This window comes from Hoskinsella mucinilytica (assembly GCF_045223415.1).
Lineage (GTDB): Bacteria > Bacillota_I > Bacilli_A > Erysipelotrichales > Erysipelotrichaceae > Hoskinsella > Hoskinsella mucinilytica.
In genome coordinates this window covers 1-57671 of sequence record NZ_JBEQZJ010000016.1, presented here as the reverse complement: position 1 = coordinate 57671, position 57671 = coordinate 1, and the positions used below count along the sequence as shown (strand labels likewise).

Sequence of the window (57671 nt, the reverse complement as noted above, 5' to 3'; positions counted from 1 at the left end):
GTGAACTTCATTACGTATCAAGACATGCAAAGAGCTTCCTTCTTCACAAACATAAGTTGTTTTGACATGTGCATCCATTCCACTGTATGTGACAGCAAGCGAAGCGTTTCTATGTTTACCTATGCGAAACAGAAAACATTCCTCTTCTTGTACATCAAAATGAAATGTCTGAAAGCCATCCTTATCAATTAGAATTTCTTTCACAGCCTTCATGATCAAACACCCTTTGTTGCAGCACAGGAGCCAAGTAGCTCAACCTGTTTTGCTTGCTCTTTTACAACATGTACATCATATTCTTTTTCAATCCAATCATAGCCTTGCTGATCAATTTTTTCAACTAGCTCTGCTCCTCCACTTACTACAATTTTACCATCTACCAAGACATGAGCATGCGTTGGCTTTAACAAATCCAAGAACCTTGCATAATGCGAAACTACCACCAAGCCAAGTCCTGTTTCTTCTTTCATTTCATTGACTGCATCCGCAACAATTTTTAATGCATCAACATCCAATCCGCTATCGATTTCATCCAACATCGCAATCGTTGGTTTCAACATTTTCATTTGCACAATTTCATTACGCTTTTTCTCTCCACCAGAAAATCCTTCATTCAAGAAGCGGTGTGCCAGGTCCTCTTTCATTTCCATTTCTTTGATGGTTTTTTCCATTTCTTTGATGAAACTGAACAATGGTATGGGACGTTCTCTTCTTGCGTTGATTGCCGCACGAAGAAAATCAGAGTTGGTTACGCCACTGATTTCGCTTGGATATTGCATGCCTAGAAACAATCCTGCACGACTTCTTTCATCAACCTCCATAGCCAATACGTCTTTTCCATCCAAAAGGATACTTCCTTGACTGACATGGAATTTAGGATTTCCCATAATTGCCGCCAATAAGGTACTCTTACCATTTCCATTTGGCCCCATCAAAGCATGGGTTTCATTTCCTTGTATGGTTAGGGTCAAGCCCTTTAATATTTCTTTTCCTTCTACATCAACATGTAAATTTTTTATCTCAAGACAACTCATTGTCATCATCCTTTCATTTCCTTGTATTATTCTACCAAAAAATCAGTCGTTTAACAATTAAAACGATTATCGTTTTTCCTATCATGTTGATATGAATTCGAAAACTGTCGAAACTTTTGTATTTTACGTGATAATCTCATGAAAACTTCATGGGAAATTACGTGAAAAGTTCGTAAAAAATTGCAATTCTAACCCATATAATCTATAATATTACGGTACTACTTAGGAGGATATTATGATAGAAACATTAAAGAAGCAATGGTTCGTTGTCCTCGTCGCAGTCATCTGTATATCATTTGTGGTATTCTGCGTCTATGACACGAACAAAGGAAAACTTCCTGGAAAGAAATCTGATGGCAAAGACGTGGTTGCTACCATGAAGGATTACACGTTAACAGCAGACGATATGTATGCTACGCTTTATAAAGATTACAGTGGTGTAGAAGCGCTCTACCTTCGTTTTCAAAATGAAGTTATCACACAGTCTGTAAAAGTTACAGATGATATCAAAACACGTGCGAAAGAAATTGCCGAATTGATGCAACAGCAAGCAGAAGCCTATGCAAGTAGCTATGGCACTACAGCTGATGCTATGATCAAACAACAGTTGAATTATTATGGTTTTGCTGATGATGATATGGATGGCTATAGCACAATGGCAGCGAAAAATGAAAAATTGCGTAATGATTATATCGAAGCAAATTTTGATGATGTATTCGAACCAGTTTATAAAAACAAAAAGCCACATGTCGTATCTCATATTCTGATCAAAGTAGCAGATATCAATAATCCTACAGAAGAAGAACAGAAAAAGATCGATGCTGTAGAAAAAGCTTTAAAAGATGGAAAAGATTTTGCGGAAGTCGCAAAAGAATATAGTGATGATACCGGCTCAAAAGAAAAAGGTGGATACATCGGCTATATCGATAGTGATAACACTACTTATGTCAGCAGCTTTAAAGAGGCTTCTTTAAAATTAAAAGAAGGAGAAGTCAGTGATTGGGTAAAAGAAAGCAATGATAGCTATAGTGGATGGCATATGATCAAGGCAGATATTGCTGATAAGGACTCCTTTAAAAAGGATGAAAAAGCAAAAGATGATGTGTATGATGCCATTGCAAAAGCGAATTCCGATTTGTCTTTCAAATATGTATGGCAGGCAGCACAGAAGTTAGATATCAAATATGCCAATGATGATATCAAGAAACAACTTCTTGAATACATGGGCGTAGAAGAATAGGGAGGCATATGACAATGAAAAAACAAATGATTTTAGTAAGTAGCATTGCTCTTGCCTTTACACTAAGTGCTTGCAGCGATGCAACAGCCAATATTTCCGATGGAAGTGAAGCTCTTGTCACTGTTGGAAGTGAAAAAGTAACCAAAGGTGACATCTATGATGCTTTAAAAAGCAATATCGGTAATGCAACGTTAACTCTAGTAAAAAATGAAGTATACAAAAAAGAAGGTATTGAGGTTACGGATGAAATGCAAAAGCTTGCAGATAGTAAACTTAAAACCATCAAAGAACAATTTGGCGAAAACTATGAAGCTCAGATCAAACAATATGGATATGAAAATGATCAGGCGGTAATGGATGCCTTGATCATGCCTAGCATTTATCAAACGGAATTACAGAAGAAATATGTAACAGAAAACAAAGATAAATTGTTTGATAGCTATCATCCTTTAAAAGCTCAGATATTCCAAGCAAGTGATGAAACAAAAGCGAAGAATGCATTGAGTGCATTGAAAGATGGTAAAGATTTCAAGGAAGTCGTGAAAGAATTCGGCACAACGACTAGTTATGATGGAAGCGAAAAGGTTTATACTAGCCAAAGTGGCTTACCTACAGAAGTATTCTCATCCATGACAGCTGCTGAAAAAGATGGCTTGATCGATAAAGTGATCAGCGTGACAACGACCAGTTCCACAGATGGTTCATCTTCAGTTTCTTACTATATTGTAAAACTTACAAGTATTGATACTTCTAAATATGAGGATGAGGCGATTAAAGCGATTGCGGAAACCAATGCAATCGCTACAGAAGCTACAAAATATTATTTTAAGAAATATGATATGACCATTTATGATATTGATGCATACAACAGCATGAAAGATTATATCGTACAATAAAAGAGCAAATCTTGCTCTTTTTCTTTTGTAGCTCATTTGGTATAATGAAAAAAGAAAAGAAAGAAGGTCTTAGGATGTGTATATTTTGTTCTATTGTAAACAATGAAATTCCAAGCAGTAAAGTATATGAGGATGATCTGGTATTGGCATTTCTTGATATTTCTCAAGTCACCAAAGGTCATACACTTGTCATTCCAAAACAGCATTATGCGAATTTTATGGAATGTGATGGTGAGGTGTTACAACATCTCATGATGGTAGCGCAAAAGCTATCTAAACAAATTATGAAAGCTACAGGCGCAGCAGGAATGAATATTTTAAGCAATGTCAACGAGGTTGCGGGACAAAGCGTACCTCACTTCCACATTCACCTTATCCCTCGCTATAGCGAACAGGATGCCTGTGTGATCGAATTTAAAGAGAGTCAACCACAAGATCTAGATGAGGTCTTATCTTTGATCAAACAATCATGATCGATTTTCTAGCGTCTATCCTATGGTAGACGTTTTCTTATTTGACCTAAAAAAGAAGACCGTACACAGTCTTCTCTATTTCTGTAATGTTTCAATCTTATAATGAGCACCGTATTTGGATTTCATATAATCACGGAATTCGCTTTCTTTTGATAGATCCTGCTTTCGATTGGTAATGATTTTCTCTCCATACACATCTTCATCCGGAATCTGCTCACTTGTATTGATTTCATTATATGTGATCATATAATAAATCGTTTCTTCCTTTGTTTCTAACCTTTCTTCTTTCTTACTGACATTGACTTCCCCTTTTGCGCTTATCGCATAGATATCAAGTATCTTATCTCGAACATCTTTTTCCTCAGAGTTCAGAAATATACGATATATCCTTTGATAAGAAACCAGTTCAGGATGACTACTGATATAAAAGCTTGTGAAATCATCTTCTAAGATCGCTGTCATATTTTTCTTTAGATATTTTTCAGAGCTTTCATTGATGGTATCTAACATCGTTTGTGGGATATCTTTTGCATTTTCATAACGAATCGGCAAATTGGATACGACCACCTCTTTTGATACATGAGTCGCATCAATATGATATCGTGATGCCAGCTTTTCATCATAATCGGCTTGAATCGTAATCGTATCACCGTTCTTTAAATTACGATTGGGTGTTACCTTATAGGTAACTGTATCCATGAATTCTTGAATTCTTTGATTATAATTTAAATTTTTATTTCTCACCATAACACTACCAGAGCCATTTTCTCCACGATAGATGATATCTACATCCTTCGTCACATCAATTCCTGTCGTACGAAAAAACAGCAAATAACAGGTACCATATAAGCTCATGATAATCAATCCCAAACAAAGGGCTGAAATCATTTTATTCTTCATTGCATCTTGGGTCGGTGGTTTAAAATGCAGTCTAGACATCTTGCATCTTCCTCCTCATTTTATCCGTTTTATTATATCATGGCAAAAAAAGCATTACCATAGTACATTCCTTACGATTTTCTGTATTTTTCTTCCAATGCAAGACAAACATCTTCACTTACCAATTCCTTGATATCTGCACCATATTTCATCATTTCACGAATGATACTACTGGATACATAGGAGTATTTAGGCGAAGAAAATAAAAGAACCGTTTCTATTTGCGGATTTAGATATTGATTGGCACTGGCAATATCTAACTCATACTCATAATCCTTAACACTTCTTACTCCTCGTATAATGGCATTGGCATGATGTTGTTGAGCATAGGCAACCGTTAATACATGATCCGCATCAACCGATACATGTTCAAATTTTGCGGTATTCGTTCTTAACATTGTCAATCGTTCTTCTAACGTAAAGATCGTTTTTTTCTCACTGTTTTCCAAAATGACAACGATCAATTCATCAAACAGCTTTGCGGCTCTCTCTATGATATCCAAATGCCCCAACGTCAAAGGGTCAAAACTTCCGGGAAAGATTGCTCTTCTCATAGTGTACCTCTTTTCTTATAATATGTGATGCGAGTAATGCCATAAGTGACATCCTTTCGTTTCTCAAAACAACCGATCTGATCTTCAAACACATCCTCTTTCTGACTTTCACATACGACATCCCCCTGCTCATTCACAAGATCATACTCATCAAGCAAGGTTAAAATTTCATGGATCTGCTGTTTCTTATACGGAGGATCTAAAAACACAAGATCAAAACTTTGCTTTTGTGATTTCATTTCTTCAAGAACACGATGGTAGTCCATTTTCATGATCACACATCGTTTTTCTACACCTAGGCTTTTTACATTTTCTTTGATGGTACGTATTGCCTTTCCGTCTTTATCATTGATGATACTTTTTTCCATCCCTCGACTAATGGCTTCTAAGCTCATATTTCCACTTCCACCAAACAAGTCCAGCATGACACCGCCATCGAAATAAGGTCCGATTCTTGAAAAGATCGCCTCTTTCACTTTATCTGTGGTTGGTCTTGTGCCAGTACCATCTACTGCACGAATGACACGAGAACGAAATTCTCCAGCAACAATTCTCATTTTTTTCAACTCCTTGTGTATAAACCTTGCCAAGCTGGGAAGATTAATAGTGCAACCGATAAAACGGTTGCTACCCCCCAATCTTTGTTTCTCCTCTTCCCTTTCTTAAAGAACCCCTAACCCCTTGGGGTTCTTTTTTTACGTTTCTAATCGTTCCTTGTCTTCTGATTCTGGAAATGATTGCTTGAGATACACCGATTGCAGACATCACAGAAATCAAGGAAGAACCACCACTGGATATAAACAACAAAGGAACTCCGGTTAAAGGTATCAATCCACTGACTCCACCGACATTCAAAACAAAATGTATAAATATATAAAAGGCAGAACCTATTAAAATGATCTTATAGCCTTCACTCTTTGTATGCAATGCATAATAAAACAGTCTTTGAATGATCAAACAATAACACAGCAAAATGATCCCAAATCCGATCAATCCAAGCTCCTCGATCACGATTGCCAAAATATAGTCACTATCCGATTGGGTCAAATAGCCATATTTTTGAGTGGATTGTCCCAATCCTTTACCAAGAATACCACCACTGGCAATCCCATAAAGGCCATTGATAGGCTGATAACCTGTCCCATAAGGATCAAGAAAAGGATCGGATGCATTTTCTATACGTGTCGCTATATGCGATAACGGTTCGATTTCTTTAAAGATCTTTACTCCAAAATCACTCATCAGCGCAAAAGCCGCAATAACGCCAACCACGATCAATACTTTCATATACTTTTGTGCCTTTCTTAGATTTTTATGACTGGGCACAAGGAAACAAATACATGGTAGTACAAGGAACACCAACAACGTTCCCATATCTCTTTGTAGCATGATAGGAACAAAACATATGAAAAAATAAAATAACGGTCCTTTCATTATCGTAAAGAAATCCCAGTTATTTCTTCCTGCAATTTCTATATAGACTCCCATGACAATGATCATAAAAAGCTTCGCAAACTCCGCAGGTTGTATACTGATTGCTTGTCCTGCGATATGGAATTGAAGCCATGCTTTACTTCCATAGGCACCGGTAAAAAACTGAGTAGAAAGCAACATCCCCATCATCACCATTCCAAGCACCGGAAGGAGCTTTTTGGCTCTGACCATGGTAAAGTTATTCGCAAAAAAGAGTAACATCACATAGGATATGACACAGAATATCCCCTGTTTCACTCCTGCTTTCACAGGTGCCAAAGAATCATCTCCCGCATTTCCTACACTGGTGGATATGATCATCAAAAAGCCAAAGGTCACTAATATCAAAACCGCCAGATGTAAAACAAAATCAAATTTCTTCGGCATCTTATAAGAAACGACGACATTTTTTATCCTCATGTAGCATGACTCCTTTCTTTTGCATATACCTTATAATGATATCATATTCTACATGAATTTTCACAATAATTTAGCAAAAGACTTCCATTATGAAGGAAAAGCGTTTAAAATAATAACGTTGAAAGAAAAGGAGTCAGTCTAATGTATATACACTATGATAATATTGTAAAGGACACAGAAGAAAGTGTTCGTCAAAAAAGTGAAAAAGTGGCACTTCCTTTAACTAAGGAAGATCGCCAACTTTTAACGGATCTTTATACGTATGTCAAAGATAGTCAGGATGCAGAAATCGCTGAACGTGAGGACTTACGTCCTGCTGTCGGTATCGCAGCCATTCAAGTAGGCGTAGCTAAAAGAATGTTAGCTGTTGTTGTGCCCGGAGAAGAAGATGAGGTTTTTGAATATGCACTTGCCAATCCTCGTATCGTTTCCGAATCTGTGCAAAAAGCTTATTTAAAAAACGGCGAAGGCTGTTTATCCGTAGAGGATGAACATGAAGGAATCGTACCAAGAAGTGCAAGGATCACAGTTAAGGGCTATGACCTACTTCAAGATAAAGAAATTACCATCAAGGCAAAAAACTATTTAGCAATTGTACTTCAACATGAAATCGATCATTTTTCAGGAACTTTATTTTACGATCGTATCAACAAAAATGATCCTTGGCAAGCAATTCAAGATGCCATCATCATTGAATAATGCTCTGACTAGAGCATTTTTTCTGGTTTTTAAAAAGTTTCACGTTTATTTTTGTATAATTTATGCTATAATAATGAAAGATATGGTGCCATTTAGCTTATCTTAATAAGAAAGGAGTTACTATGAATAACTATCATAACAATAAAAACGGCGCACCTAGAACCCATCAGGATTTAACGAAAAACAGTTATAATAAAATCAGTACGGAGCGTAATGATACCCTGATTTATGCATTGGGAGGATTAGGCGAAGTCGGAAAGAATATGTACTGCTTTGAACACGAAAACGAGATTTTGATCGTTGATGCGGGTGTTCGTTTTCCTGAGGACAATCTTCTGGGAGTTGACTATGTAATACCGGATTATGGATATCTGGTAAAAAACAATCGAAAAAGAAAGGTACTTGTCATTACCCATGGTCATGAAGACCATATTGGCGGTATTCCCTTCCTTTTGAAAAGTGTGGATATTGAAGCAATCTATGCACCTGCCTTTGCAGTTGCGTTAATTAATAAAAAGCTAGAGGAGCGTAAAATGCTTCGTAGCGTCAAAATTATAGAAATCAACGATCGCAGTAGCTTAAAGATGAATCACTTTACATGTGGATTCTTTAATACCACGCATTCCATTCCCGATTCTTTAGGTATTTTGATCAATACACCAAATGGAAGGATCGTTACTACCGGAGACTTTAAATTCGATTTGACACCGATCGGTAACAATGCGGATTATCAGGTCATGGCTTATATGGGTCAAATCGGTGTAGATCTGTTATTGAGTGATTCTACCAATTCAGGTGTGGAAGATTTCTCTATTTCCGAAAAAAAGGTTGCCACAGAAATCTTAGATATCATGAAGAAAACAAATGGTCGTTTGATCGTCGCAACCTTCGCTTCCAATGTTTATCGTGTATCGCAAATACTGGAGGCAGCTGTTGCTTGTGGTCGTAAGGTCATCATCTTTGGTAGAAGTATGGAAAATGTCGTAACCATCGGTAGAAAGATGGGAAAGATCAAGATCGGTGAACAACATTTCTTAACCGTTGACCAACTTTCTCATACCCCTGCGAATAAAACTTGTATCGTTTGTACAGGAAGCCAGGGAGAGCCTTTGGCTGCGTTAAGTCGTATTGCGAATGGAACGCATCGTTATATCAAATTGATTCCCGGAGATACGGTCGTGTTCTCAAGTTCTCCAATTCCTGGTAATGGCGCAAGTGTAAACCAGGTCGTTAATCGTTTGTTCCGTGCAGGAGCCAATGTATTAACGAAATCTGTATTGACCAATCTTCATACAACAGGTCATGCCTCTCAAGAGGAACAAAAGCTGATGTTACAGCTGATCAAGCCTACTTATTTCATGCCTGTGCATGGAGAATATAAAATGTTGAAACAACATATGGAAACCGGAATGGAAACAGGGATACCAAAAGAGAATATCTTTACCTGTGCCAATGGAGATGTTTTGATCCTAAGAAATCATCACGTATATGAAAGTAGTTTCCGTATTCCTGCAGATGATATCTATGTAGATGGTAATGATATCAGTGGAGTATCTACTGCTGTATTAAAAGATCGTAAGATTCTTGCGGATAATGGATTGGTGGCTGCCATCATTGCCATTGATTCCAAAGATAACAAGGTTTTATGTAAACCGGTCATCGTATCACGTGGATTTGTCTTCATCAAAGATTCTCAAGGTTTATTAAAAGAAGCGGAAATGATCGTATACGAAGCATTAAAAGAAAAAATGAAGCAACGTACCACCTTCTCTGACTTAAAGAATACCGTACGAAGCTCTCTAGAACCATTCCTTTACAATAAGACACATCGTAATCCGATCGTCATACCTGTTATCATCAATTCAAAATCTGCAATGCAGGCAATGGCACAAGCACGTCAGGCAAGAGCCAACATGCGAAAGCCACGTCATACACCAACAGAAAAAACAGAGAAAACCGAAGTATAGCCTTTGGTTTTCTTTTCTTCATTTTACATGGTCATTACACAAAGTTTATGGTAAAATAATATGGAATGAAAGGAGTACCTATGTGAAGAAATTACTGAAAGTCTTATCTGTATTGGTAGTGATTGCATTGCTTCTGGCAGGCGTCTTCTTTTATAGCATCTATATCTCAGTTGATCGTGTCCAATTATCCTATACAACACTTACCTCTACAAAAATACCGAAAGATATGAATGACATCAAGATTGCCTATCTATCTGATATCAAATATAATGGATTCATGAAAAAAGATCGTCTGACCAAGATGATCAATGAGCTAAACGAAGCAGGATGTGATATCGTCTTATTCGGCGGAGATGTGTTTGATGAACCGGGTGTTCATCAACCTGATAGTGAGGCAGTAAAAGAAGTTACCGCAATTTTAAAAAGTATCGATGCTCCGCTTGGAAAATTTGCCGTATTAGGTGATCAAGATCAAGTAAATGAAGAAATAAAAACAACGGTTTCTAATTTACTATATCAAGCAAATTTTGAGATCCTGGAAAACAGTGCGATCCGTATTCGAAACCATACCAAAGATAGCATCACCTTGATTGGCTTAGATTCCATGATCAACGGAAATCTTGATTCCGATAAAGCCTTTAAAAGTATCAATGAGAATGAATACAATATTGTTATGACCCATTGTCCGGATACCATCGCTAATGCTGATTTTAACATCAATTATACCGATGTCATGTTCGCCGGTCATTCTCTTGGTGGGCAAATCTACTTACCTTTCCTCGGTGCCCTAAAAACCAAGGATGGCGCAAAACAATACAATCATGGAAGCTATACCATCAATCATACCCAACTCTTTGTTTCTAATGGTCTGGGTACTGAAGATATCGATATGCGTATGTTTGCACCACCACAAATTCTGATGTTTCGTTTACAAAACGGAAGCACATCTTAAAATAATAGCTGTTGATCAAAAAAAGTGGAACTCGTCAATGACGAATTTCCACCTTTTTTTATTATGTTCTAAGTTGAGCATCCACATCTTTTTTCAAAGATGCCATGATTTTTTCATGAATCTCATTGATTTCGCTATCCTTTAGTGTTTTCGCAAAGGATTGGAAGGTAACACTTAAAGCAATCGATTTATAACCTGCTTCTACATGTTCACCCATATAAACATCAAACACTTCAACATTCTGGATGATGTTTTCTTTATCAAGTTTGCCGTTTTTCTTAATGCTTTGTAAGATATCCGCAACCTTCACATCTTCTTTTACCACCAACGCATAATCACGAGTAACAGAAGGATACTTACTAACCTCGCTATATTTCACCTTTGAAGGCTTATTCTTCAATAAAACCTCTAAGTTAATTTCCATAGCAATGGTTTCATTGATATCATATTTCTTTGCCAAGACCGGATGAACTTGACCAAGGATACCTAACAATTCTTTTCCAAGATATACCTCTGCACTACGATATGGATGGAAGTTTTTCACATCTAATTTGTTTTCCTTAAACAAAATACGTTTTTCATCATATCCGATGCTTGCCATCATTGCCTGTAACAAACCTTTGATCGTATAGAAATCTACATCTACACTATACTTCTGCCAACGATTCTTATGCAAAGCACCACTTGCCGCAACACAAAGACGTTCTTCTACTTCATTCACACCATAAACATTGCTGATTTCAAACAAAGCAACATCCTTCATGCTTCTTGCCTGATTATAAGAAATACATTCCAATAAGCTAGGCAAAATAGAGCTTCTAACATATTTACGTTCTTCACTCATTGGAGAAGCAAGCGTATAAAGCTGTTCTTTCCCCATGACAGCATCTTCTTTTTCCTTATCACCGATCAAAGAATAGCTCACAGCTTCATTATAGCCAAGATCTGCCAGACAACTTTTGAATTTTCTTCTTAATTGCTGACGCTTGTTCAACTTACCTAAGGTTGCCGGAAGTTGAGGTAAGGTTCTAGGAAGACGATCATAACCAAGAATACGAATCAATTCTTCTGCGATATCCTCTTCAATCGTAAGATCTGTACGATAGCTTGGAATCACAACATGAATATCTTCCCCTTCCATGGTCGGTGTCAAATGAAGATCACTTAATACTTGCATGACCTCTTCTAAAGCGAAATCCGTTCCCAATAAACGATTGATACGATTTAAGTTTACATGAAATGCCACAGGTGTATAATTGTTAGAACCGAATTGTACCGTTTCTTCTAATCCGGTTGCATCCGCATATTCACATAACAATTGCACAGCACGATCCATTGCTTTAAAGGTAGCCATTGGTTCAATTCCTTTTTGATAACGCACACTGGCATCGGTATTCAAATTCAAACGACGTGCCGTATTACGAATGGATACATGATGGAAGATCGCTGCCTCGATGATAATTCCCTTTGTCGTTTCTTCGATCTTAGAATCATCTCCGCCCATGATACCGGCAATACCAATTGGCTTTCCTTCCGTAGTGATCACAATGTCACTTGCATCTAGCTGATACTCAACACCATCTAATGCGGTATAGCTTTCTTCAATATGATCCTTCACTGTGATTTCCTGTGCAACAATCGCATCGATATCATAGAAATGAAGTGGCTGTCCTGTTTCCAACATAACGATATTACTGATATCTACGACATTATTGATGGATTTGATACCAGAAGCCATCAATAGCTCCTTCATCCATTTTGGAGATTCTTTGATGGTTACATTTCGAATCACCTTACCTAAAAACAATGGACATTTTTCGGTTTCACTGCTGACCTTTAACTTGGTTGCTTCCCCTTTGGCACTTGCACCATCTGCATATGGAATCTTTACTTCTTTATGTAAGACCGCACCGGCTTCTAACGCCATAGACCATGCTGCCATACAATCATTACGATTCGGTGTCAATCCGATATCTAAGATTTCATCATCCAAGCCTAGATATCCTAATGGATCTTCATTTCCTACAGGAGCTGATTCATCTAAGATCTCGATACCGTTCTTACTTTCTTCACTCAACATATGAGGACTTACGCCAAGCTCCAATAAGGAACAAATCATACCATTGCTTTCTTGTCCACGGATCACACCTGCCTTGATCTCACCACCAGGTAGAACTGCGCCGACACGAGCAACAATGACCTTTTGACCTGCCGCAACATTAGGAGCACCGCAAACAATTTGTTCTACCGTTTCACCAAGATCAACCTTACATATATGAAGATGATCACTATCTGGATGTTCCACACATTCCAATACATGTCCGATGACAAGATTGCTTCCTTGGCTCATTTTTTCAATACCTTCTACCTCAGAACCACTATTGGTAATCTTATCTGCCAGCTCTTCTATGGATAAATCACTGATATCCATATATTGCTGTAACCATTTTCTACTTATGATCATATGTCTGCCTCCTATTCAAAACGGTTGAACGTTTTCAAGAAACGAATATCATTTGTATAGAAATCACGAATATCTGTAATACCATACTTCAACATTGCAACACGTTCAATACCGATACCAAATGCAAAACCACTCAATTCCTCAGGATCATATCCTGCCATACGAAGTACATTTGGATGTACCATACCTGCACCTAGGATTTCGATCCAACCGGTTCCTTTACAAACAGGACATCCCTTACCACCACATACATGACAGCTAACATCTACCTCTACGCTAGGCTCCGTAAACTGGAAATAACTTGGACGGAAACGAATGGTTCTATTTTCACCGAACATCTTCTGTGCCAAGAATAACAACGTACCTTTCAAATCGGATAATGTGATATTCTTATCTACGACCAAGCCCTCACATTGCATAAATTGATGTGAGTGAGTTGCATCATCATCATCTCTACGATACACCTTGCCCGGACAAATGACCTTGATCGGAAGCTTTTGTTCTTTAGCCCCTGCTTCTAATTCTCTCATCTGAACTGCGGTCGTATGAGTACGCATCAATTCTTCTGCATTGATAAAGAAAGTATCTTGCATATCACGTGCCGGGTGATCCTTTGGAATGTTTGCTCGTTCAAAGTTATATAGATCGATTTCCACTTCCGGTCCTTCTCCGATTTCATAGCCAAGACCGATAAACAAATCTTCCATTTCCTGTTGAACCAAAGTCAAAGGATGGATATTACCTAAGCTTGGCTTTTGTCCTTCTAATGTAATATCGATTTTTTCTGCCTCGATCTTTTGATTCATTTCTTCTACTTCCAGGACTGCTTTTCTTTCTTCGATTGCCGCAGCTACCTGTGATTTTACTTCATTGACCTGCTGACCAAATGCAGGGCGTTCTTCTTTAGGAAGATCCTTCATTGACTTCATAACTTCCTGAATCGGTCCTTTTTTACCAAGATATAACACACGCAGATTCTGCAATTCATTCATATCTTTACAGGACGCAACTTTCGCTAATGCTTCTTCTTTGATCGTTGTTAAATTTTCCATGTCTTTCCTTCCTCTCATAAAAAAAGTCCCAAGAATATACAGGAACGCTTTCACACGCGGTACCATCCTGTTTCATCTTGCGACACACCTTACTTGACATGATAACCGTCATGGATACGGGAGATGATTAGTCTCACTCCAAGGTGAATTCATAAAGCATTCCATGTAGAAGACTCTCAGTCCATGATCTTCTTTCCCTTTCATGTAAGTAACTTTATTACTACTCCTTATCAACGTTTTCTCAATCATTATACCCAATTTGTCTATCCTTTACAAGCACTTTTTCGATTTTGTCTCTCCCTTTTTGACAGCTTTTTACCAAAAATTGATGCATCTTCCAAAAAAATGGTGTATCATGATACACAAATCAAAAGGAGGAATAAATGATGTTAAAAATCATGAGCGCCGGGCCTACTCAGGTACGAGAAAATGTGCGTCAAGCAAGAAGTACCATTTGTACCAACCCTGATTTAGATCCTGCATTTTTCATAACATATGAAGATACTTGTAAGAAAATCAGTAGTCTCTTACATACAACCAATACTACCCATATCTTATCCGGAGAAGGAATCCTCGGTTTAGAAGCCGCTGTTGCTTCATTAAATGAACCAAATGATCGTGTCTTGGTCATTGAAAACGGAGTCTTCGCAGAAGGCTTTGCGGATTTTGTTCGAATGTATCAAGGAGAAGTCACTTTTTTCCATGGAGACAAACAAAAAGGAATCGATCTAAACGATTTACATGTCTTTTTAGAAAAAGACCATGACTTTGCTTACGCAACGCTTGTACATGTAGATACACCAAGTGGCGTTTGTAATGATATTACCGGCATCTGCCGCATGCTTTCAAGCTATGGTATCCTAAGTATCGTAGACAGTGTCGCAGGTATGATCGGCGAAGAAGTGAATATAGACCAAGCTCATATCGATATCCTTTGTGGAGGTTCTCAAAAGGCATTGAGCGTGCCACCGGGATTAACCCTTGTTACGATCAGTGAGGCCGCATGGAAGAAGATGGAACAACGCAAAACACCGATTGCCGGATTTTATGTCAATCTATTGAATTTCAAAAACGTATTAAAGGAACAATGGTTTCCTTATACGATGCCGATATCCGATATCGAAGGACTTGCGGTAGCAGTACAAAACATCATCGAGGAACCAGACATCGTCAAACGTCATCATCGCATTGCCAAAGCCACAAGAACTGCCCTTACCAAAGCAGGTTTGACCTTATATCTCAATCAAGACTTTGCAAATACCGTAACCGTCATCGAAGTACCAAACAACGTATCCTCTTCTACACTACTAAATGACATGATCAAAGATCATCAAATCATGATCAGTGGTTGTTTCTCTTATCTCAAAGATAAGGTCATACGTATTGGTCATATGGGAGAAAATGCCAATGTCGAAGATGTCGCAGCTACCCTAGAAGCCTTACAAAGCTGTCTAGAGAAACAAAACTTCCCATTATCTTGTCATATGAAACAACAATTCCTACAAGCTCTTTCCTTATAAAAAGACAGGCATTCCCTGTCTTTTTCTTATCTTTACATGAGATATTGCATCAACTCATTTGGATCATCACTATATTTCTTAGCCGTTTCCTTATCTACCTTACCACTTCTTACAAGTTGTGCCAAAGAGAAATTCAACGTTTGCATACCTTCTTTCATCCCTGTTTGAATCAAAGAATTAATTTGATGCACCTTGCTCTCACGAATCATGGCACTTACTGCATCGGTACAAGTCATGATTTCCAAAGCAGCACATCTTCCTGTACCATCCATCGTCGGTAACAATTGTTGTGTCACTACCGCCTTTAAAATACCCGCCAACTGCATACGAATCTGTGCTTGCTTATGTTGAGGGAACACATCAATGATACGATCAATTGTTTTAGCTGCCCCAATGGTATGCAACGTACTAAACACCAAATGCCCTGTTTCCGCTAAGGTAATGACCGCACTGATCGTTTCATAATCACGCATCTCCCCTACTAAAATAACATCCGGATCTTCACGTAAGGCAGAACGAAGCGCTGTATCAAAAGAATCCACATCCGCCTCAATTTCACGCTGATGAATCATTGCCTTCTTAGATTGATATACATACTCAATTGGATCTTCTATCGTTAAGATATGACAATCTTTATGTTCATTGACATAATCAATGACTGCAGCTAATGTAGTAGACTTACCACTTCCCGTAGGACCAGTCACAAGAACCAATCCTCTCGGCTCCATCGCAAGCTTTTTAAACACCTCAGGCATCTGTAACTGATCTAAGGTCAATATCTCATCATTGATGATACGAAGCGCCGCACAAAGCTTTCCCTGTTGACGATATACATTTACCCTTTGTCGATTATTACCGGCAGTGACATACGTAAAGTCAAGATCTTTCCCTTGCTTCATTCGCTCCATCATTTCATCATCCACCATAGACAAGATCATTTCCATGGTCTGTGTATCATTGATATTCCCAGGATACTCCATCAATTTCCCATTCTTACGAATGATAGGCGCACCACCCACCTGTAAATGTAAATCACTACACTTATTCATTCTCGCAAATGAAATCATTTCATCTAACATTGTATTCATAGACTCTCCTAATCAAGATAACTTGTGATCTTGTATAATTCATCCATTGTTGTGATTCCTTGTTTCACATAATCCACAGCCTGATCTCTTAAGGTCTTAAGATTTTGTGTCTTCTTCACATATTCATAAATATCATCCAACTCTGCACGAGCACTGATCATTTTTCTGATATCTTTATTGATCACAATGACCTCATGAATTGCTGTTCTTCCTTTATAACCAGTGTGATTACACAAATGACAACCAGCACCCTTATAAATTTTCTTAACATCCTGACCTAAAACCATGCGATCCATTTCTGTTGTATTGATTTCTTCCTTACAATGAGGACAAATCGTCTTAACCAATCGCTGAGAAATACTTCCAACCAAAGAGTTAGCGACCATAAATGGCTCAACTCCCATATCCTCCAAACGAACGATCGTCGAGATCGCATCATTGGTATGAAGAGAACTTAATACAAGATGCCCCGTAATCGCTGCACGAACAGAAATACTAGCAGTCTCCCCATCACGTGTTTCCCCAACAAGAATCACATCCGGATCCTGACGTAACAATGCCCTTAATCCTTTCTCAAACGTTAAACCAGCCATAGTATTGATCTGCATCTGATTACATCGTTCAATGTTTTTCTCCACAGGATCCTCAATGGTAGAGATATTTACCTGACGTTTCGCAAGCGTCTCTAATATCATATACAATGTTGTTGTCTTACCACTTCCCGTAGGACCAGTAAAATAGATGATACCATGTGGCATCTCCAACATCTTACAAACCTTCTCATAATTTTCCTTGATCATACCATACGTCTTATCATTTCGAATTGATGTATTACTATTCAAGAAACGAAGTACTGCTTTTTCACCATAACTGGTAGGAATGATACTAACACGCAAATTCATCTTAATGCCATCAACCGTAGTCACAAAATGCCCATCTTGTGGTAAACGCTTCTCTGCGATATCCATATTTGACATGATCTTAATACGAACGATCAAAGATGCATGTAAATTTTTCGCCAATTGAACATAATCAACGATCATACCATCAATTCTCATACGAACCATGGTCTTATCTTCATACGCCTCTATATGGATATCTGATGCATTACTATTATAACCACGACTCAACAAGCTATTAAACAGCTTTACGATCGGCGTATCATCTGTCTCAGAATCAAACAACTCCTCTTCATTAAATTCAAAAGATGTCACATTTTGATTAGCAACATTCGCTGCCTCTCTTGCCTTGATTTCCGCATAGTAATAATCAATTGCCTTAAGAATTTCCTTCTTCTCACAAACACCAATAGATAAATTCATACCGGTAACCTGACGAATATCCTCAATGCCATAGAAATTCAAAGGATCGCTTGTAATTACCGTTAATACCCCATTCTGTTCGGTTATCGCAATCAAATCATACTTCAACGCCAACGCTTTCGGAATCCTAGAAACAGCCTCCACCTCAATGTTGGTAGTACTTAAATCCACGATTGGCTCATTCAGCTTATCACTCAATGCCATCAACATCTGTTTCTCACTGATAAATCCTAAATCAATCAAATGCTGTCCCAATCGCTTACTTCTATCTTTCTTCTGTTCTGCCAACGCTACCTGAAGCTGGTCTTCACTAATATAACCATACTCCTTTAGCACTTCTCCTATTGGTATATTTTTCATAACATCAAGACCCTTCCTCTTTATAAATAATACATCTTGGCTCTGTTTCTTCGTCTAAACTATCTCCTATTTCATCCCAAGCAGTCTGCACTGTAGGATTCCAGGCTCCATGGACATAATTTATTTTAGCTTTATAATATACTTTATCAAATAATACAATATCTCCTATGAAATAAAGCGATTGTGTATTCCAATTCATATCGATTCTTTTCCATGGGATATTAGAACCAACCACATTTCCTGGCTCAGAAGTTTCCATCATCATTTCATATGTTTGAGATTCATTTTTTACATATCTATACCAAACAACCTCACCATTTTCTATCATTTTGACATAATCTCCTGGATTATATTCTACTCCACTTTTCCATTCCTTTTCTTTTCCTGGACACCTATCTTTCTCTCCTCCAACCGTTTTATCACCAGAAGGAACAACGATACATTTTTGTTGTGGCAAATTCTCTTTATCCGCTAATATTCCCCATAAATTCCCTACTCCTGGCATCGTTTTACCGCTACCAAAAGTCCAATCATATTTATAATCTTCTCTACATTGATAATATTTTCCATTATAGGTCACAATATCATCTTTCAGATAACTACTAGCAGGATGCCATTCAAGTAATGCATTTTTCCATGACCCAGAGGTATTTATATCCGGTCGATCACCCTTCGTAGTTTTATATAATGCAACATACCATTTTTCACTATTACTTGGATATTCCACAAATTCTCCAGGCTTATATTCAGTATCTGCTTTCCATTCTCCCTTTGAATTTTTTTCATTTTTACATGCGATTGTATCTCCTACAGGGCTTGACATAGTCAAATCATCTTTTTTATAAAACACTTTATATCCTGTATAAGTAGATGAATTTTCTAGTTTCGAGTAACTACTTTGTTTTAAAAAACTAGTTCCTCCCTTATGCGTTATATAATTTTTCATATTCAGTAATTCGATTGTAGTTGAAGTCTTATATACATATTTATTGTTATAATCACTTACTTGGCCACTTTGTGAAGTTAAATATAAATTGAAATCAACTCTATATTCATCAAAGCCTCGAGCATCAATAAACAGTTTTCGTCGATTATAAAAATCATCTCCATACACTTTATTAGCTTTTGTAAAATCTGTTTCACAATCATTATCTTTATACAGTGCATTATCTTTTACGAATAAATAGTGCCATCCTTCATCTATAGTACCATCTTCTTTAACAGGATATGATTCTGAAATTCTTACCTCACTTGCGTAGATAAGTTCAGTTTGAATATAATCTCTAACACCATCTAATATTTGTTTATCGTTATCACTTATTGCAGTTTTATTAAAATATCCCATTGAATTTAAAATTAGAGATGTAGCAATAACCATTGCAATAGAAGCAATCATTAAAGAAACTATGATTTCAATTAAGGTAAATCCTTCATTTTTCTTTATAGCCATTCCTACTACCTCCTCACTTTATTTCCATAAACTTTCGCTATCAGTTAAATATTCTTCAAATACTGCATTGATGTTTAATTCTTTCCAATTAGACTTTACATCTAATACCGAACTTCTAAAAGTGTTCCAATTATAAAACATGCTATAATTACCATTTTCACCAACTAATGAAAAATTTGCATAATCCACTAATTTGTTTTTTGATGAGCTTTTTATTTTTATATTACTACTAGGATTATAATACCATCTTCCTATTTTATCCTTATCATTTTCCTCACTCTCATCGCCTACATCATATACATAAACAATGTTTATCGTTTCAACTTCACCATCAGAATCAGGATCCATGAAAGCTTTGTTATATTTACTTAGGTAGATCAAAGCCCCTTGATGAGGAACTGTTCCATTATTCTTTTTTTCCCATGGATAATAAAGTCTAATATAATATTTCGTTCCTTTCAATGCATTTGGAAGTAATCTTTGCGGAAATTCATTATAAAATTCTTGATTCTCTCCGATATTTAGTTTATCTAAAACACAAGCGTTATTACCACTATTATCGCATACCGCTTTATTTGAAACCTCTAATTTGTCTTTTTCTTCTATTAGTCGCTTAACATCATTCATTAGTTTTTGATAATATGTTTCATTTTCCTTCAATCTAGGAAGTTTATCATTCTTATTTTGGATTGCTTTTAATGATATTTCATCGGTTATAGAAGATGAATACTCCATCATGTCACCTTGAACTAAAATATCTTCAGTGCCATGTATTTTATAATCAATCTTTTTATTAGATTTTATTGTTACATTTGCAATATCATTCTTATTGCTTTCAATAGTCTCATACATTGAATCACTAGCATTTTTTACATTATTAGATTTACTCATAAAATGAATTACACTAGTAAACGTACCTGCTAATGTAATAGAGGCAATAGATAGAATCATAATACTGACGATTACTTCAATCAAAGTATATCCTTTTTTATTCATATCTACGTCTCTCCCTTCTATGTTATTCTTTCTGCTTTATCACTATTGTGTAAAACATCTTTTACAAAATCATCCCATTTTTTTTGAGCTGCCCCACCACTTCCATCAAAATACGTAGGCATTATAGCTTTGTATAAATAATACCAAGCTTTTTCTTGTGGATTGTATATCAATTGCGTTCTTGTTTTCCAAGAACCGCCTTCTAAGGCAAAATCAATATCAGCATATATAATAACTGGAGAATTATCTGAATGTGGATATTTAGGAATTACGATATATTTATTTTTATTTATAAAATCTTTAGCTTCTTTGCTAATATCGCTTTTAACTTCTGACACTATAAACTCATCAAAATTTTTCTCATAATATGCATAAAAGATAAATTTTCTTAGTAAAGCATCATTATACATTAATTTATTATCAAAAAAACCTTTTTCGTACTCTTCACACTTTTCGTATTCTTTTGATAGAGTCCCGTTTTCGAAATCATCATATTTTAATTCTTTTCTCCATAGATCATTTTTTCCAGTTTTATTAAATAAGTCTGTTAACTCATTAGCATAAGAAAGCATCTTTTCTGCATTTTCTACATTTTTATTTAACTTTGTTGATACTTCTCCCTCATAATACTTTATCAATTGCCAATTTGAGTATTTATCTGCATATCGTTTTAAATCTGCATTTATCGTTTTTTCTTTATCACCATATATTGCAGAAACAGATATTGTTACTTTTTCTATTTCAAGATCTTTTTCATCTTTCTCTAGACTCTTTGCAAACTCTATACTTTTCACTGTTCCCATTTCAGCAGGAAAATCTGAAATCGAGTAACTAATATCACCTGCATCTGAAGGAATTAAAGAACTATAGGTTCCATTTGTATTTTTTTCAGACACAATATTATCAACGACATTATTAAGCACACTTTTCGCAGTTAAATACGCTTGCCTTTTACTGTTATTCGCAATGGATCTGTTATAGTAAGTATAAGAAATTGCCAAAGCTGCCGCAATTACGATGGATAACACCATGATGACAACAACAGCAAAAATAAGACTAGACCCTTTCTCATTCTTCTTCATATCCATTGCACCTCCTAACTTAAATCATATAAATCTTAAACGTGATGGTCATTTGTTTTACATCTTCTTCTTGTTCTGAATATTGCACTGAAGCAATTTTCATGGAATATGTTTGGTTCGCATCATTGACCAAACGTTGAACATCCAAAACATTTCCTTCTACCAATAAAGAAACACTATACACCTTGCTTGTTGTTTTGGTGATTGCAGTTTCATTTTGATTTTTGTTATCCGTTGTTGTAGTTTCTTTTGCTTGAGAAGCTAGATAATTTTCATAACTCATCACTTCTTCACTTGTAATCTCACTCATGCTTAAGTTTACAGGTATTAAATTATGCTCTACCGCAATTTGAGTAATGATTTGGTCAAGGTCTTCTTTATCCATTTCATTATAGAAATACTTCTTTACCTCATTTAATTCTTTTTTTAATTTCGTTACATTTTCATCTAAAGTGGAATAATCAGGCATACTTGCTTTGGTAATCTGTAATTGTGCTTTTGCATCATCATTTGCCGTCTTAGCAGTTGAATAGTTCTCAAAAGTTGGCAATACCAATAGCAATAAACCACCAATAAAAACAACCATACAGATCAAAATATAAATCAGTGTTTTCTCTCTTTTTGACAATGAATTCATCGTGTTCACCTACTTTAATGTACACAGCACAGTAGAAGTATAGATGGTTCTTGTCTGTGGCTGTTGGGTCTCATTTGTACTACCGTTTGTCTTTATATTCAATAATGCCTCTAACAAAGCCTGTGTTGATGCATCATCATTACCTGTTGTGCCATTTGTTTTATTGTCTTCTGTATTTTGCGTTGTATTTGTGGTTGTTGTAGTAGGAATGGTTTGTTCTACCTTAGAATAACCACTATAATCAACTTTAGAGAACAACCCACTTGTTTTTAATCTTCTGACAAAGTTTTCAGTATCATTGGCATAAATACCTTGAATTTGTAACGTAATTACTTGGGATTCTCTTACATAAGAGAATGAAGTTACATCCACATTCAAATCTGAAGCTAATAAAATTTGATCAAAGGTATTCTGATTCAGTTCCGGATAAGATTCCAAATCTTCTTTTAATTGTTTTAACTGTGTTAATGTAGCCATATCAGCAATATATTTTGCCTGCTTTTCTGCATTAGGATCATTTGCCATTTGTTCTTGTAAAGCAGCTACCTCTTTATTAATTTTATCTGTATCACTCTTTAAATTATGAATACGATATGTCTGAACACCAAATATCGTTAAAAATACAACAGCAGCAATACCAGGGAAAGCAAGTGCCTTGATCAAGGAAGCATACTTTGATGGTTCTCTTTTTATTTTATATACCGCTAATAGATTGATATCTTTATTCGCTAGTTTTTGCGCCATGGAAACCACCTTACTTTCTAATTAAACTTCCTATTGGATATACTGCATCATGCAATCTAAAATCATATTCTAATGTTTTATCTGTTAAATATACGACCTTAGAATCTGGAAATGTTTCTGCGTTAATATTTAAAGATCTTCTTATATTATCAAAGATGATAGGTTCTTCTTCATCCTCTAATCCACAGAAATATGCTGTTTCAATCGTATAAAGACTTCGTTTCGACTTATTAAACTGAATCAATTGAGATATATTAGAACTCATTTCTGTGATAAATGCATTCGTTCCACGCTCTGAGAACAATCTAGAACGATTTGAGAACGTATAGTGATTATCCTCAAACAGATAACTAGATACATTGTTTCCATCTAAGATAGACACGATATAAGTTTGATGTTCCAAATCTGGAAGCTCTTGTGTTAACTTCATCAATGCATTCACTGAAATATCTACGGTTGTTAATATGATTCCTGCACTTGAGAATAAATCAATATAACTTGTTAAAAGCTTCTTTTCTAATGAACAACACAAGATTTCACCTCCTGGTTGATCTTCATAATTCTTTCTTAACACAGAATAATCATAAATCATTTCTTCATTACCCTGTTCTACAGAAGCCAATTCATCTTGTACGATTTTTATAATTTCTTTTCCTTTTAATATTGGAATATTCATGTTTTTCACGATAATTTGACCACTATCAATGACCAAACGACAGCTATTCACACCATTACCCTTAATGGTATCTAGAATTTCTTTGATTGGTTGATCATCAGTGATGATACCATTGATCATACATCCCTCAGTTAATTCATATTGTTTATAATCATCTACTTTGATCATATCATTACGATCACAGGACCCCTTAATTACCTGCACATTATGATTTGATATAAATATGACATACTCCTTTTTCATAACGTCCTCCTATCATCCCAATGAGCTTGGATCATTGTATAAACCTATTACCGGTAACAACACTGCTGCCATAACCGCCATAACCGCTATACCCATAATGATAATCAATACAGGCTCTAGAATGGTTACCATTCGCTCTGATGCCATGGCTGATTCATAATCGAAATCATCTGCCAATGTTGTTAACATTTCATCTAACTTACCACTTTCTTCTCCGATATAAATAGAGCTTGCCAGCTTAGAATCAAAGCCTTGAATCAAGGCCACGCTTTGTGAAAGGGTAGCTCCATTTCTAACTGAGGTAATCACCGCATCAAATTGACTTTCGATATACGTATTGCCTATCGTAGATCGCACGATCATCAAACCGTTAATGATAGAAATACCACTGGTATATAAAGAACACATCGTTCTCGCAAATCGTGCTGTATAAATAATTCTAAGTAGTTTACCAAACAAAGGTGCCTTTAATTTGAATCGATCAAATCGAAAACGTATCTCTGGTATCTTTAACAATCCTGCAATTACTGCAATAATAATCAAAACGCCTATAAAAAGCCAATACCAATACTCTGTCATCACTTCACTGATTTTCATCAAGATCTGTGTAATCAAAGGTAAAGGTGCATCTCCAAATACACCTGCAAATTCAGGCATAATAAAGGTGAAAATCAAGATAGCTCCACCAAACATCGCAACAACCAAAATGATTGGATAGATCATTGCATTTTTCACTTTACTTTGAATTTTAAAATCCTTATCATATTGCTTTGCCATGGTCATCGCAACTTGATCCATATGACCACTGCTTTCCCCACTTCGATACATGTTGATCATCAATTCCGGAAATGCTTTTCCTTCCTCTTGCATTGCGACTGACAAAGTATAACCTTGTTGTAGCTTTACATAAAGATTTTTATAAATTGCTTTTAATTTAGGTTTTTGTTCTCTTTGAACCAAAATAGACATTGCACGTATCAAACTTACGCCACTATTTAACATTGTACCAATCTGTCTTGAAAACTCAGACAACTGTTTTAAATTTAATTTCTTATCATTCTTTTCTTTTTCACTGATATCTTTATAGCTCATCAAATATTGACCTTTTGCACGCAAAAGATTGACCAGTGCTTGCTGGTCATCTGCTTCTATTTTTCCTTTTATCGTTTTCGCATTCATGTCTTTAGCGGTGTATTGAAACTTAGCCATAATTTCACCTCGTCTGTTTTATAACTGGAATAGCGATAAGTAAGCATTTAACAATGAATTTCCATACAATAATGATACCACAATTCCTATGGATAAATAAGGACCAAACGCAATATGTGCGCCTTTTTTTGACTTTTTCGACAACAATAACCACACAGCGTAACATCCACCTAATAATATTGCGATAAACCCGGCAACCAAGGTCAATTTCCATCCTAACAGAAACCCACCAACAGCAATCAATTTCACATCTCCACCACCGAAACAATCAGGTATCACGATAATCAAGAGATACATCGGTAAACTTATGATAAAGAATCCAATGATCCTTTCTAACAAGCTAATTTCCGGATGAATCAATTCCATTGCGATTGTTGGCACAATCAATGCTATGACCAAGCCATTTGGTATCGTCATCGTATCAAAATCTATCATAGTAATTGCGACCAATATCATCATGATCACAAACACAAGTAACACATCCCATGTAAATTGGTAATGATGAAAACATAAAATTCCTATAAGTCCCCCAACAAATTCTATGACCGTATCCCTCATAGGAATTTTAGCTTTACAATATCTGCACTTTCCTCTTAAAAACAAGTAAGAAAATACAGGAAATAAATCATACCATGCCAGTGTATGCCCACATCCAGGACAATAACTTCTACCCTTTGCGACAGATAATCCAAGTGGCACTCGATAAATCACTACATTGATAAAACTAGCAACTACAATACCAATGAAAAAGGAGTAGATATAAAGTATCAATAAAATAGGTTCCATTCATATCTCTCCTTTCTCTGGTTTAAATTAGAAAGCCTCTAAATTAATAGAGGCATTGTGAACTTTGTTGTACTTATTTTAATCTTTTTTCTGGTTATGGTGCTGGTGTTGGAGCTGGTACAGTAGGGGTAGTAGCAACTACTGCTTCTTTATTTGCTTCGAAATTTACCCATTTATCAGCAAAATCTTTTACCTTAATAGAACATTTTTCTAAATTTTTATTGGATACTGTACAGTTGATTTCACTAATTGTTTCATTACCAGCTGTCTCATTTAATTCAGTAGCTACATTTGCTTTTGTAATAGCTGCAGCTAAATTAGCGTCATTTGTCTCGCCTTTAGCAACGTTTGCTGCTGTAATTGTCTGTGCAGCTAAGAAACCAGAACGTGCCTGCGCTTCATATTTAGCTTCCTTAGCTTTGTTTACATATCCCATAATAGAAGGAATTGTGATAGCTAATAGAATACCGATGATCAACAGAACAACGATGATCTCAACAAGTGTAAATCCTTTTTTGTTTTTTCTCAAATTCTTTTTCATTTTTCGTCTCTCCTCTTTTTTAGCGCCTCAAGCCCAAATGTAAGCGCTACATCTTTTATTGACATTCATATTATAACAAATATGTCATATCAATTCTAGTATTATAATCATAAAAATGTAACGAATTTCAATTTTGCAAGTTAACTTTTTATATTTGTGATGTAGTTATGACAAAATAAGATAAATCCTTTAAACACTTGGTAAAATCATCCAAATAGCCTAGTAAATAGATAGGATTATGTGTATTTTACAACAAATTCACAACAAAAGGAAATCTAACTCAATTAACGAAATGCATACATACAAATACCGGCTGCAACTGCTACATTCAATGACTCAAAAGTTTCCATTTCAATATAGACACGTTCATCACTGAAGCTTAGCACTTCTTGTGATACACCACTTCCCTCATTACCGAATACCAATGCACATGGTTTTTGAATTTTTGTGTTTGATAGTGAGGTTGCTTCATGGAGCGAAGTTGCATAGATTGTGATGTTTTGATCTTTTAGCTGTTGAAGCTGAGTCATGATATCGCCTCGAATGACAGGGATATGAAAGATGGCTCCTTGTGTGGAGCGAATCACCTTTTCATTATATGCATCTACACAATGATTGCTTAAAAGTACAGCATCAAAGCCAAAGGAATATGCAGTACGAATGATAGTTCCTAAATTACCGGGATCTTGTACATCATCCAATACGACAACTTTTTGATAAGTCGGAAGTGGTTGTTGGTTTCGATGACATAGTGCCATGATATCAGAACCTGAGACGCTGTCACTTAGTTTTTTCAAGATTTCTTTTGTGACCTCATAGGTTTCATATTGAGGATACATTGAAGTTTTTCCTTGTTCGATCATGATACAATCGATCAAACCGGCATGATGTGCTTCTTCGATCAAATGTTCTCCTTCAATTAGAAAGCATTCATCTTTATCTCTATGTTTCTTTTCTTTATATTTTGCCCATTGCTTTACCTTAGCGTTGGTTAGTGATGTGATTTCCATAACATACCTCTATTCTTTTACTTGTTTTATCTTATTGCATGATGGGTTTCTTGTCAATCCTAATTCTTGATAAGATACCATAAATCAAAAAGCTAGAGTAAAACCATAGACATGGTACCAATTCAAATTTTATCATGATTTCATCTAGTTTAAAGCTAAAGAATATGCTTGCTAATAACATGGTTACTAGCATACCTAATAACGGTGACAATAATACAAACGGTTTGTTTAGAGGATGTTTGGTCTTTATGATCAAAGAGCTTACCATCTGTGTGAGTAATATAATCAACAGCAAACTTATGATGCCAGATGATAAGAGTGGTAATCCTAAGCCCTGACCTATTTCCTCAACGATAACAATACAAACCGGATGAATGAAATAATAATATTTTGATAACTCTCGCAGTTTCTTTGTATGGAACTTAAATGTTATCGGACATACTAAGATCCATTGAAAAAAGAAAAAACTGAAAGGTATCAACATGATCATAAAATTCATATCCAGTCTTTCGATACCATAGAGGAAGGTGCCTTCTATGATCAATAAGATGAAAGATAGTAAAGTTAAGATAGATAAGTATTTAGATAAAGATATGATGTTATCTTGATGATCGTATAGGAAAAAGCCGATCAATGTAAAGATGATACCATAAAATATCCCACTTCTTGTAGTGAAAATCACTTTTATCAAGATATCAAAAAAATCTTTGAACCATCCTGGGGGTAATAACCCGTAATAGGATTCCATGCTTCCAAATAGGAATAAGGCTATGGAAAGCGTAAATAGAGCTTTATAGGAATATCGTTTCAATAATTTATGAACGAAAAATATAGCAAGTATCATTGCGGGAACATACCATAAATGATAATAGGTTCCTATATGCACCAATCCATATAATAAGGCAAATGGCAATAAATATCCTGATAAATCTAAGTTTTGATGAATCCAATCTAGACCGATTGGAATAAATATTATGCTCCAAAAGCAATAAGATATTATCAAGTTTTTTAGATAAGTCTTTACATAATTATCATTTGTCTTACTGCCCTTTCGAACGAAATAAGCACTACTTATAAAAAAGAATGGAACGGCTATTCTACAAAGGATATTTTTTATGAAAAAGTTAAGATAATCTTGTGGGAACAGTTGGTTACAATGTACACAGATCACCATGATGGCTGCCAGATATTTCATAACATCAATTAGTTGATAATTCCATTCTTGTTTCTTTTGCATTACTTTGCCTTGTTGATTGGCTGATTTCATAACAATCTCCTTATCAGTATCATGAAATCATTTTATCATAATCGTTTAGGGAAGATTACCTAATAAAAAGACATATCGATTTGATATGCCTTCATTGATCATATTAACCTTCTAGAACATCATGGCAACGTTCACATAAGCCATCTTCTCTATCGGATTCTGTAATGTTCCAGCATCTAGGACAAACCTTACCGATGCATTTTTCTACGGCTACCTGACATACTTCATAGGCAGTCAATTCATCTATAGAGAAGCTTACTTTTGATACAATTAACCATTGTTTGAATTGGTTAGCGCAATAAGTTTCGATCAGTTTACGATCTTCATCAGAAACATTGACAATGACGTGTGCTTCTAATGATTTACCGATTACTTTTTCGCTACGAGCGGTTTCTAGTGCTTTGAAGATATCTTGGCGAATCAGCATTAAACGAGCAACATCGGTTTTGATTTGTTCTGCGTTTTCGATTTCCAAGTTTTCTTTGAAGCTTCCTAAATGGATGCTTTCTTCTTCTGCATGGAAGAAGTCATTAACTTCTTCACAAGTATGAACAAGGATCGGTGCCCATAAACGTAATAGGAAGTCCATCGCATGGTAAAGTACTGTTTGTACTTGTCTTCTTCTTAATGCATCTTTCTTTTCGATATATAAGATATCTTTTGTGTAGTCCATGAAATATGCGGATAATTCATTGGTCATTAAATTCGTTAACATACCAGTGATATCTGCGAAACGATATTCCTGATAAGCTTTGATTGCTTTGGTATTTGCTTCATTCAATAAAATCAGAATATACTGATCAAGAGCTGGTAGGTCTTTTACATCTACCAAATCTTCTTTGGTGAAGTCGGTTTCAGGATTGATGTTTGCTAACATAAATCTAAAGGTATTACGTACCTTACGGTATTGTTCGGAAATTTGTTTTAAGATTTCATCTGACATAGAGCAATCTGCTTGATAATCTACACTGGTTGCCCATAAACGTAGGATATCAGCACCATATTTCTTTGTGATTTCTCCTGGAGCAACCGCATTCCATTGTGATTTACTCATTTTTACGCCTTTGCCATCCATAACAAAGCCATGACTTAATACTTGTTTATAAGGTGATTGACCATGAACTGCTGTTCCGATGATCAAAGAAGAGTTAAACCATCCACGATATTGGTCACTACCTTCAAAGTATAAGTCTGCAGGATAGCCTAATCCACGTTCGATCATTGCGCCAGTATGAGAACTTCCTGAATCAAACCATACATCCATGGTATCTGTTTCTTTACGGAAGATTCCATTTGGTGATCCTGGGTGAGTATAGCCTTGCGGTAAAAGCTCTTTTGCTTCTTTTTCAAACCAAATATTAGATCCGAATTCTTTGAATAGTTGAGCGACATGATCAAATACTTTTTGATCCATGATCGGCGTATCATCCTCTGCATAGAAGATCGGAATTGGTACGCCCCATGCACGTTGACGAGAAATACACCAATCACCACGATCCGCAATCATGTTATGCATACGTTGTTGACCCCATTTTGGAATCCAGTCAACACGATCGATTTCATTTAATAATTTTTCACGAATCTTATCGATAGAAGCAAACCATTGCGTAGTTGCTCTGAAGATGATAGGTTTCTTGGTTCTCCAATCATGTGGATAAGAGTGAGTAATGAATTCCAGTTTTAATAAGACACCCAATTCATCTAACTTTTGTGTAACGGTCTTATTGGCATCATCAACGTATTGTCCTGCAAGCCATTCTCCGCAATCTTCCATCATGCATCCATGTTCATCGACATTACAATAAGCAGGTAGTCCATACTTTTGACCTACGAAGAAGTCATCTGCACCAAAGCCCGGTGCTGTATGTACACATCCGGTACCTGCATCAGCAGTTACATGGTCTCCTAAGATCACAAGGGATTCACGATCATACAAAGGATGCTGACAAGTGATCATTTCCAACTCTTCTCCCTTAAAGGTCTTGATGATTTCTTTCTGTGTTAATCCAAATTTTTCGAATAGATCATCCACAAGTTCTTGTAATATGATAAGTTTCCCTTTTTCACTGTTGACTAGTGCATAGGTGTAATCTTTATTCAAACAGATTGCCAAGTTTGCTGGAATGGTCCAAGGTGTTGTTGTCCAAATCACAAAACTGGTATCGTTATCTAATACGCCTTTTCCATCTTTTACAGGGAATTTCACAAAGATGGTAGGACTTTTAATGTCTTTATATTCGATTTCTGCTTCAGCCAATGCTGTTTCACTGGATGGACTCCAATATACCGGTTTTAATCCCTTATAGATCAAACCATCCATTGCCATTTTTCCGAAGATATCAATTTGATGTGCTTCAAAATCTTTGGTCAAAGTGATATATGGATGATCATAGTCACCTACGACACCAAGAGATAAAAAGCCTTTTTTCTGTTTTTCTACTTGTTCTAAGGCATAGTTGTAACAAAGCTTTCTAAAATCAGAAAGTTCCATTTCTTTACGGTTATACCCAAGCTTTTGGATTGCCGTTTCAATTGGTAACCCATGCGTATCCCATCCTGGGATATAAGGTACTTTATAACCTGCCATAAAGCGATTACGAACGATAACATCTTTTAAGATCTTATTTAAAGCATGTCCTAAATGGATATCTCCATTGGCATAAGGAGGCCCATCGTGTAGTACAAAAGCTTCACAACCCTCACGTTTTTCTAACATTTTTTCATAGATGTTTTGTTCTTTCCAGCGTTGCTGAAAGTTTGGTTCTTTGCTTGGAAGTTTTCCACGCATTTCAAATTTTGTATTTGGCATTAACAGCGTATCTTTGTATTCCATATTACATATCCTCCTTCAAATAAAAAAACGCCCTTATCTAAGGACGTGTTCACGCGGTACCACCTTAGTTCATATCATCAGATATGCCCTCTCACACATAACGGGTGTGTGTCCGTATTCCCCTACTTCATTCAAGGAATCTGCATCGAAAAGTGATATTTCATCTTTTTAACAACAGGTTTTCACCAACCACCTGCTCTCTATTTGTTTCCAACATGAAACGTGTCTTTTCTGTTTTAGCGCATTTACAATTCTTTTTTTAATAGATCCATATCCGGAATCTGCGGTGTTTCAAATTCATCAAGAGCAAGCTCAAGCTGTTTCAGCTCTTCTTTCATACTGCCCTTTATTTCATTTGCTTCATTTCCAAGTCTGGCAATATCAAGCAAAATTCCTCTGGCCATCATCAATGATTCTTTCACGATGGTATCGGCATTTTTTTGTGCGGTTTCCACGATCATATTCGCTTCTTTCATCGCAATCCTTGCCATTTCTCCAGCGGCTTTCTCTTTCACTGCCAAATTTTCAACGACCGTTTTGTATTCCTCGTTTTTTTGTGCAAGCGCTTCTTCCAGCATCATGATCTGATTGTTCAAAGCCTGATGTTTTTGTTTCAGTTCTTCACATTCAGCGCATAGCTGTGAAATATAGCCATCGACCTGGTAACGATTATATCCATTTTTCATTGTATCAAATGATTGTTTGTCCATAACATCACCTTTCATCTCTAGCTCTCATACAAGTAGTTTCTATCTTGCACATGGAAATAGCATTATTATTATGTCACAAATAAGTTCAGTGTTCAAGGGGCTTTTTTCAAGTTATCGTATGTATTTGCGAAATCTTGTCACGATACATGGATTCCCAGATAGCCTATGATGTCATCAAAGCTTACATTGATCGTATCATAAAAGATTCCTTTATCATATAATACGAGATGATTTTTTGGTTGCGCCCTCACATTAACGATACAACGATTTGGTAGTTCTACTTGTTTTCCTTTGGTATAGGTCATTTTCTCATCGTGTGGAATACCAAAATGATCCAATGTTTCCATTACTTTAGACATGGAGCATTGCCATGCTTTGGCCTGTGTGATAGAAATGATGTCTTCTACACTTTTTCCCGTTAACATTGCCAAACAAAGTTGACCGCAATAGCCCGGTTTGGAATAAGTAAGTCTTTTGATAGGATCAATATTGGCTATGGGATGTTCTTTGGTATAAGGATCTTTTGAATTGATACGGGTCAAATGTTCTATCACTTCAAGTGATATCGATTCATATTCATTGTGTAATGTTTCTTTGATCTTCTTTGGTACGGGAATTACATACATTCCCTTTCCTTTGGGAATGAGCTTACATTCAAAGCTTTGGTTTTCTATGGTAATCTTCGCCATAATAAAACCTGTGCTTCCACGCTCTTTGCTCATAGGAAAAGGCACTTTGATAAAATAACGTGTGCCTTGTTGAAGTAAAGCTTCTGTAAAGGTATACTTCATCTCTTCATCTCCCTGCTTTATTCGTATTTTGCGACTTCAATCACCAAATGATCTTTTTTGGTCTTTCCTTTTACGCCTTGAAACAAGAACAAACCTTCTCCTCGTATGGAAATCGTTGTTTCTTCTTTGATCATCGTAGCGCCTTGTTCACATACCATATGGTTGACTTTGATCAAGCCTGCCTGAATCATCTCAGCGGCCTTTCCTCTAGACATATGTCCAAGCGAGGATACCAAAACATCTAGACGCAAAGAGGAAACAACTTTAGTTTCTTGGATCATCTTTTGTTCATGAACGATGGTTTCCAGACTTCGTTTGAAATGTACGCTACAGCGTTTGATCTTGGTAAGATTACATATGAGGTAGGATTCGATATGGGCATCACAAAACAGATATATTTGATCGTCTTTTATAATAAAATCACCAACCATATCACGCTCGATTCCCTGATGCATGATGGCTCCTAATACATCACGATGGGTCAGCTTGGCAAAGGTCTTGGAGTAGGATGCTTTTAAACAGATGGTTGGAAATTCTACTTGATCATCCTCATAAGGAAGAAATGCAAAGCGTACTCGTTGTGCTCCAAGATATCCTCCATCCATTTGATAAGGGATATGCTTTCCGCAAATGCTTTGGGTGATCAAGGCTTCTTCCGGCGTAAAAAAGGGAGTAATGCAGATACGTCTGTAGCGTTGCATTTGATCAATTTGATCATACACACGCTTTACGAACTCCTCATTACCCCGAAAATGTTGTAACTGATGCAAGATGAATCCTTATTCTTCGTTAGCTTCTAAGCTAATTTCACCATGAACGGCTACATTTTTAGGAGCACAAAGAATGACATTATGACCGATTTTTTGAATGGTACCATCCAACGCAAAGATCACACCTGTTAAAAAGTCAATTGTTCTTTGAGCATAATCTCTTTGTAGCTTATGCAAGTTAATGACAGCTGCTTTATTTTCCTTTAAGCGTTTTGCGACTTCCTCTGCTTCATCAAAAGAACGAGGCTCAAACAATACCATTTTGGTATCTCCAGACAAACGACTTACCTTTGATTTCGGCTGCTCATATTCAGACAGGACACGGTTATCTTCTTCCTGTTCTACTTCCAACACATCATCTTCATCCATTGGTGCAATAAATTCTTTAAATTTCTGACCGATGCTCATTTTGGCATACCTCCTATACATTACTAACATTTTAACACAAACTATGCTTTTGAAAAAGGTTTTTTCCAAAAGAAAAGGCAAGATTTAATCAAATCTCACCAGAATGACGTCTCCATTGATATTTTCAATCTCTTTGACATCGATTTCGATTTCTTCTCTGCTAAACAAAAAGGGCAGCATTTTTTTGATACAGGAGCATTTGGGTGTCACAAAGATAGCATAAATTTGATAATTTCTAGGATCAAATCCCATGTCACTTACCACGCCCAACAATCCTCCTGTTCGAATATTAATAACCTGTTTTCCGGCAATTTCACAGTATCTCATTTTCTTCACCTGTTCTATTGTATGTAGTTTTGTGATAAATGTTCTAGTTTTCGATTTCTTTTCTCAATGCCGCTATGGCATTTTTTTCTAATCGGGATACTTGTGCTTGAGAAATACCGAGTTCATTGGCAATTTCGGTTTGTGTCATATCATCATAATACCGTTTCTGAATGATCTCCAATTCTTTTTCTTTTAAATGCTTCATACTTTTTTTCAATGCCATGATATTCGATAGCTTTTCGATTTCATTATGCTCATCCTTGATTTGATCTAATAGAAACAACTCATCTCCATCACTGTTATAGACCGGTTCAAAAATACTTAATACCGATTGTGTAGAGTCCAATGCATCTACGATATCCTTTTCCTTTACTTCTAATACGCTGGCAAGATAACTTACACTCGGTTCCTTTTGATGCGTATGGATATATTCTTCTTTTACTTGAAATGCCTTATAGGCAAGATCTTTTAAGTGTCTGGATACTCGTATGACTTGATTATCTCTTAAATAACGTTTGATTTCTCCCATGATCATAGGTACCGCATAGGTTGAAAATCGTACCTCATGCTTTAAATCAAAATTATCAATGGATTTCACAAGACCGATACAACCCACCTGAAATAAATCATCCATATTTTCACAACGATTATGAAATCGCTGTACGATACTTAAGACAAGCTTTAGATTTCCTTTGATCAGGGTTTCCTTTGCGCTTTCATCTCCTGATTGAAGAGCTACAAACAATTCCTTCATTTCCGCATTGCTCAGCACTGTTAACGAAGATGTGTTAATACCACTTATTTCTACTTTATAACGACTCATTTCCTAACCTCCTAGCCTTGTGTACTAGAAGTCTTCCCTTGATGTTTTACCACTATACGCACAAGTCATCTGTAAGTAACTGGAAACAAAATTCCCTTGACAAAAAGAAAAGCTGCCCACTTAGGGGTAGCTGATTCATTTTATGCATTTTCGTTTTTTTTCGTCCTTTTGAAACTCTCGATAGATCTTCATAAAGGCTCTTTTTTCGATTCGGGAAACATAGGAACGTGAGATATTCATCTGTTTTGCAATTTCTCTTTGTGTCTGTTCCTTTTGTCCATATAAGCCAAAACGTTTGGTAATGATTTCCAGTTCTCTTCCATCAAGTACATGAATAAAGCGTTTGAGCTTTGCGACATTATCTTCTAAGATCATATCTTCGATAATATTCTCTTCCGGTGCGCTAATGGCATCGATCAAGGTAATTTCACTTCCATCTTTATCCGTAGCGATAGCTTCATTCAAAGAAACATTTTGGAAATAGTTTTTACTGCTTCTTAAATACATCAAGATCTCATTTTCAATACATTTACTGGCATAAGTCGTTAGTTTATGTCCTTTTTCCGGTTTAAAAGAATCAATGGCTTTGATGAGTCCGATGGTACCGATACTGATCAAGTCTTCTTTTTGTTCCTTACGAATATCGTATTTCTTTACGATATGAGCAACCAATCTTAGATTATGCTCAATCAGCTTATTGCGAGATTCTTCATCATGCTCGCTTAGCTTTGCGATACAGGTAGCCTCTTCTTCTTTATCTAAAGGTTGAAGAAAACTGTTATTTCTGATATATCCTACATAACATAATGCATTTGACAATAATTCAAATAACGTGGACAACATTTTTATCACCTGTTATCAGTATATGAAATCAAGTGTCGTAAAATGTCGAAACATAAACATAAAAAAAACGGATTACACACGTAATCCGATAGGTGTAGATGCACCTGGTAAATAGATACCAGCAAGTACAACGTTTCTTCCGTTGTATCCACCATGTACAGCTTGATTATTTCCAACATATACCGCAATGTGGCTTCCTCCACCACCATTGTTTGCGTACCATAATAAATCCCCTGGTTGTAGGTTGTTTAGAGATACTTGAGATGCAATTTGTAAGAAGTTATCAGGACCCATGGTATCTTCTACTACTTGTACATCCCCATCCATATAAGTCTTGGTGATCCAAGCACTTCTTCCTACTGCATTGATACTAGCTTCTGCGACTTCTTCACAATACATCTGAGAGCCTACCAAAGAAAGAGCGGTTTGCGCAATTGGACTTGTAATGTTTTCTGTGGCAGGCTGTGGAGCTGCTTCTTGTTGTTTAGGGGCACTTGTTTGTTTGGAAACAGGTGCTGTTTCCTTTTGCGTAGAAGATTCTTGTTCTTGAGCTTGTTGCGTTTGTGTTTGTGTTTGTGTTTGCGTTTCCTGTGCTACTTCTTCTTGTTGTTCTTTTTCTTTGGTTTTAGTTTCTGCTTGTTCCTGATCTTTCTTTGCACTCTTTTTCGTTGAAACCTGTTCGATAGATTTTACTGCATCTTTTGCGGCACTATCGATACCGACAACACCGATTGCGGCGGTTTTATCTTCCTTAGCTGTTGGTGCTGTGTTTCCGAATGCAAGTGCACAAATCATTCCGGCACCTAATACGGTGCAAGTACTATATTTTAACATTTTTGATTTCATATCTATCTTTTTCATGTATGTTGCCTCCCTTAGTTCTTGTTCGATACTCTGTTTTGTAACATAAATACTGAGAATACCGCTTGTCTATCTATACTATACTCGCAAAAAAATCACGTGTAAACAGATGACTGAAGTTTTTGTGACCTTTTTGTGATATTTAATCCTTTTCTTATTTATTCGTGACATAAATGTGATTTTATATCGTTTTTTTCAGTTTTGGATGAAAAAAAAGGATATCTTTGCTCAGATATCCATTTTAACTATGTTTTTTATACTTTTTATAACCTACAAAACTTAAGCATCCTGCAGAAATCAGTAATAACGTTAGATAAAGAGAACGATTGCTATGATCTCCTGTATCTGTTCCTTTTTGATCAGTAGATGGTTGTTTTTGACCATCTTCTCCTTGTGAACCATTTTGCATTTCATCTTCCTCTACAATGATTTGTTTTGGATCCTTTTTGGTTAATGCGAACACACCATCCAAATCATCGGTTTCAAACATAACCATGTGATCTTGTATGGTGATATCAAAGATTTGTAGCTCGTTTTTGATTTGATAGATTGCTATTTGATCTGGATCATATCCGGCAAGCAAAGGCATGCTGATACGTACCTTCCCTTTTGGTTGAATTTGTGTGGTGCCATCCCATAAGCTGATTTCATATGCCGTAAAGGTAGAGGAAACTTCCTTTAGCTGTTGTTTGAAATCATATAATTGAGTTTCATCAGATATTTGTTGAACCTTCATGGAAGTCTGTTTCGCTATCACATCTGAGGTTGCTTCTAAAACGATCCCTGTCGTTTGATCCTGAAGTGTTATATTCTCTACCTTTGGTTGTTCTTCCTCATCAGGATCCTTAGATTCTGACTTTATGGCAATCGGATCTGCGGATAGGATTGCTTCCATTTCATTGGTCTTCGTTGTTTTGTTTACGGTAGTAAGACCTGCTTTCTCTTCATTCATGGTTACGTTCATCAGCGTGTCTTTCGAAGTTGTAAAGTAAATGTCGGCAACATCCAATGTTTGTTCATAGGTAAAGCTTTGTTTACTTGTTACATAAATATCTAATTCTTTGGTTTCTTGGTGATAACGATAATTGACCTTAGCACCTTGTGAGATCATAGCATCACTTGGTTCTAATCCCGATAATTCTCCATCACCTGTTAGCTTTAGGTTAAGGGAAAAGGCATTGACATTGCCGATTCCCTTGATTTGTAATTGAGCTTTATTTTCTTCTTTTGCCGTAACGATGATTTCAGGTGTTTCGCTTGCACTTACCGATGTAAGGAAACAGCTACATGCCACCAGTAACGTTACGACCATGTTTCTTATTTTCATACCCTATTTCCCTCCTGTAAGTGTAATATCCGGTAAAGTCTTTGGCATATCCACCATTAAGGTATCACTTACCAAACGCTGTCCACTGTTTTCTTGTGCATCATCTACACGATAAAGCTGTGCTTTGACACTGGTAAAATTCAAAGCCTCATCTAAATATTCAGGCTCTATCCAATAGATCCATCGACCACTTGCTATCTCATCTAGTGGCGTATGTTCTGGAATGGTTGCCAATAAAATGGAACTTGCTTCTCCTTGTGCATCCGCAATGACTTCATCACGTTCATTCAACAATAAGACTGCATTGAATGCAGGATTACCACGATATTCTCCGGTGAAAACCAAAGAACCTTTCGGAATCGTTTTCCCTTGTGCATACGTATGATCCTGTTTTAATATGCCGATTTCATCTTGTGATAGCTCTATATTGTCTCCTGGAGGAGATAAGACATCTAGCTCCGCAATGGATACTTCTGATTGTTTCCATACAAATTTTACGTACTGAGCATCAAAGATTTCCAATTTGTTGCTTTCTGTATCTTGATCACTGGTAAAGAAAACCGTCTGTGTATCATCTGTGGTATTCAGTTTACCCTTTGCGACACTTTTCCAGTTTTTCTTATCTTGACTGATCATAACTTCATAATCTTTTGGCGGATGTGTGCCATCCTTTGCCATGCTGTATTTAAATCCAATAACCGGTTGATTTTTGTTCATATCGACGATGATTTCAACATTCCCCTTTGTAACCTTACCTTCATAAGTGTTGTCATAGTTTCCATCAAACAATTGATCCAATGGAAGCTTTCTCATTTCATCATCACCTTCGATCATTTGATCGTTGATGGCATTGCTTTGATATACCCAGTCTTGTTTATTGATACTACCATCATGACTGATCTTGATTGGATCCAATACTACCTTATTGGTAGGCTGTAAAGCATAGTCATAGGCAATCACTTCATAGGTATACACACGATTGTTAGAAGTTGTTATGGTATCTTTAAACTCTTGTTCATTGGTAAAGGCGATCACTTCTCCATTACGATAAATCTCATAACCCAGAATCGCATCTTGTGATTGATCCACGCTCATATGAAGTACTGCTTGCTTACTATCATTTCCATGTTGAGCATCATGATCCAATGTCACAGAAAGGGTTGTTCCTTGTGCCATTTCGGCTGTACCTTCTATACGTTTTCTACGTGCGGTTTCATTTAAATAATAGATAGGTTTGGTTTCTTCCTTTAAGCCTCGATCTTTTAACCACTGCTTGGTTTCTTCCGTAGCGACCAAGCCCCAATGTTTAAAGTAATCACTTAGATCTTTTCCTGCGCCAACAGATGCCATACGGATCAATAAATTATCCTTGTCAGCTCCATCAGCACTATGGTGACGATATGCTTGATACATCTTCGCCAATACACCACTTGTATCATTTGGGCGAATATATTGATCATCATAAGCAAGATGTAATTGCCAATACATACCGAGCTGTGTAAATACACTAGAAGAATAACCGATGGTATTGCTTGTTACTTTTTCATATATCTTTGTATAATCATCTTTATAATTTCCGATTCTCGAGAACGATGTTTCATCGATGGTAGAAGAATACAATGCGACAACATTATTTGAAATTTCCGGATATGCCCCATTGCTTTGATCCATGACATGACCGATTTCATGAGAAATGCCCCATCCATACAACGCTCCCCCATAACATTTTTCTGATGAATCTATAGGACATGTATATGGCGTTCCTTTCATCAAACCGGATGCAGAGCCATAAGGAATACCTACATGAGCACCACCTGCATACATAAACGCATTTTGTACATCCATATAACGAATGTTCATTCTGGTACGTGATTTCTGATCTAAGACATCCTGTGCATCTTTTGAAAAACCTTTTTGTGCATAGGTCATATCCATTAATTGTTCTGCCGCTAATTCGTTTTGATATAAACGTTCTATCCAATCGTTTCGATCATTGCTGGTTCCTTTGATACCTTCTAATACCTTAGTTGCAGGAAGCGAGAACAACATTTGATCAGTTGCCAGTTCGCTCACATTCAGTGCCTGTGCTGCCTCACTATAATCAGATGAACTTTGACGCAGTTGTGTAACATATTGTTCTAATTCATCGATATACTCCCCGATTACTTGTTTCATTTGTGTTTCATCACTCATGCCGCTAAGATTCAAATAAGGGATATCTACTGCTCGACTGATACGTACTTTGATCATAGCGGTGGATGGATCATAACTTGGTGTTGTTCCGGTATAACGAATGTATAAAGATCCTCCATGTTCGATATCTTTAGAGGTGATATCTGGTACGGTAATGACGTTTTTTCCAACCTTTAGATCCTGTACGATCTTCCATTTATCAGGTGTCGCATATGGTTGAGAGAATACAAGTTGTACCTTTCCTTTGACTTTAGCATCCTTACCTAGATATACCGTGATTTCATCATTTGCTTTGGCCGCAAAGCCCAATGGCTGTAAATCACTTAAACCATAAGAATACCCTTTTCCACTATCATTAGCGGTAGATATCGTTTGATCAACGACCATGATCTCATCACTTAGGTCTGCATCATTTAAGATTTCTTCTGCATAAGTAAGATCTTGATTCAAGGTTTCATAATCCGGATGCTTTTCTCCTTGGCTCTTTGTTTCCAATCTTGTCCTTAACGCATCGATCGTTGCTTGTGTCACATCAGGATTTAATTCCACTTGAAGATCATCCGCAAATAAAGCATTGATGTCTTTTTCCAAGGAATCATATTCATAAAACTTCAATTCGCTGATTCTCACATAGTTAGGTGAGACCCAAGATTGTGCGAGATTGATCTGAATCTTAGAAGATGTGATCGGTGAAGCTAATTTGATACGATAGTATACACGTCCATTCACATCCTTACAAGATTTCATGCTTGCATCTTTCACTAAGACGATGTTGCCCTGTTCATCCCAATATCGAATCTGAACATAACCATAACCACCCTGTGTGTTATAACTTGGAAGCACGACAAATTCTCCAAATTCATGTGTTTCCTCAAATTCTACGATCGGACTTGGTTTGCCTGCATTAAAGCCTCCGGCATCCCAGGAATTAAAATTCCAATAGCTGGTTTCATCATCATCGACGATATCAAATTTATCATATTCGAAATCATAATCATTCGGATTGATGTTAACCGGATAGATGACGTCTTTGATACCCTTCGTGGTAACACCTGAGCCCATAGAACGATTGATCAAATGATACTTTGGAGTAACGGCCAATGCCAAATCCGTTGTTTTTGCGGCAACGATCGATGATTTAGGTCCTAATCCGATTTCGTTTGCTGCACGCACATAGATCTGATAAGTTTCACCATCTTCAAGATCTTCTAATAAGTAAGACGTTTCTTTGATGGATTGGATCTCCTGATATTCTCCTTGATCCTTGATACGATAATATAAATGATAGGAGGACGCATTCTTTGCCTTTTGCCAATTGACACGAATCTGACGATAGCCTCCTGTAGCATTCACACCGGTTGCCTGTTCAGGAACACTTGTTGGCATAGGTACCACTTTGACACTTTCACCATATCCACTTGACCAATCTCCATTGATGGATTGTACGGATACAATATAAGATTCATAATTTTTTAAACCGGTCAGCGTTACTTCGTTGGTTTGTGTTTTGATCGTTTTTTCTGCCATCTGTTTCGTTTTGACATCATAACCGATGTATTTTACTTCATAACCGGTTACATTGACCACTTCATTCCAACTAACCGCAATGGATTCATTACCACCGATTGCTTGTACATTTTTCGGATAAGCAGCTTGAGGTTCGGGAATCTTCTCATAGACATCATTTAAGAATGTTACCTTAGAGATTTCTGCTAGGTTGGTATTGTTACGATTTCCTGTAACCTTAATTTTGATTTCCTTGACAGCAATTTGTTTTCCAAGATCGATGACAATGCTATCTTGTGCCCTAGCACTACGATAATATCGTTGGATCATATCAAAAGGATACGTAAGTTCTTGCATTTGATTACTTTCATCTAAATACATAACACTGACCATACCTGATGTAATACCATCTTCCCCATCGCCTGGGTCAATATTGATCTTATTCATTTGAACCGGTTCTTTCATCACGATCGGAATATCGACAGGATGTTCTTGAGATATGGTTTGCGTATGATCTTGAAATCCAACTACAAGTGGCTTAGCCTGTGGTTGTACAAGATCTACGATACTTCCTTTGACGAGATAATCATCTTCATCGATTGCCAGATCAATATCGGATGCTGTCAAAATTGGATTAGCGAGAGATTCTTTGGCCGGTTGTAACACATTTCCAAGATTGACATGCACATAACTTAGATCCTGAATGTCAACCACACCATCTTTATTGATGTCATAGCGTCCCGGATCCTTTTGATCAATGGCATTCCATACCAATTGATAATCTTCATCATTGACCACTCCATCATCATTGACATCTCCCATCAAAAAGACTGAAGTATCATCGATATGAAGATATTTGCTGTAGTTTTTAATTTCCACTTCCTGAACTAGGGTATGAAATCCACTACCTTGAAGTGTTAGGGTATAAGTACCCAAAGGAAGGTTATCCATCGTGATATGCACATTGGAAATCTGCGTACCTTCTTCTACTTCAGCATTCCATTGGATTTCTTTTCCCTCAATACTTCCACTCATCGTATCGGATGTAGCAAATAATGGCGTACTTACATGCTCCCCATCCTTTTCCAGCGAAAGATTCATATCCATGTCTTTAGATTCTAAGACAAGCGTAAAATCCACATCTGCAATTAATTGCCCAGTTGCGTTCGATGTGTTCGTCTTCATCTGGTCTTCTTCTTTCGCAAACGATGCCATAGGCATTTGTAGCATGGAAAAAGCCAGCAGACAGCATAGCAATTTTTTCATATTCTTACCTCTTTCACTCTAATGTGATCTTTTTTGCCATCATCACATATATGTCACATAAATATTACCATGATTTTCCTATGTAGTAAAGCTGTTTGCAAACGTAAGAAAATGGATCATATGAAAACAAAGACTCCACACCTAAACAGATACTCGCTTTCTCAGTAACATCGTTTTATTTGCCAGACCTACTATCATCACATCATAAAGAAAAGAAGGAGAACAATGGAAATCAGAATTTTTTTATCATGTCTTCTAAGTCAAAATGTTGATCTTAAGCTTTCTAGTGAAAAAACTGGCCTTAAAAAAAGACCGATCGTATTTGATCAGTCTAATCAGTTAAAAAAGGACGATAATATAGTTTAAACTTCATCTTTTCATTCATTTTTTCCAATGCGATCAAAAAGCCATCCACATCAAACACAGCTACATCAATATAGGAATAATGAATACCGATTGCCCCACCAATGGTTCTTGCAATCGACATATCGTACAACATCTTATTGATTTCTTTTTCCAGCTGTTGTCTTAACAACGCTTCTTTTTCATCTTCATATAAAACTTCATAGAATAAATAACCATATTCCGCACCTCTTTGTTTCATTTCTTTACAAGATTCATACTCTTGATTTAAGAGTTCTTCTTGTAATTGAGGATTGGTGGTAATGATCATTTTCATATCCTTACGTAAGGTTTCACTTGGAAGCTTCTCATCTAACTTATATGCCATATAGATCATCGTTGGATCATGATATTCGCTCCATTCCTCATCGATGATGATATCACAAATATCTTCATAAAAGTTTGGAAGCAAACAAACATCCTCTTCTTCACTTTCCTCTAGTATCGTTTCGATGCTATTGATTCGTGCTTCTAGCTCCAATTCACCGATAAACAGTTCCAACATATACGCAGTCAGACGATTTCGATAATCTTCATCCATACCTTTGAAGGCTTCACTATACACCTTGATATCCAACATCTTCAAGTCGGTATTGATGTTATAATACACCTTAAAATCGGCACCTGTATAATGCTTTCCATTACAATCGATAAAACTATTTAACGCTTTTTCACTTAATGGCGGACGCCAAGCATTTAAGATCCAATCTTCCTTTAATTGTTGAGGAGCATCCTTGATCAATAAGGCAGTACAGAACTGTACATTTTTATCTCCACCACTTGGAAAGGTCATTTCATAGAAACCATTCTCATTTAGCTCTACTTCCATCTTGGTTCCTACGATATTCACCAAGCGTGCATTCAGATCCTCTAATAAATGATTCAATTCGTGTTGATCATGTTCCTTCAAACAAAGCTCGATGTCTTTTTGTATCGTTTCGAAATATTGCCAAAAATGCTTTACTCTATGTTTTAAATTCATTTGTTCACCTCAATCATTTCTTATCAACAGACAATACTGTTTTAAATCGTAATTCGTATGAGTAATGACGCTCATCAGCTTGAAACCGGCACTTTCATATAAAGATAAATTATCTTTATGATGCGTTTCCATCGTAACATCCATCCCGTGCTCTTTCGCATCCTTACAAACCACATCCATCAAATGTCTTGCCAATCCTTTTCCTCTCATGGATCCTTTTGTAAACATCATATCGATATGATAGTGATCATGATTGACGAATTCCTTTACCCATCTACTCGTAAACATATCCCAACATTTAATGACATGCCAGATACTGGCAAAAGAATGTAGGGACAATAACATCGGTATCATCTTGATATTCAAAAAGAATAAACGTACATGATACGTCCATGATACCTCTAAACGAGAATCATACACGATTGCTACGCTATTTAGTTCTTTACTGTCAGCGATAAAATGACAATAGGGACAAATCGCATGCAAATAATGCTTGAAGAAATATTTGACCATTCTTCTTCTAGATATTTCGTTGGGAAACACGGTACGATATAGATCATCTTCATAAAAATTCTCTGCCATTTCTTTATAAATAGCTGTTTTTTCATAGTCGCTCAGTTCATAGACCTGTGCAAACGACATGTTCTCACATCCTTACTCTTCCCGATATTATATCATACTTTTTTCATAGAGAAAACAATATTCTATCACAAGAAAAGCATCTAGTCATTCACTAGACGCTCCTTTAATTTTTTCAATATCTTTTTTTCCAGACGGGATACCTGAACCTGGGAGACATTCAGCTTTTTCGCAATATCTTCTTGTTTCATACTTAAATCATAACGATAGTGTAGTAACAGTTGATCTCTTGCATCTAAGCGTTTGATTTCTTCTTTTAGACTCACGCTCATCACGACATCTTCTTCCTTGCGATTTTTCACTTTATCTTCTAAGACAATGGGAGAGCCATCGTTTTCATAAATGGTTTCATCAAGAGAGTAAACGAATTGATTGGCCTCAAAAGCAACGATCACATCACCGACATCCATACCAAGATCATCTGCGATTTCTTGATAAGTTGGCTCATGGTGTAGCTTTTGAAACAATGCTTCCTTACTTTTTAACATGGTCAGATAGCCTTCTTTGATCGAGCGTGAGATTCGCATACTGCCATCATCTCGAAAATATCGTTTGATTTCTCCCATGATGATAGGAACCGCATAAGTAGAAAATTTCACTCCATAGCTGACATCAAAATGATTGAGCGCCTTCATCAAACCAACACAACCGATCTGAAACAGATCATCATTGCTTTGTCTTGGCTTATGAAATCGCTTGACGATTGCATAGACCAAAGGTGTATTCGCCTTTACAAATTCATCTCTGGCCTCCTTGTCCCCCTGTTGAATCAATGCAATTAATTCTTCATTGCTCTTCTTGGTTTCCATGATTGATTTTCTTTTTGATATGTAGATCGCATCCCTTGTCTTTTTCACTTTTGATGATAAATTCATCCGCAAAGGTCTGCATGATCGTCATGCCCATGCCACTTCGCTCTAAATACTCTTTACTTGTATACATTGGTTGCATGGCCTGTTTGATATCCTCAATGCCACAACCTTCATCACGTACATGAATATAAATATAGGTTTCATCATAACTGACCTCTAATAAGATCACACCATCTTCTTTACCTTCATAACCATGAATCATTGCATTGACAATTGCTTCTGCCAATATCGTCTTGATTTCCATAACATCTTCCATAGACAGATCCAATGGCATCAAAAATGCCACGGTAGCAGTTCTCGCAAAGGCTTCATTTTCCAGCTTACTGTCAAATTCCAATTTCATTTTATTCATAGCTTTACCCCATTTCTTTCATACCGTATGATCTGAAAGATCCCGGACATCTGAAACAGCTTTTCATTTGTTTTAGATAAATTACAGATCACAAGTTCTGCATGTTTCTTTTTCAGCTGTTTATATCGTGCCAGTACAAATCCAATGCCTGTACTATCCACAAAGCTGACCTCTTCAAAATCAAGCTTTACCATTTTCGGTTGATATTGTTCAATCAGATCAATACAGATCTGCTTTAGATTGGTCACACTGAGATTGTCTAATTCACCAAAGAAATAGAAGTACAATATGCCATCTTTAAACTGATGTTTCATGTTCATCACCCTTTCACGTTCCTTATCTTATCACTTTTCATTTTCGGCTTGTGGATAATCGCCAAAGGTTGTCAAAAGCTAACAAAACTAGACAAGAAAAGCATGTCCTAAGACATGCCCATATCATCATCTTCATCATCAAAATCCATACCATATTCTTCCATATAGCCCGCTTGTTCATCTGCATCATGAGCAACTTTCAACAGGGAATACAATAAAAGAAATAAGCCGGCGACAGAGAGAAAAACGATGATCCAAACAATATTTGTCATATGTTTACACTTCCTTTGCGAAGTTAGTATATGCCCACACGTTTCAATTAACTATTGACAAAAATATCCTCAAACGTTTTCATAAAGATATCCAAAAAATTTAAGGGTGCGATGTCTTGTCCGGCAGCGATATCAATTTGCATGGTATAGCCATCTGACATTTCAATCTTCATATGTCCGATCTTTTTGCCTTTATGATATGGTAATTCTTTTTGTTCCAGAATGATTTCTTTTTTTGTTTCTTTTGGTGTAGATCCCTTTTGATATACATAGACAGCATCCTCCATGGTCACAAGATCCACCGTATCAGGCTTTCCGTTTTCCACTTTTTGGGTTTGTATCGTCGTTCCTTTTTTATATAACACACTTTGCTCATATTGTGAGAATCCATAATCTAATAGTTGTATCATTTCTTTATTTCTTACCTTACTGCTCGGTTCCCCCATGACCACACCAATCAAACGCAATCCGTCCTTTTTCGCTGTTGTAGTGATACAAGAAAGAGCTTCGGTGGTAAAACCGGTTTTCAACCCATCTACTCCCGGATATTGTTTTAACAGCTTATTCGTATTTACCAACCAGAATTTCGCATCACTATCTTCTCTGATATAAGCATCATAGGTACTGGTGATCTTTAATAGATCCTCTTTGCCTTCTTTGATCAAGGCACGAGCAATGATCGCCATATCCTTAGCACAAGAATAGTGATCGGGATCATGTAATCCTGTTGGATTCATAAAATGGGTATTCTCCAATTTTAATTCCTTTGCTTTTTCATTCATCATTTCCACGAAACCTTCTGTGGTACCACCTATTTTTTCTCCCATTGCTACCATCGCATCATTGGCAGATGCAATACAGATACTTTTGACCATGTCCTCTACGCTCATGGTTTCCCCAACCTCTAGAAACACTTGGCTTCCTCCCATGCTGGCGGCATATTCACTTGTTGTTACGCTATCATCCCATTGAAGCTTACCATCATGTAGCGATTCAAAAATCAAAAGCAATCCCATCATTTTCGTCATTGATGCCGGATATAATTTTTCTTTTTCATTTCTGGCATAAATCACTTTTCCTGTTGTATTTTCACATAAGTACACTCCCTTGGCACTCGCTGCCAATTCCCCGCTTGATTCCTGTTGCTTCTTTTCTTCACCATAGATGGGCAAAGTGATCGATGGAAGTAGCAAACATAGACTCAAAAAGATCAGACATAGTTTTTTCATTGTTATCAACCTCACCATATCCTATGCGTTATGATGAAAAAAAAGACCTTGCAGAAGCAACGTCTTTAGGAAGTAAGTTTTGATATCATAAGAGGTTTTAATGCCGGATCACTGATACAGCTTTGTTGAACCAATGTGACATCATGATCTTTCAATCGTTGTATGATTCTTTGTCCATCAATTTCCATATGATAACCGGATAGCATCAATAAAGAATAAACACACACCTGTTTAAAACACGAAGCAACATCCAGCTTGTCTAATTGTTTCTCGCAACAAAACATGGTATCCTTTGGAACCTTTATATCTTTGATCAATGACGCAAAGTTACCTGATTCACTGGAATGATAAACGATCAACAACGTCTGTTGTTCTTTATGATAAGCCCTATGGATACACTGAATCAATTCTTGAACCTGAGATAGCGTGGAAAATGGTAACGGTGCGATTTCAAAAGTTTCATTCGTTTTCTTGATTTGCTCATAAAAGCGCCCCTCTTGCAGAAGCATTGGATATAACAAAGTATCGACCTTACATAGTTGAAGATACGTCAGGATTTCTTTGAACGGTACCACCAATCGATTCTTTTCATTTAAGCTTGTTTGTACTGCTTGTGATAAATATGCAACATAACATGGTACGTTATTGGCTAATGTTACCTCTTGAAGGAAGTCAAAGACATCTTTGGTTAGGGTATCGGGATATCGTACACCATGAAACACAAGCAATTTTGCTTGTTTCATCTTAATCGCATCACATAAGAAAGATAAAAAGGAACATGGTTGTTTTGGTAATGTTTTGAGTAGCTCATGTAAGATTTCTTTCTCTTGAATTTGTGAAATCAAATAGGTTCGCAGTTCCTTCAAATAGGGTAACTTATCCTTATATTCCTCATTATATACTTCCATCAATCGTTGTAGAAAAACTCGATTGAATGCAGGATATGCGCCCTTTGTAGAAAGAGCACATTGTAAATATTCATCTTCATAAGATAATACACTATGCAATACACTACTGGAAGGCGTCACTGATAAGCAATAGATTCCCTTATTTCTACCATCTTTGACGATTTGTTCGTTTAGACTGGCATCATCAGTTGCCGCATGAACAAGAAAACAATCTTTCAGAAAGGCTTCATCATAGTCAGATTCGATGATCGTAACAGGAAGTGTCAAGAATTCCTCATTTATCTTTTTAGCAACCACAATGACCTGTGCTTGAGCACTTAGATATTGATGGACCTTACGAAGCGCCATCGCTCCTCCACCTACGATCAATACCCTTTGATGCCTACAATCAAGATCGACCATCATGATACAAGTACCTGACAAGCCCCTTCTATGATGGATATCGTTTGATCAAGCTCTTTTTTGGTATGTGCATCTGATAAAAACATACATTCATATGGAGATGGTGGTATCAAAATTCCATGTTCCAATAAATATCGGAAATATTTGATAAAAGCTTCCTTGTCAAGATGTTCAACATCTTGATAAGAATGAACATCATGATCACAAAAAAACAAGGTCAATAGACTTCCGCATTGATGTATTCGATAAGGCAAATGATATTGATCTAAGGCTTGTTGGATTCCTCGTTGAAAGTATCGACCCTTTTCATTTAAAGTTTGATAAATCTCCTGATGATCTCTTAAATAAGTCAATAATCTTGTGCCTAGATACATAGCCAAAGGATTTCCGGATAAGGTACCTGCTTGATAAACAGGACCAACAGGAGAAACCATTTCCATGATTTCCTTTCGTCCTCCATAAGCTCCCACGGGTAAACCTGCCCCAATGATCTTCCCAAAACAAGCCATATCCGGTTTCACTCCATAATATTGTGCAGCTCCACCATAAGCAATACGAAAACCACTGATTACTTCATCAAAGATCAAAACAATACCATGTTGATCACAAAGTGCTCTTAATTCCAACAAAAAACTTCGCTCAGCCGGTATCAAGCCCATGTTCCCGGCAATCGGTTCAATGATGACACAGCCGATTTCATTGAGATTTGCTTCGATACAAGCTTTGAAAGAAGCAATGGAATTATATTGACATACCAAAGTGTTTTTCACGATATCTGCAGGTACCCCAGGACTTGTTGGTGTCCCAAAAGTCAAAGCTCCTGATCCCGATCTTACCAATAGCCCATCACTATGACCATGATAACAACCTTCAAATTTCACGATTTTATCCCGTTTGGTATACCCTCTTGCGACACGAATGGCACTCATGGTTGCTTCCGTTCCGGAATTCACCATACGTACCATGTCAATCCCATCATATGCCTCTACGATCAAAGAAGCCAGTGCTACTTCATTTGGCGTACATAATCCATAACTGATTCCCTTTTGAATCACACTTTCTAATCCTGCTTGTAGAAAAGGATGCGCATGTCCAAGGATCATGGGACCCCAAGAACAAATATAATCCAAATAATCATTTCCATCTACATCGTAGATATGGCTACCTGATGCATGGTCAATAAAGATAGGATCCGTTTGCACATTGGCAAAGGCACGTACAGGAGAATCTACACCACCGGGAATGAGATGACATGCATGTTGATACCATGCATTGCTTTGTTCATGCTTCATGCGACACCTCGCTCATCCAATAATCTTGCCAAATATAAGGCAAAATAGGTGATGATCAAATCCGCTCCTGCTCGTTTCATCGATAAGATGCTTTCATAGATGACTTCTTCTTTCATTAAGCCACTATGTACGGCATGTAACAACATACTATATTCCCCACTCACATTATAGACGCAAAGTGGCATACGCAACCGATCCTTTGCACGTGCTACGACATCAAGATAGCTCAATGCCGGCTTTACCATGATGATATCTGCCCCTTCCATGATATCCGCATCGATTTCTCTTTGCGCTTCTTCTCCATTGGCGATATCCATTTGATAACTTTTACGATCACCAAAACAAGGCGCACTATCCGCTGCTTCTCGAAACGGTCCATAATAACTCGAAGCGAATTTTGCGCTATACCCCATGATCGGTAAGTCTGTAAATCCTGCTTCATCTAAGGCTTGTCGCATGCTTTGAATATGTCCATCCATCATATCACTTGGTGCCACCATATCAACCCCTGCCTTTGCATAACTGATCGCAATTTGATTCAAATAAGGTAAGGTCGCATCATTATCTACATCATGTGCTTCATTCAATATGCCACAATGTCCATGACTTGTATATTCACACATACAAACATCGCCGATGACATACATTTCTGGTGCATATTCCTTAATAAAAGAAATGGCCCTTTGTACGATACCGTCCTGTTGGTAAGCAACACTTCCTACCTCATCCTTATGCTCGGGAATCCCAAATAGGATACAACTATGGATACCACATGCTTTCATTTCATCTAATACTTCATGTAGACGATCGATAGAGTAATGGTAAACATCCGGCATGGAACTGATTTCCTCCTTTATTTGTGATCCCTCAACCACAAAAATAGGATAGATCAAATCTGCTTTATGAAGTCTGGTTTCTTGCATCATAGAACGTATCACTTGATGCTTTCTTAATCTTCTTCCTCTATACATGACTTAACTCCTCTCTGACGATATCTAACAATACCGCTTTATCTGCTTGTTTGCTTTCTATGATGGATGTCACACCTTCATCTTGTAATGCCTTGCTTGTATGAGGTCCAATGGAAAAACAACGTGTTGCTTGATGTAATATTTCCTTACAAGCACGAACATGAAACGCACTGGTAAAAACCATTGCATCATAATGTTCATATACTGTTTCAAAAGGAATGGCAACACTGGCATAAAGAGGAATCGTTGTGATATGATCACATGACAATGACTCCTCCAATGTATGGTTATCATTTGACGCCTTCGCAATCACTACATGATCCATAGGATCGATATGACGATTTAATACTTCTGCTAAGTGTTTACTATCACTTTTCTTTGTTTCTATATCAGCTTGTATCCCACATCGATGTAAAGCTGCTGTTGTTTTCTTACCAATGCTAGCGATCTTTATACCTACCAAACTTCTTGCATCTTTCCCACTTTCTAATAATTGATGAAAGAAAGACTCTACACCATGAACACTTGTAAATACAAGACAGTTTACCGTATTAAGATCAAGATCATCCAACATATGAGAGCGTTCCTTAATATATCCCACCTGTACTTCTTCTACCATAGCGCCAAGAGCTCTTAAAAAGTCCCCTTGGACCTCTTTTTGTAATATCGGGATCAGGATACGTTTCCCTAATAATGGCAATTGATCTAAAAAGTTTGTTTTTGAGGTTAAAGAAATAACGTCACCTACCACAATGGTACAAGGGCTTTCCATTTCAATCTCACAATGAAGTGCTTCTTCTATGGAAGTCATCACGACCCTTTGATCATAACGAGCTCCATTGCTAATGAAAGCTACCGGTGTTGATCGATCTTTTCCATGTAATAAAAGCTGTGTCAATAGCTCTTGCTTATGCTTTCGCCCCATCAAGAATACCAAAGTATCCTTACTTTCTGCCATAGATGCATAATCTAAATCAGATAAGGTATCCTTACTGGTATGAGCACTATACACACGAAAGCCTCGATTGATTCCTCTATGCGTAATGGGAAAACCTGCATAAGTCAAGGCCGCTATACAGCTTGATATGCCCGGTACTACTTCAAAGGCAATCCTTGCAGATGATAGTGCTATGGCTTCCTCACCACCTCTACCAAAGACATAAGGATCCCCTCCCTTTAATCGTACAACACAAGGATATTGTCTTGCCTTTTCTATCAATACTTCTTCAATGGTTTGTTGTGGCATGGTATGATGATGATTTTCTTTTCCAACATCGATTTTTTCACAGTTTTCCTTCAACATCAATAACAGCTGTGGATCGATCAATCGATCATATAGCACACAATCAGCCTGTTTCAAAATCGCCATTCCCTTAACTGTCATCAAATCATAATTGCCACAACCTGCGCCAATAAGATACACTTTTCCCATACGTATCAACCCTTCTTCATTTCTGTTGCTGCGATCATTGCTAGTTCATGCTCCTTTGATAAAGGAACTTCAAACAATTGTTTTCTTAACTCTGTGCCGTCTTCCTTACCATAGACACATTGAAGCGTAATATGGTCTTCATCGATATGACAACGAGCACCGATGGGAGTATGACACCCTCCATTCATCAAATATAAAAACGCTCGCTCGATCCTTGTTTCTCTGGTATCTTGTTCATTCGCCAATAAATGGATCATTTCTTTTAAGGTTTCATCCTCTTCACGTAATTCCAGACCAATCGCTCCCTGTGTCGTCGCCGGTACCATTTCATCCTCAGAAAAATAATAACTGATACATTCCTTTTTCTTCAGCCGATGCATTGCCGCAGCTGCCACTACGATGCCATCCAATCCTTCCTCTTCCATTTTCTGTAAACGAGTATCGATATTTCCACGAATACCGACAATATTTAAATCAGGGCGATATGCTAATAACTGATACTTTCTACGCTTACTACCTGTCGCAATGATGGCATGTGGTCTAAGTTCCTGTAAACTGGAAGCGTTTCTTAATACTAACACATCTCTACTATCCTCACGAAGCATTACATCACCCAAGGCTAAGCCTTTGCTTAATCTAGCCGGCATATCTTTCATACTATGTACAGCAAGATCGATATCATGCTGTAAGAGCTGTTGTTCTATTTCTTTGATAAAGATTCCACTGGTACTCATTTGATCTAATCTTGCTTGCTGATTACGATCTCCATGTGTTTGTATGATCTTAATTTCAAATGTATGTTGTGGATAAGCTTCACTTAGTCGATCCACGATTTGTTTTGTTTGTAGAAGTGCTAATTTACTTCCTCTGGTTCCAACGATGATATTCATCCTTTTTCCTCCGTCTGAAACAGTTGTGTTATCATATTCAGATATTCCTGTTGATGTTCTTTATTTTTAGAAAGCATCAGCATAGGCTCTTTGATCATACGAAAAAAAGAAGCCTTTAAAATTTTTTGTACGATGCGCTGTTCATGATGATCCAAATCGATTTTAGATAAAATCATCTCATATGCCATTTGGGCACTCTCCTCGCTTTTCCTTTGTAAAGAAGATATCGCTTCCTGAAGCGGTTGACTATCTAACCATTCGACCACTTCCTCTACTCCATCGATCAATTCCTTATGTGCCATCTTTAATAACTGTTCTCGCTGTCTTACATGTTCATTTTTCACAAGTGAGAGATCATCAATTCCAACCACCTCCACACCAAGTGATGAAATGCGTTTATCGATATCACATGGCATAGCCAAATCAATACATAGCTGTTTGGAATGGGGTTTTGGATATTGGGCGAAGCATAAGATTTGATGTGGAGAGCTTGTCGCAGAACATACAAGATCACATTGACTTACTATGTGATAACGTTCTTCAAATGGCACGATATGAATTCGCTTATCATCCTGTAACATTTGCGCATGTTTGAATTGACGACTACAAATATACAATGCTTTAACATCCTCTTCTTTACAATAGGTTAAAAATAACTTCGCAACTTCGCCACTACCAATGATCAATACGGTTTTATCTTTTAAAGCCATTTTCTTTTTTATCATACACATGGCTATATAAGGAAGCGAAATCGGGTTTGCGCTGATCTGATACTTTGTTTTGATCTGTTTCACTGTTTTAAAACAATTTTGAAAGATCCGATGCATCTGTTTTTGACATGCTTGCATATGAACCGCAAAAGCATACGCCGCTTGTATTTGTGATTCGATTTGATCCTCACCTATGATCAAAGAATGATATCCCAAACAAACCTCATACAAATAAATCAATGCATCTTTTCCTTTTTTTATCATCAAATAAGGTCGTATCTCTATTTTAGCCATTGCTTCATACAATTGTATCACAGCATCTATTTGATCTTCTGCTTCATATAAAAAATACAATTCACTACGATTACAGGTTGCGACAATGACCGCTTGGAAAACTTCTAACTCTAATAATCGTTCATAGCATTCTATTTTCTGACTATCCATAAAGGCAACATGACTTCGAATAGCTTCATTTGCCTGCTTATGACTGATTGAAATTACTGCAAATTCCAAGAACCTCACCTGCTTTCTTATCTATTATAGAGAAGTTTTTTTTCTTACACAAGAACACTTGACATATTTACTATAAGAATATCTAATAGGGGTATAAAAAAATAAATCTTGATTGTGAAAATGTGGTATGATAACCTTGTTAAGGTTCATAAAAAGGAGATTGAAATGGAAAAAGAATTATTACAGGAATTGAAGGATGAAATTAAAGTATTCAAAGAACAAACAGATAAATTCATCAACAAAGAATTAGGCGTAAAAGAATTCAAGGGCTTTTCCGGTGGGTTCGGAAGCTATGCACAACGTGGTGCGGAAACCTTTATGTTACGATTGAGAATGAATCAGGGTGTTGTCACAAAAGATCGTCTTGCCTTCGTATGTAAGGTGTGCAAAGAACATTCCGTCAACAAAGCTCATTTGACAACCTGTCAAACCATACAGCTACATGATCTTGCTAGTAGCAGCGTACCAAACATTATGGAAGATGCGTTAGATCATGGCATCGTTTGTCGAGGTGGTGGCGGAGATTTCCCAAGAAACGTTATGTGCTCTCCCTTATCCGGTATTGATCCCGAAGAGACTTTTGATGTACGTCCCTATGCACAAGCAGTTGGAGAATATTTATTATCCATCGTCAATAAGTATTCCTTGCCTAGAAAATTAAAAGTTGCATTCAGCAATACCGAACGTAATGAATCTCATGCGAATTTCCGAGACTTAGGCTTTATCGCCAATGCCGATCATACCTTTGATGTTTATTGTGCCGGAGGCTTAGGAAACAATCCGAAAATGGGTGTCAAAGTTGGAGATCATATCAACCCTGCCCACATTCTATATTATGTTAGTACGATGGTTTTGATGTTCATGGAACATGGAAATTATGAAAATCGAGCAAAAGCTAGAACCAGGTATATGCAAGATACGTTAGGGGTAGAAGGTCTACAAAAAGAATTTAAAGAAAAAGTAGAGCGTGCGATGCAAGGTCAACATCATGATTTAGAGGTATCTATGCAATTGATTCAAAAAACCGGACCTTCCGCAATGCTTGATCATCCTCGTATCTTTGTACAAAAACAGCCAGGTCTTTTTGCGGTCTATTATCATCCGATCGGTGGAACTTTACATCCGGAAAAGCTTATGGAACTATACGAAGCCATCAAAGATATGGAAGACGTAGAAATTCGTATCACACCACAACAAGGAATGTATATTGTCCATTTAACAGCTGAAGAAACTAAAACAATACTTGCTTTAACAGAAGATGGTGCAACAAATGTTTTTGAATCCAGTGTAGCATGTATCGGTGCCGCAACTTGTCAAGTAGGGTTACGTGATTCTCAAAAAGCGTTACAACAAACAATTGATACGTTAAGAACACAGAATGTCAATACAGATTATCTACCAAAATGCTTCTTTAGTGGTTGCCCTAGCTCATGTGGCACAAGTCAAATTGGTGCATTTGGGTTTCAAGGTAGCGTTAAACTTATCGATAAGAAACCTCAGCCAGCCTTTCAATTAAGTATTTTAGGAAATGATTCCTTATCCCATGCTGTATTCGGAGAACGTGCCGGTGTCATCTTAGAACAGGATATACCAGCCTTTCTTAAGGAAATCGCAGATGCTACCGCAACAAGTAAACAAAACTTTACGATATGGGTGAAAGAACACATGGATCGCTTCCAGGAAATTTTAGATCCTTATATATCATAACGATCAACCAGAGTATTACGCTCTGGTTTTTTCAT

The 57671-nt window shown here is 36.9% G+C and carries 53 protein-coding genes and 1 other annotated feature (1 of these 54 running past the window's edge); of the genes, 8 read left to right on the top strand and 45 right to left on the bottom strand.

The genetic code is table 11. The annotated features are described in order from the left end of the window. Together UGRO018_RS07395 and sufC are read right to left on the bottom strand one after the other, a co-directional pair. On the bottom strand, positions 1-213 hold the 5' end (the start) of the coding sequence (locus UGRO018_RS07395; protein WP_416325835.1) for a SufD family Fe-S cluster assembly protein. The gene continues 588 nt to the left of window position 1, outside the view; the window shows 213 of its 801 coding nt (coding positions 1-213); it begins with the start codon at positions 211-213; its stop codon lies beyond the left edge, outside the window. A 2-nt stretch (positions 214-215) separates the two neighbouring features. Next, positions 216-1031 (bottom strand): Fe-S cluster assembly ATPase SufC, encoded by an 816-nt coding sequence (gene sufC / locus UGRO018_RS07390; RefSeq protein ID WP_416325834.1) that lies wholly within the window; start codon positions 1029-1031, stop codon positions 216-218. Between the two features lie 235 nt (positions 1032-1266). Between sufC and UGRO018_RS07385 the strand changes: the two genes are divergently transcribed. The 3 genes from UGRO018_RS07385 to UGRO018_RS07375 are packed head-to-tail and all read left to right on the top strand — an operon-like array spanning position 1267 to position 3640. Continuing rightward, complete coding sequence (locus tag UGRO018_RS07385; protein ID WP_416325833.1) at positions 1267-2271, top strand: peptidylprolyl isomerase; 1005 nt, start codon at positions 1267-1269, stop codon at positions 2269-2271. Between the two features lie 14 nt (positions 2272-2285). Beyond that, complete coding sequence (locus UGRO018_RS07380) at positions 2286-3167, top strand: peptidylprolyl isomerase PrsA (protein ID WP_416325832.1); 882 nt, start codon at positions 2286-2288, stop codon at positions 3165-3167. A gap of 44 nt (positions 3168-3211) precedes the next feature. Then, positions 3212-3640, top strand: coding sequence for an HIT family protein (locus UGRO018_RS07375; protein WP_416325831.1), 429 nt, complete (start codon positions 3212-3214; stop codon positions 3638-3640). A gap of 75 nt (positions 3641-3715) precedes the next feature. Here UGRO018_RS07375 and UGRO018_RS07370 read toward each other — a convergent pair whose 3' ends face one another. From UGRO018_RS07370 to UGRO018_RS07355, 4 genes are all read right to left on the bottom strand, one after another. After that, positions 3716-4579, bottom strand: a complete 864-nt coding sequence (locus UGRO018_RS07370) for a hypothetical protein (RefSeq protein ID WP_416325830.1) — start codon at positions 4577-4579, stop codon at positions 3716-3718. Between the two features lie 71 nt (positions 4580-4650). Continuing rightward, a complete protein-coding gene (gene coaD / locus UGRO018_RS07365) occupies positions 4651-5133 on the bottom strand; it encodes a pantetheine-phosphate adenylyltransferase (RefSeq protein WP_416325829.1) in 483 nt (160 codons plus the stop codon). Continuing rightward, entirely contained in the window at positions 5130-5723 is a 594-nt protein-coding gene (gene rsmD / locus UGRO018_RS07360; protein WP_416325858.1) for a 16S rRNA (guanine(966)-N(2))-methyltransferase RsmD, read from the bottom strand. Before rsmD ends, coaD begins: the two co-directional genes overlap by 4 nt. A 37-nt stretch (positions 5724-5760) precedes the next feature. After that, on the bottom strand, positions 5761-7026 hold the full coding sequence (locus tag UGRO018_RS07355; protein ID WP_416325828.1) for an FtsW/RodA/SpoVE family cell cycle protein: 1266 nt from the start codon (positions 7024-7026) through the stop codon (positions 5761-5763). A 141-nt stretch (positions 7027-7167) separates the two neighbouring features. On the opposite strand from UGRO018_RS07355, the gene def reads away from it, so the two are divergent. From def to UGRO018_RS07340, 3 genes are all read left to right on the top strand, one after another. After that, the gene (def, locus tag UGRO018_RS07350; RefSeq protein ID WP_416325827.1) at positions 7168-7725 is read left to right on the top strand and encodes a peptide deformylase; all 558 of its coding nucleotides are present in this window, start codon (positions 7168-7170) and stop codon (positions 7723-7725) included. Positions 7726-7847: 122 nt separating this feature from the next. After that, on the top strand, positions 7848-9692 hold the full coding sequence (gene rnjA / locus UGRO018_RS07345) for a ribonuclease J1 (protein ID WP_416325826.1): 1845 nt from the start codon (positions 7848-7850) through the stop codon (positions 9690-9692). Between the two features lie 82 nt (positions 9693-9774). Continuing rightward, complete coding sequence (locus tag UGRO018_RS07340; protein ID WP_416325825.1) at positions 9775-10644, top strand: metallophosphoesterase; 870 nt, start codon at positions 9775-9777, stop codon at positions 10642-10644. A 61-nt stretch (positions 10645-10705) separates the two neighbouring features. On the opposite strand, the gene pheT is transcribed toward UGRO018_RS07340, so the two are convergent. Next, positions 10706-13108, bottom strand: a complete 2403-nt coding sequence (gene pheT, locus UGRO018_RS07335) for a phenylalanine--tRNA ligase subunit beta (RefSeq protein ID WP_416325824.1) — start codon at positions 13106-13108, stop codon at positions 10706-10708. Positions 13109-13119: 11 nt separating this feature from the next. Continuing rightward, the gene (gene pheS, locus UGRO018_RS07330; protein WP_416325823.1) at positions 13120-14160 is read right to left on the bottom strand and encodes a phenylalanine--tRNA ligase subunit alpha; all 1041 of its coding nucleotides are present in this window, start codon (positions 14158-14160) and stop codon (positions 13120-13122) included. Positions 14161-14546: 386 nt separating this feature from the next. On the opposite strand from pheS, the gene UGRO018_RS07325 reads away from it, so the two are divergent. Beyond that, positions 14547-15680, top strand: coding sequence for a pyridoxal-phosphate-dependent aminotransferase family protein (locus tag UGRO018_RS07325; protein WP_416325822.1), 1134 nt, complete (start codon positions 14547-14549; stop codon positions 15678-15680). A gap of 32 nt (positions 15681-15712) precedes the next feature. On the opposite strand, the gene UGRO018_RS07320 is transcribed toward UGRO018_RS07325, so the two are convergent. From UGRO018_RS07320 to hemA, 37 genes are all read right to left on the bottom strand, one after another. Next, on the bottom strand, positions 15713-16768 hold the full coding sequence (locus tag UGRO018_RS07320; protein WP_416325821.1) for a type IV pilus twitching motility protein PilT: 1056 nt from the start codon (positions 16766-16768) through the stop codon (positions 15713-15715). Positions 16769-16776: 8 nt separating this feature from the next. Beyond that, positions 16777-18450 (bottom strand): GspE/PulE family protein, encoded by a 1674-nt coding sequence (locus tag UGRO018_RS07315; protein ID WP_416325820.1) that lies wholly within the window; start codon positions 18448-18450, stop codon positions 16777-16779. 4 nt (positions 18451-18454) lie between these two features. Then, positions 18455-19900 (bottom strand): prepilin-type N-terminal cleavage/methylation domain-containing protein, encoded by a 1446-nt coding sequence (locus UGRO018_RS07310; RefSeq protein ID WP_416325819.1) that lies wholly within the window; start codon positions 19898-19900, stop codon positions 18455-18457. An 18-nt stretch (positions 19901-19918) separates the two neighbouring features. Further along, positions 19919-20896 (bottom strand): type IV pilus modification PilV family protein, encoded by a 978-nt coding sequence (locus UGRO018_RS07305; RefSeq protein ID WP_416325818.1) that lies wholly within the window; start codon positions 20894-20896, stop codon positions 19919-19921. 17 nt (positions 20897-20913) lie between these two features. Then, the gene (locus UGRO018_RS07300; RefSeq protein ID WP_416325817.1) at positions 20914-21978 is read right to left on the bottom strand and encodes a type IV pilus modification PilV family protein; all 1065 of its coding nucleotides are present in this window, start codon (positions 21976-21978) and stop codon (positions 20914-20916) included. A gap of 19 nt (positions 21979-21997) precedes the next feature. Continuing rightward, positions 21998-22615, bottom strand: a complete 618-nt coding sequence (locus UGRO018_RS07295) for a hypothetical protein (protein WP_416325816.1) — start codon at positions 22613-22615, stop codon at positions 21998-22000. Positions 22616-22624: 9 nt separating this feature from the next. Beyond that, a complete protein-coding gene (locus tag UGRO018_RS07290; protein WP_416325815.1) occupies positions 22625-23359 on the bottom strand; it encodes a hypothetical protein in 735 nt (244 codons plus the stop codon). Positions 23360-23369: 10 nt separating this feature from the next. Continuing rightward, on the bottom strand, positions 23370-24278 hold the full coding sequence (pilM, locus tag UGRO018_RS07285) for a pilus assembly protein PilM (RefSeq protein WP_416325814.1): 909 nt from the start codon (positions 24276-24278) through the stop codon (positions 23370-23372). 12 nt (positions 24279-24290) lie between these two features. After that, on the bottom strand, positions 24291-25487 hold the full coding sequence (locus UGRO018_RS07280) for a type II secretion system F family protein (protein WP_416325813.1): 1197 nt from the start codon (positions 25485-25487) through the stop codon (positions 24291-24293). Between the two features lie 18 nt (positions 25488-25505). Continuing rightward, entirely contained in the window at positions 25506-26273 is a 768-nt protein-coding gene (locus UGRO018_RS07275; RefSeq protein ID WP_416325812.1) for a prepilin peptidase, read from the bottom strand. Between the two features lie 94 nt (positions 26274-26367). After that, positions 26368-26814, bottom strand: coding sequence for a prepilin-type N-terminal cleavage/methylation domain-containing protein (locus tag UGRO018_RS07270; protein ID WP_416325811.1), 447 nt, complete (start codon positions 26812-26814; stop codon positions 26368-26370). 284 nt (positions 26815-27098) lie between these two features. Next, positions 27099-27824 (bottom strand): TrmH family RNA methyltransferase, encoded by a 726-nt coding sequence (locus UGRO018_RS07265; protein ID WP_416325810.1) that lies wholly within the window; start codon positions 27822-27824, stop codon positions 27099-27101. Positions 27825-27855: 31 nt separating this feature from the next. Next, positions 27856-29091, bottom strand: coding sequence for an acyltransferase family protein (locus UGRO018_RS07260; RefSeq protein WP_416325809.1), 1236 nt, complete (start codon positions 29089-29091; stop codon positions 27856-27858). A gap of 103 nt (positions 29092-29194) precedes the next feature. Further along, positions 29195-31924 (bottom strand): isoleucine--tRNA ligase, encoded by a 2730-nt coding sequence (gene ileS, locus UGRO018_RS07255; RefSeq protein WP_416325808.1) that lies wholly within the window; start codon positions 31922-31924, stop codon positions 29195-29197. A gap of 36 nt (positions 31925-31960) precedes the next feature. Continuing rightward, positions 31961-32162: a binding site (T-box leader), on the bottom strand. A 7-nt stretch (positions 32163-32169) separates the two neighbouring features. After that, on the bottom strand, positions 32170-32634 hold the full coding sequence (locus tag UGRO018_RS07250) for a DivIVA domain-containing protein (protein ID WP_416325807.1): 465 nt from the start codon (positions 32632-32634) through the stop codon (positions 32170-32172). A 137-nt stretch (positions 32635-32771) separates the two neighbouring features. Next, positions 32772-33425 carry a DUF1905 domain-containing protein gene (locus UGRO018_RS07245; RefSeq protein ID WP_416325806.1) on the bottom strand — a complete coding sequence of 218 codons (654 nt, stop codon included), beginning with the start codon at positions 33423-33425 and terminating at the stop codon, positions 32772-32774. Between the two features lie 17 nt (positions 33426-33442). Continuing rightward, complete coding sequence (locus UGRO018_RS07240) at positions 33443-34147, bottom strand: YlmH family RNA-binding protein (RefSeq protein WP_416325805.1); 705 nt, start codon at positions 34145-34147, stop codon at positions 33443-33445. A 57-nt stretch (positions 34148-34204) separates the two neighbouring features. Further along, positions 34205-34603, bottom strand: coding sequence for a cell division protein SepF (locus tag UGRO018_RS07235; RefSeq protein WP_416325804.1), 399 nt, complete (start codon positions 34601-34603; stop codon positions 34205-34207). Between the two features lie 84 nt (positions 34604-34687). Continuing rightward, positions 34688-34930: a PRC-barrel domain-containing protein gene (locus tag UGRO018_RS07230; RefSeq protein WP_416325803.1), complete on the bottom strand. Its 243-nt coding sequence runs from the start codon at positions 34928-34930 to the stop codon at positions 34688-34690. A 43-nt stretch (positions 34931-34973) separates the two neighbouring features. Beyond that, a complete protein-coding gene (gene sigG, locus UGRO018_RS07225; protein ID WP_416325802.1) occupies positions 34974-35753 on the bottom strand; it encodes an RNA polymerase sporulation sigma factor SigG in 780 nt (259 codons plus the stop codon). Between the two features lie 135 nt (positions 35754-35888). Further along, the gene (gene sigK, locus UGRO018_RS07220) at positions 35889-36596 is read right to left on the bottom strand and encodes an RNA polymerase sporulation sigma factor SigK (protein ID WP_416325801.1); all 708 of its coding nucleotides are present in this window, start codon (positions 36594-36596) and stop codon (positions 35889-35891) included. 72 nt (positions 36597-36668) lie between these two features. Then, on the bottom strand, positions 36669-37457 hold the full coding sequence (locus UGRO018_RS07215; RefSeq protein ID WP_416325800.1) for an NlpC/P60 family protein: 789 nt from the start codon (positions 37455-37457) through the stop codon (positions 36669-36671). A gap of 241 nt (positions 37458-37698) precedes the next feature. Beyond that, the gene (locus tag UGRO018_RS07210; protein ID WP_416325799.1) at positions 37699-38784 is read right to left on the bottom strand and encodes a hypothetical protein; all 1086 of its coding nucleotides are present in this window, start codon (positions 38782-38784) and stop codon (positions 37699-37701) included. Between the two features lie 3 nt (positions 38785-38787). Then, positions 38788-43749 (bottom strand): fibronectin type III domain-containing protein, encoded by a 4962-nt coding sequence (locus tag UGRO018_RS07205; protein ID WP_416325798.1) that lies wholly within the window; start codon positions 43747-43749, stop codon positions 38788-38790. Between the two features lie 331 nt (positions 43750-44080). Beyond that, positions 44081-45133: a hypothetical protein gene (locus UGRO018_RS07200; RefSeq protein WP_416325797.1), complete on the bottom strand. Its 1053-nt coding sequence runs from the start codon at positions 45131-45133 to the stop codon at positions 44081-44083. A gap of 9 nt (positions 45134-45142) precedes the next feature. Continuing rightward, positions 45143-45775 carry a GNAT family N-acetyltransferase gene (locus UGRO018_RS07195; protein WP_416325796.1) on the bottom strand — a complete coding sequence of 211 codons (633 nt, stop codon included), beginning with the start codon at positions 45773-45775 and terminating at the stop codon, positions 45143-45145. Between the two features lie 80 nt (positions 45776-45855). Then, positions 45856-46581 (bottom strand): SigB/SigF/SigG family RNA polymerase sigma factor, encoded by a 726-nt coding sequence (locus UGRO018_RS07190; protein ID WP_416325795.1) that lies wholly within the window; start codon positions 46579-46581, stop codon positions 45856-45858. Then, on the bottom strand, positions 46559-46996 hold the full coding sequence (spoIIAB, locus tag UGRO018_RS07185; protein ID WP_416325794.1) for an anti-sigma F factor: 438 nt from the start codon (positions 46994-46996) through the stop codon (positions 46559-46561). The genes UGRO018_RS07190 and spoIIAB overlap by 23 nt, the downstream gene beginning before the upstream one ends. Continuing rightward, positions 46993-47310 carry an anti-sigma factor antagonist gene (locus tag UGRO018_RS07180; RefSeq protein WP_416325793.1) on the bottom strand — a complete coding sequence of 106 codons (318 nt, stop codon included), beginning with the start codon at positions 47308-47310 and terminating at the stop codon, positions 46993-46995. Before UGRO018_RS07180 ends, spoIIAB begins: the two co-directional genes overlap by 4 nt. A gap of 107 nt (positions 47311-47417) precedes the next feature. Continuing rightward, the gene (locus UGRO018_RS07175) at positions 47418-47582 is read right to left on the bottom strand and encodes a hypothetical protein (protein ID WP_416325792.1); all 165 of its coding nucleotides are present in this window, start codon (positions 47580-47582) and stop codon (positions 47418-47420) included. 47 nt (positions 47583-47629) lie between these two features. Next, a complete protein-coding gene (locus UGRO018_RS07170) occupies positions 47630-48811 on the bottom strand; it encodes a serine hydrolase (RefSeq protein ID WP_416325791.1) in 1182 nt (393 codons plus the stop codon). A 65-nt stretch (positions 48812-48876) separates the two neighbouring features. Further along, entirely contained in the window at positions 48877-50124 is a 1248-nt protein-coding gene (locus UGRO018_RS07165; protein ID WP_416325790.1) for a precorrin-2 dehydrogenase/sirohydrochlorin ferrochelatase family protein, read from the bottom strand. After that, entirely contained in the window at positions 50121-51413 is a 1293-nt protein-coding gene (gene hemL, locus UGRO018_RS07160; RefSeq protein WP_416325789.1) for a glutamate-1-semialdehyde 2,1-aminomutase, read from the bottom strand. Before hemL ends, UGRO018_RS07165 begins: the two co-directional genes overlap by 4 nt. Then, positions 51410-52384 (bottom strand): porphobilinogen synthase, encoded by a 975-nt coding sequence (gene hemB, locus UGRO018_RS07155; RefSeq protein ID WP_416325788.1) that lies wholly within the window; start codon positions 52382-52384, stop codon positions 51410-51412. Before hemB ends, hemL begins: the two co-directional genes overlap by 4 nt. Then, positions 52377-53816, bottom strand: a complete 1440-nt coding sequence (cobA, locus tag UGRO018_RS07150) for a uroporphyrinogen-III C-methyltransferase (protein ID WP_416325787.1) — start codon at positions 53814-53816, stop codon at positions 52377-52379. The genes hemB and cobA overlap by 8 nt, the downstream gene beginning before the upstream one ends. Before the next feature lie 5 nt (positions 53817-53821). Further along, positions 53822-54706 carry a hydroxymethylbilane synthase gene (hemC, locus tag UGRO018_RS07145; RefSeq protein ID WP_416325786.1) on the bottom strand — a complete coding sequence of 295 codons (885 nt, stop codon included), beginning with the start codon at positions 54704-54706 and terminating at the stop codon, positions 53822-53824. Then, the gene (hemA, locus tag UGRO018_RS07140; RefSeq protein WP_416325785.1) at positions 54703-55929 is read right to left on the bottom strand and encodes a glutamyl-tRNA reductase; all 1227 of its coding nucleotides are present in this window, start codon (positions 55927-55929) and stop codon (positions 54703-54705) included. Before hemA ends, hemC begins: the two co-directional genes overlap by 4 nt. Positions 55930-56094: 165 nt before the next feature. On the opposite strand from hemA, the gene UGRO018_RS07135 reads away from it, so the two are divergent. Continuing rightward, positions 56095-57636: a nitrite/sulfite reductase gene (locus UGRO018_RS07135; protein ID WP_416325784.1), complete on the top strand. Its 1542-nt coding sequence runs from the start codon at positions 56095-56097 to the stop codon at positions 57634-57636. Positions 57637-57671: the final 35 nt, after the last annotated feature.

Bases quoted from the DNA above. Each gene is read 5' to 3' on its own strand.
- sufC (WP_416325834.1), bottom strand. From the start codon at position 1,031: ATGAGTTGTCTTGAGATAAAAAATTTACATGTTGATGTAGAAGGAAAA.
- UGRO018_RS07385 (WP_416325833.1), top strand. From the start codon at position 1,267: ATGATAGAAACATTAAAGAAGCAATGGTTCGTTGTCCTCGTCGCAGTC.
- UGRO018_RS07380 (WP_416325832.1), top strand. From the start codon at position 2,286: ATGAAAAAACAAATGATTTTAGTAAGTAGCATTGCTCTTGCCTTTACA.
- UGRO018_RS07375 (WP_416325831.1), top strand. From the start codon at position 3,212: ATGAAAAAAGAAAAGAAAGAAGGTCTTAGGATGTGTATATTTTGTTCT.
- UGRO018_RS07370 (WP_416325830.1), bottom strand. From the start codon at position 4,579: ATGTCTAGACTGCATTTTAAACCACCGACCCAAGATGCAATGAAGAAT.
- coaD (WP_416325829.1), bottom strand. From the start codon at position 5,133: ATGAGAAGAGCAATCTTTCCCGGAAGTTTTGACCCTTTGACGTTGGGG.
- UGRO018_RS07355 (WP_416325828.1), bottom strand. From the start codon at position 7,026: ATGAGGATAAAAAATGTCGTCGTTTCTTATAAGATGCCGAAGAAATTT.
- def (WP_416325827.1), top strand. From the start codon at position 7,168: ATGTATATACACTATGATAATATTGTAAAGGACACAGAAGAAAGTGTT.
- rnjA (WP_416325826.1), top strand. From the start codon at position 7,848: ATGAATAACTATCATAACAATAAAAACGGCGCACCTAGAACCCATCAG.
- pheT (WP_416325824.1), bottom strand. From the start codon at position 13,108: ATGATCATAAGTAGAAAATGGTTACAGCAATATATGGATATCAGTGAT.
- pheS (WP_416325823.1), bottom strand. From the start codon at position 14,160: ATGGAAAATTTAACAACGATCAAAGAAGAAGCATTAGCGAAAGTTGCG.
- UGRO018_RS07325 (WP_416325822.1), top strand. From the start codon at position 14,547: ATGTTAAAAATCATGAGCGCCGGGCCTACTCAGGTACGAGAAAATGTG.
- UGRO018_RS07320 (WP_416325821.1), bottom strand. From the start codon at position 16,768: ATGAATACAATGTTAGATGAAATGATTTCATTTGCGAGAATGAATAAG.
- UGRO018_RS07315 (WP_416325820.1), bottom strand. From the start codon at position 18,450: ATGAAAAATATACCAATAGGAGAAGTGCTAAAGGAGTATGGTTATATT.
- UGRO018_RS07310 (WP_416325819.1), bottom strand. From the start codon at position 19,900: ATGGCTATAAAGAAAAATGAAGGATTTACCTTAATTGAAATCATAGTT.
- UGRO018_RS07305 (WP_416325818.1), bottom strand. From the start codon at position 20,896: ATGAATAAAAAAGGATATACTTTGATTGAAGTAATCGTCAGTATTATG.
- UGRO018_RS07300 (WP_416325817.1), bottom strand. From the start codon at position 21,978: ATGAAGAAGAATGAGAAAGGGTCTAGTCTTATTTTTGCTGTTGTTGTC.
- UGRO018_RS07295 (WP_416325816.1), bottom strand. From the start codon at position 22,615: ATGAATTCATTGTCAAAAAGAGAGAAAACACTGATTTATATTTTGATC.
- UGRO018_RS07290 (WP_416325815.1), bottom strand. From the start codon at position 23,359: ATGGCGCAAAAACTAGCGAATAAAGATATCAATCTATTAGCGGTATAT.
- pilM (WP_416325814.1), bottom strand. From the start codon at position 24,278: ATGAAAAAGGAGTATGTCATATTTATATCAAATCATAATGTGCAGGTA.
- UGRO018_RS07280 (WP_416325813.1), bottom strand. From the start codon at position 25,487: ATGGCTAAGTTTCAATACACCGCTAAAGACATGAATGCGAAAACGATA.
- UGRO018_RS07275 (WP_416325812.1), bottom strand. From the start codon at position 26,273: ATGGAACCTATTTTATTGATACTTTATATCTACTCCTTTTTCATTGGT.
- UGRO018_RS07270 (WP_416325811.1), bottom strand. From the start codon at position 26,814: ATGAAAAAGAATTTGAGAAAAAACAAAAAAGGATTTACACTTGTTGAG.
- UGRO018_RS07265 (WP_416325810.1), bottom strand. From the start codon at position 27,824: ATGGAAATCACATCACTAACCAACGCTAAGGTAAAGCAATGGGCAAAA.
- UGRO018_RS07260 (WP_416325809.1), bottom strand. From the start codon at position 29,091: ATGAAATCAGCCAATCAACAAGGCAAAGTAATGCAAAAGAAACAAGAA.
- ileS (WP_416325808.1), bottom strand. From the start codon at position 31,924: ATGGAATACAAAGATACGCTGTTAATGCCAAATACAAAATTTGAAATG.
- UGRO018_RS07250 (WP_416325807.1), bottom strand. From the start codon at position 32,634: ATGGACAAACAATCATTTGATACAATGAAAAATGGATATAATCGTTAC.
- UGRO018_RS07245 (WP_416325806.1), bottom strand. From the start codon at position 33,425: ATGAAGTATACCTTTACAGAAGCTTTACTTCAACAAGGCACACGTTAT.
- UGRO018_RS07235 (WP_416325804.1), bottom strand. From the start codon at position 34,603: ATGAGCATCGGTCAGAAATTTAAAGAATTTATTGCACCAATGGATGAA.
- UGRO018_RS07230 (WP_416325803.1), bottom strand. From the start codon at position 34,930: ATGAGATACTGTGAAATTGCCGGAAAACAGGTTATTAATATTCGAACA.
- sigG (WP_416325802.1), bottom strand. From the start codon at position 35,753: ATGAGTCGTTATAAAGTAGAAATAAGTGGTATTAACACATCTTCGTTA.
- sigK (WP_416325801.1), bottom strand. From the start codon at position 36,596: ATGTTGTCCACGTTATTTGAATTATTGTCAAATGCATTATGTTATGTA.
- UGRO018_RS07215 (WP_416325800.1), bottom strand. From the start codon at position 37,457: ATGAAAAAGATAGATATGAAATCAAAAATGTTAAAATATAGTACTTGC.
- UGRO018_RS07210 (WP_416325799.1), bottom strand. From the start codon at position 38,784: ATGAAAATAAGAAACATGGTCGTAACGTTACTGGTGGCATGTAGCTGT.
- UGRO018_RS07205 (WP_416325798.1), bottom strand. From the start codon at position 43,749: ATGAAAAAATTGCTATGCTGTCTGCTGGCTTTTTCCATGCTACAAATG.
- UGRO018_RS07200 (WP_416325797.1), bottom strand. From the start codon at position 45,133: ATGAATTTAAAACATAGAGTAAAGCATTTTTGGCAATATTTCGAAACG.
- UGRO018_RS07195 (WP_416325796.1), bottom strand. From the start codon at position 45,775: ATGTCGTTTGCACAGGTCTATGAACTGAGCGACTATGAAAAAACAGCT.
- UGRO018_RS07190 (WP_416325795.1), bottom strand. From the start codon at position 46,581: ATGGAAACCAAGAAGAGCAATGAAGAATTAATTGCATTGATTCAACAG.
- spoIIAB (WP_416325794.1), bottom strand. From the start codon at position 46,996: ATGAATAAAATGAAATTGGAATTTGACAGTAAGCTGGAAAATGAAGCC.
- UGRO018_RS07180 (WP_416325793.1), bottom strand. From the start codon at position 47,310: ATGAAACATCAGTTTAAAGATGGCATATTGTACTTCTATTTCTTTGGT.
- UGRO018_RS07175 (WP_416325792.1), bottom strand. From the start codon at position 47,582: ATGACAAATATTGTTTGGATCATCGTTTTTCTCTCTGTCGCCGGCTTA.
- UGRO018_RS07170 (WP_416325791.1), bottom strand. From the start codon at position 48,811: ATGAAAAAACTATGTCTGATCTTTTTGAGTCTATGTTTGCTACTTCCA.
- UGRO018_RS07165 (WP_416325790.1), bottom strand. From the start codon at position 50,124: ATGATGGTCGATCTTGATTGTAGGCATCAAAGGGTATTGATCGTAGGT.
- hemL (WP_416325789.1), bottom strand. From the start codon at position 51,413: ATGAAGCATGAACAAAGCAATGCATGGTATCAACATGCATGTCATCTC.
- hemB (WP_416325788.1), bottom strand. From the start codon at position 52,384: ATGTATAGAGGAAGAAGATTAAGAAAGCATCAAGTGATACGTTCTATG.
- cobA (WP_416325787.1), bottom strand. From the start codon at position 53,816: ATGGGAAAAGTGTATCTTATTGGCGCAGGTTGTGGCAATTATGATTTG.
- hemC (WP_416325786.1), bottom strand. From the start codon at position 54,706: ATGAATATCATCGTTGGAACCAGAGGAAGTAAATTAGCACTTCTACAA.
- UGRO018_RS07135 (WP_416325784.1), top strand. From the start codon at position 56,095: ATGGAAAAAGAATTATTACAGGAATTGAAGGATGAAATTAAAGTATTC.